Source organism: Oscillospiraceae bacterium (genome assembly GCA_015068645.1).
In the GTDB taxonomy this organism is placed as follows: Bacteria; Bacillota; Clostridia; order UMGS1840; family UMGS1840; genus SIG452.
Window position 1 is genome coordinate 1 of sequence record SVKD01000003.1, and the last position, 57,671, is coordinate 57,671.

General features: G+C 42.3%; 49 protein-coding genes and 1 other RNA gene (1 of these 50 running past the window's edge). 22 read left to right on the top strand and 28 right to left on the bottom strand.

The annotated features are described in order from the left end of the window. Window positions 1-236 precede the first annotated feature (236 nt). Complete coding sequence (locus tag E7413_01650; GenBank protein ID MBE7018574.1) at window positions 237-479, bottom strand: helix-turn-helix transcriptional regulator; 243 nt, start codon at window positions 477-479, stop codon at window positions 237-239. 246 nt (window positions 480-725) lie between these two features. On the opposite strand from E7413_01650, the gene E7413_01655 reads away from it, so the two are divergent. Then, window positions 726-2,006, top strand: a complete 1,281-nt coding sequence (locus E7413_01655) for a copper amine oxidase N-terminal domain-containing protein (GenBank protein MBE7018575.1) — start codon at window positions 726-728, stop codon at window positions 2,004-2,006. Window positions 2,007-2,126: 120 nt separating this feature from the next. After that, window positions 2,127-4,571 (top strand): hypothetical protein, encoded by a 2,445-nt coding sequence (locus tag E7413_01660; protein ID MBE7018576.1) that lies wholly within the window; start codon window positions 2,127-2,129, stop codon window positions 4,569-4,571. 107 nt (window positions 4,572-4,678) lie between these two features. Here the strand turns inward: E7413_01660 and recA are convergent, their stop codons facing one another. After that, window positions 4,679-5,680 (bottom strand): recombinase RecA, encoded by a 1,002-nt coding sequence (gene recA, locus E7413_01665; protein MBE7018577.1) that lies wholly within the window; start codon window positions 5,678-5,680, stop codon window positions 4,679-4,681. Window positions 5,681-5,800: 120 nt separating this feature from the next. Then, complete coding sequence (locus E7413_01670) at window positions 5,801-7,060, bottom strand: competence/damage-inducible protein A (protein MBE7018578.1); 1,260 nt, start codon at window positions 7,058-7,060, stop codon at window positions 5,801-5,803. Window positions 7,061-7,279: 219 nt separating this feature from the next. Here E7413_01670 and E7413_01675 point away from each other — a divergent pair, with 219 nt between their 5' ends. The 5 genes from E7413_01675 (at window position 7,280) to leuB (ending at window position 13,553) form a co-directional block, all read left to right on the top strand. Further along, window positions 7,280-8,842 (top strand): sodium/proline symporter, encoded by a 1,563-nt coding sequence (locus E7413_01675; GenBank protein ID MBE7018579.1) that lies wholly within the window; start codon window positions 7,280-7,282, stop codon window positions 8,840-8,842. 381 nt (window positions 8,843-9,223) lie between these two features. After that, the gene (locus tag E7413_01680; protein ID MBE7018580.1) at window positions 9,224-10,726 is read left to right on the top strand and encodes a 2-isopropylmalate synthase; all 1,503 of its coding nucleotides are present in this window, start codon (window positions 9,224-9,226) and stop codon (window positions 10,724-10,726) included. A 19-nt stretch (window positions 10,727-10,745) separates the two neighbouring features. Then, complete coding sequence (leuC, locus tag E7413_01685; protein MBE7018581.1) at window positions 10,746-11,996, top strand: 3-isopropylmalate dehydratase large subunit; 1,251 nt, start codon at window positions 10,746-10,748, stop codon at window positions 11,994-11,996. Window positions 11,997-12,008: 12 nt separating this feature from the next. Then, the gene (gene leuD, locus E7413_01690) at window positions 12,009-12,485 is read left to right on the top strand and encodes a 3-isopropylmalate dehydratase small subunit (GenBank protein MBE7018582.1); all 477 of its coding nucleotides are present in this window, start codon (window positions 12,009-12,011) and stop codon (window positions 12,483-12,485) included. Between the two features lie 12 nt (window positions 12,486-12,497). Then, window positions 12,498-13,553, top strand: coding sequence for a 3-isopropylmalate dehydrogenase (gene leuB / locus E7413_01695; GenBank protein MBE7018583.1), 1,056 nt, complete (start codon window positions 12,498-12,500; stop codon window positions 13,551-13,553). A gap of 230 nt (window positions 13,554-13,783) precedes the next feature. Here the strand turns inward: leuB and E7413_01700 are convergent, their stop codons facing one another. From E7413_01700 to E7413_01720, 5 genes are all read right to left on the bottom strand, one after another. After that, on the bottom strand, window positions 13,784-15,574 hold the full coding sequence (locus E7413_01700) for a hypothetical protein (GenBank protein ID MBE7018584.1): 1,791 nt from the start codon (window positions 15,572-15,574) through the stop codon (window positions 13,784-13,786). Between the two features lie 12 nt (window positions 15,575-15,586). Then, window positions 15,587-16,117: a hypothetical protein gene (locus E7413_01705; protein MBE7018585.1), complete on the bottom strand. Its 531-nt coding sequence runs from the start codon at window positions 16,115-16,117 to the stop codon at window positions 15,587-15,589. 15 nt (window positions 16,118-16,132) lie between these two features. Next, window positions 16,133-16,528 carry a hypothetical protein gene (locus E7413_01710; GenBank protein MBE7018586.1) on the bottom strand — a complete coding sequence of 132 codons (396 nt, stop codon included), beginning with the start codon at window positions 16,526-16,528 and terminating at the stop codon, window positions 16,133-16,135. 221 nt (window positions 16,529-16,749) lie between these two features. Next, complete coding sequence (locus E7413_01715; GenBank protein ID MBE7018587.1) at window positions 16,750-17,895, bottom strand: phage major capsid protein; 1,146 nt, start codon at window positions 17,893-17,895, stop codon at window positions 16,750-16,752. Between the two features lie 87 nt (window positions 17,896-17,982). Continuing rightward, window positions 17,983-18,513 (bottom strand): hypothetical protein, encoded by a 531-nt coding sequence (locus tag E7413_01720; protein MBE7018588.1) that lies wholly within the window; start codon window positions 18,511-18,513, stop codon window positions 17,983-17,985. A gap of 409 nt (window positions 18,514-18,922) precedes the next feature. Here E7413_01720 and serC point away from each other — a divergent pair, with 409 nt between their 5' ends. The 4 genes from serC (at window position 18,923) to E7413_01740 (ending at window position 23,798) form a co-directional block, all read left to right on the top strand. Next, window positions 18,923-20,005, top strand: coding sequence for a 3-phosphoserine/phosphohydroxythreonine transaminase (gene serC / locus E7413_01725; GenBank protein ID MBE7018589.1), 1,083 nt, complete (start codon window positions 18,923-18,925; stop codon window positions 20,003-20,005). A 16-nt stretch (window positions 20,006-20,021) separates the two neighbouring features. Continuing rightward, window positions 20,022-21,176 carry a 3-phosphoglycerate dehydrogenase gene (locus E7413_01730; GenBank protein MBE7018590.1) on the top strand — a complete coding sequence of 385 codons (1,155 nt, stop codon included), beginning with the start codon at window positions 20,022-20,024 and terminating at the stop codon, window positions 21,174-21,176. 304 nt (window positions 21,177-21,480) lie between these two features. Then, on the top strand, window positions 21,481-22,374 hold the full coding sequence (locus E7413_01735; GenBank protein MBE7018591.1) for a copper amine oxidase N-terminal domain-containing protein: 894 nt from the start codon (window positions 21,481-21,483) through the stop codon (window positions 22,372-22,374). Between the two features lie 338 nt (window positions 22,375-22,712). Then, window positions 22,713-23,798 (top strand): copper amine oxidase N-terminal domain-containing protein, encoded by a 1,086-nt coding sequence (locus E7413_01740; protein ID MBE7018592.1) that lies wholly within the window; start codon window positions 22,713-22,715, stop codon window positions 23,796-23,798. Window positions 23,799-23,867: 69 nt separating this feature from the next. Here the strand turns inward: E7413_01740 and E7413_01745 are convergent, their stop codons facing one another. Next, on the bottom strand, window positions 23,868-25,286 hold the full coding sequence (locus E7413_01745) for a PDZ domain-containing protein (protein MBE7018593.1): 1,419 nt from the start codon (window positions 25,284-25,286) through the stop codon (window positions 23,868-23,870). 188 nt (window positions 25,287-25,474) lie between these two features. Here E7413_01745 and E7413_01750 point away from each other — a divergent pair, with 188 nt between their 5' ends. From E7413_01750 to E7413_01760, 3 genes are all read left to right on the top strand, one after another. Further along, on the top strand, window positions 25,475-25,930 hold the full coding sequence (locus tag E7413_01750; GenBank protein ID MBE7018594.1) for a hypothetical protein: 456 nt from the start codon (window positions 25,475-25,477) through the stop codon (window positions 25,928-25,930). 287 nt (window positions 25,931-26,217) lie between these two features. Then, a complete protein-coding gene (locus E7413_01755) occupies window positions 26,218-28,137 on the top strand; it encodes an oligopeptide transporter, OPT family (protein ID MBE7018595.1) in 1,920 nt (639 codons plus the stop codon). A 1-nt stretch (window position 28,138) separates the two neighbouring features. After that, entirely contained in the window at window positions 28,139-28,483 is a 345-nt protein-coding gene (locus E7413_01760) for a PqqD family protein (protein MBE7018596.1), read from the top strand. A gap of 425 nt (window positions 28,484-28,908) precedes the next feature. Here E7413_01760 and E7413_01765 read toward each other — a convergent pair whose 3' ends face one another. The 11 genes from E7413_01765 to E7413_01815 all read right to left on the bottom strand — a co-directional run bounded on the left by E7413_01765 (window position 28,909) and on the right by E7413_01815 (window position 39,370). Continuing rightward, entirely contained in the window at window positions 28,909-30,630 is a 1,722-nt protein-coding gene (locus E7413_01765; protein ID MBE7018597.1) for a phospho-sugar mutase, read from the bottom strand. A 20-nt stretch (window positions 30,631-30,650) separates the two neighbouring features. Beyond that, window positions 30,651-31,367 carry an rRNA pseudouridine synthase gene (locus E7413_01770; protein ID MBE7018598.1) on the bottom strand — a complete coding sequence of 239 codons (717 nt, stop codon included), beginning with the start codon at window positions 31,365-31,367 and terminating at the stop codon, window positions 30,651-30,653. A gap of 74 nt (window positions 31,368-31,441) precedes the next feature. Continuing rightward, window positions 31,442-32,236, bottom strand: a complete 795-nt coding sequence (locus tag E7413_01775; protein ID MBE7018599.1) for a D-alanyl-D-alanine carboxypeptidase — start codon at window positions 32,234-32,236, stop codon at window positions 31,442-31,444. Window positions 32,237-32,290: 54 nt separating this feature from the next. After that, window positions 32,291-32,725 carry a sporulation protein YtfJ gene (gene ytfJ / locus E7413_01780; protein ID MBE7018600.1) on the bottom strand — a complete coding sequence of 145 codons (435 nt, stop codon included), beginning with the start codon at window positions 32,723-32,725 and terminating at the stop codon, window positions 32,291-32,293. A gap of 15 nt (window positions 32,726-32,740) precedes the next feature. Next, window positions 32,741-33,334, bottom strand: a complete 594-nt coding sequence (locus tag E7413_01785) for a DUF2953 domain-containing protein (protein MBE7018601.1) — start codon at window positions 33,332-33,334, stop codon at window positions 32,741-32,743. Then, on the bottom strand, window positions 33,334-33,942 hold the full coding sequence (gene scpB, locus E7413_01790) for an SMC-Scp complex subunit ScpB (protein ID MBE7018602.1): 609 nt from the start codon (window positions 33,940-33,942) through the stop codon (window positions 33,334-33,336). Before scpB ends, E7413_01785 begins: the two co-directional genes overlap by 1 nt. A 9-nt stretch (window positions 33,943-33,951) precedes the next feature. After that, entirely contained in the window at window positions 33,952-34,671 is a 720-nt protein-coding gene (locus E7413_01795) for a segregation/condensation protein A (protein MBE7018603.1), read from the bottom strand. 11 nt (window positions 34,672-34,682) lie between these two features. After that, window positions 34,683-35,441, bottom strand: a complete 759-nt coding sequence (locus E7413_01800) for a site-2 protease family protein (protein MBE7018604.1) — start codon at window positions 35,439-35,441, stop codon at window positions 34,683-34,685. 176 nt (window positions 35,442-35,617) lie between these two features. Then, window positions 35,618-36,337, bottom strand: coding sequence for a sporulation protein YunB (gene yunB, locus E7413_01805; GenBank protein ID MBE7018605.1), 720 nt, complete (start codon window positions 36,335-36,337; stop codon window positions 35,618-35,620). A 121-nt stretch (window positions 36,338-36,458) separates the two neighbouring features. Continuing rightward, a complete protein-coding gene (gene rpoD, locus E7413_01810; protein ID MBE7018606.1) occupies window positions 36,459-37,547 on the bottom strand; it encodes an RNA polymerase sigma factor RpoD in 1,089 nt (362 codons plus the stop codon). A 14-nt stretch (window positions 37,548-37,561) separates the two neighbouring features. Beyond that, window positions 37,562-39,370 carry a DNA primase gene (locus E7413_01815; GenBank protein MBE7018607.1) on the bottom strand — a complete coding sequence of 603 codons (1,809 nt, stop codon included), beginning with the start codon at window positions 39,368-39,370 and terminating at the stop codon, window positions 37,562-37,564. 271 nt (window positions 39,371-39,641) lie between these two features. On the opposite strand from E7413_01815, the gene E7413_01820 reads away from it, so the two are divergent. Both E7413_01820 and E7413_01825 read left to right on the top strand, forming a co-directional pair. After that, window positions 39,642-42,047, top strand: coding sequence for a PBP1A family penicillin-binding protein (locus E7413_01820; protein ID MBE7018608.1), 2,406 nt, complete (start codon window positions 39,642-39,644; stop codon window positions 42,045-42,047). 266 nt (window positions 42,048-42,313) lie between these two features. Next, window positions 42,314-43,597 (top strand): hypothetical protein, encoded by a 1,284-nt coding sequence (locus tag E7413_01825; GenBank protein ID MBE7018609.1) that lies wholly within the window; start codon window positions 42,314-42,316, stop codon window positions 43,595-43,597. 228 nt (window positions 43,598-43,825) lie between these two features. Here the strand turns inward: E7413_01825 and hisD are convergent, their stop codons facing one another. Together hisD and E7413_01835 are read right to left on the bottom strand one after the other, a co-directional pair. Continuing rightward, on the bottom strand, window positions 43,826-45,121 hold the full coding sequence (gene hisD / locus E7413_01830) for a histidinol dehydrogenase (protein MBE7018610.1): 1,296 nt from the start codon (window positions 45,119-45,121) through the stop codon (window positions 43,826-43,828). A gap of 24 nt (window positions 45,122-45,145) precedes the next feature. Further along, on the bottom strand, window positions 45,146-45,730 hold the full coding sequence (locus E7413_01835) for an orotate phosphoribosyltransferase (protein ID MBE7018611.1): 585 nt from the start codon (window positions 45,728-45,730) through the stop codon (window positions 45,146-45,148). A gap of 244 nt (window positions 45,731-45,974) precedes the next feature. On the opposite strand from E7413_01835, the gene nrdR reads away from it, so the two are divergent. The 6 genes from nrdR to E7413_01865 all read left to right on the top strand — a co-directional run bounded on the left by nrdR (window position 45,975) and on the right by E7413_01865 (window position 51,003). Next, window positions 45,975-46,424, top strand: coding sequence for a transcriptional repressor NrdR (nrdR, locus tag E7413_01840; protein ID MBE7018612.1), 450 nt, complete (start codon window positions 45,975-45,977; stop codon window positions 46,422-46,424). A gap of 35 nt (window positions 46,425-46,459) precedes the next feature. Beyond that, window positions 46,460-47,518 carry a tRNA 2-thiouridine(34) synthase MnmA gene (gene mnmA / locus E7413_01845; GenBank protein ID MBE7018613.1) on the top strand — a complete coding sequence of 353 codons (1,059 nt, stop codon included), beginning with the start codon at window positions 46,460-46,462 and terminating at the stop codon, window positions 47,516-47,518. Window positions 47,519-47,553: 35 nt separating this feature from the next. Beyond that, window positions 47,554-47,970 (top strand): hypothetical protein, encoded by a 417-nt coding sequence (locus tag E7413_01850; protein ID MBE7018614.1) that lies wholly within the window; start codon window positions 47,554-47,556, stop codon window positions 47,968-47,970. A 158-nt stretch (window positions 47,971-48,128) separates the two neighbouring features. Further along, window positions 48,129-48,321: non-coding RNA, 6S RNA (gene ssrS, locus E7413_01855), on the top strand. Window positions 48,322-48,476: 155 nt separating this feature from the next. Further along, window positions 48,477-49,715: a serine hydroxymethyltransferase gene (locus tag E7413_01860; protein MBE7018615.1), complete on the top strand. Its 1,239-nt coding sequence runs from the start codon at window positions 48,477-48,479 to the stop codon at window positions 49,713-49,715. Then, window positions 49,708-51,003, top strand: a complete 1,296-nt coding sequence (locus tag E7413_01865) for a replication-associated recombination protein A (protein MBE7018616.1) — start codon at window positions 49,708-49,710, stop codon at window positions 51,001-51,003. Before E7413_01860 ends, E7413_01865 begins: the two co-directional genes overlap by 8 nt. A 103-nt stretch (window positions 51,004-51,106) precedes the next feature. Here E7413_01865 and polA read toward each other — a convergent pair whose 3' ends face one another. The 6 genes from polA to E7413_01895 form a co-directional block, all read right to left on the bottom strand. Further along, the gene (polA, locus tag E7413_01870; protein MBE7018617.1) at window positions 51,107-53,590 is read right to left on the bottom strand and encodes a DNA polymerase I; all 2,484 of its coding nucleotides are present in this window, start codon (window positions 53,588-53,590) and stop codon (window positions 51,107-51,109) included. After that, window positions 53,568-54,431 (bottom strand): hypothetical protein, encoded by an 864-nt coding sequence (locus E7413_01875; protein ID MBE7018618.1) that lies wholly within the window; start codon window positions 54,429-54,431, stop codon window positions 53,568-53,570. Before E7413_01875 ends, polA begins: the two co-directional genes overlap by 23 nt. Window positions 54,432-54,476: 45 nt before the next feature. After that, window positions 54,477-55,835 carry a hypothetical protein gene (locus tag E7413_01880; protein MBE7018619.1) on the bottom strand — a complete coding sequence of 453 codons (1,359 nt, stop codon included), beginning with the start codon at window positions 55,833-55,835 and terminating at the stop codon, window positions 54,477-54,479. Window positions 55,836-55,902: 67 nt separating this feature from the next. Then, on the bottom strand, window positions 55,903-56,352 hold the full coding sequence (locus tag E7413_01885; protein MBE7018620.1) for a hypothetical protein: 450 nt from the start codon (window positions 56,350-56,352) through the stop codon (window positions 55,903-55,905). A 246-nt stretch (window positions 56,353-56,598) separates the two neighbouring features. Then, the gene (locus E7413_01890) at window positions 56,599-57,432 is read right to left on the bottom strand and encodes an undecaprenyl-diphosphate phosphatase (protein MBE7018621.1); all 834 of its coding nucleotides are present in this window, start codon (window positions 57,430-57,432) and stop codon (window positions 56,599-56,601) included. A gap of 135 nt (window positions 57,433-57,567) precedes the next feature. Continuing rightward, on the bottom strand, window positions 57,568-57,671 hold the final stretch of the coding sequence (locus E7413_01895) for an isoleucine--tRNA ligase (protein ID MBE7018622.1). The gene runs 3,010 nt beyond the window's last position; 104 of the gene's 3,114 nt are visible here — the last part of the coding sequence; its start codon lies beyond the right edge, outside the window; it ends in the stop codon at window positions 57,568-57,570.

Sequence of the window (57,671 nt, forward strand, 5' to 3'; positions counted from 1 at the left end):
TAAATCCTCCAAATATGTTCTTTTGACTGGCAGGTCATTACCATTGTAACATATTTGGAGGATTTTTTCTCACCGGTTAACCTTTATCGAACCACGCGACTATCGCGTGGTTTTCGTTATACAAAAAAAGGTTACTGCAAATGCAGTAACCTTTTTTTATTGTGAATACAACAAGGTTCCGGGGCACCCGACCGCAATCTTTGATTGCGTCATCGGGTCGGGTTCTTATTTTCGGTTTATTGAATTTCCTGCTCCGGTTTCTGAAAATCCTCGGTATCAAAAAACTCAGCTAACGTAACGTCTAATCCGTCACATAAAATTTTTAGGGTAACAATCCCGAGATTCCGACTTTTTCCGTACAATATATTTATAATCGTAGAAGGAGCAACGCCGGATTCCGATGCTAATTTGTTGATAGTCATACGCTTTTCTTCACACAAATGCAAAATTCTGTTTTTGACGGTTGTATAAGTATCCACGCTTTTCCCCCTGTATTATCACATACTTATATTATAACCGATTCTTCTTGGCAAAACAGGCTATATATGATTCAATGTAGGCTATAAATAGACTTTCGGGATATCTGCCTTAAAAAATTAGTGGAAAAATGTGACTACCAAAATTTATTTTAATTATTTCCCAAAAATGGAACTTATTTGTATCAGGCAAGTCTAAGAAAGTAATTGAATATCCAATAAAAATCTAAAAAAGAGAGGATTATCACAATGAAAAAAAGAATGTCGAGCTTACTCATCGCACTCATGTTACTCTGCACCGCGCTGTCTACCCTATCGCTTCCGGTCAGTGCAACAGACCAAGTTGTCTATCCCACATTGAATTCTACCGATGAATACTACATCTATAACTACGAAGGAGAAGATGTATTAATCAATTTTGCATCCGCATATCAGGATGAAAATGAATCGGTTCAGTGGTACAAAAAATACGGTGATCACTCTCTTTATATAAAAAGTGTGGAAAGCATCTATGAGCCTGACGATGGACTGATCTACACAGACGGTATATATACCCTCAAAGAAGGGGATATTGAACAATCTTCCAATTGGGAAAAATTATCAAACATTGATACTACAGCAGGTCAATTACAATACAATATCGGTAGTCTTCCCAACGGTCACCATATTGTCCTGGTAACCTCTTACCTGGGAGACTATCCTCTCCAAATTGTTGCAAAATGCAACATTTTGATTGTAGACAAAGGATCTGATATTAACGGTGGATATATCAACACTACCGAGGAATATAACCTTTACTACACTTCCCAAGAAGATGCAGTCATCAACTTTGCAAATTCCTATGATGATGAAGGCAACGAAACCAAATGGTGGAGAGATAACAGCCGACATGGTCTTTTAATCAAACAGGTTCCCTCTTTTGATAACCATGGTGATGCTCTGTATAAAAACGGAAACACTTATCATATCACGGAACCTTCCTGCGATGAAGAATATGCTCCGGGCTGGACCTCTGTATTAGAAGAAGGTATGCAAGTAGGTCAATTGCAATACAATTTCGGAAAATTACCGGCAGGCAACTATATTGTTTTAGTGCAAAATCATATGTATTGGCAATTCCCCTGGATTGTTGCAAAATTCAATATCACCGTATCTGACCCTGTAAAAGTGATGGTGAATGGTGAATCTGTAAATTTTGATGTACAGCCCAGAATTATCAACGGTAGAACCATGGTTCCCATCCGTGCAATTTTTGAATCATTAGGCGCAACGGTTGAATGGGATGCCGAACAGCAAAGAGTGTATGCAAGCAAACGGTATGTACCTACCAATGGCATTGTAAGCACTGAATTTGTAATTGGCAGAAGCTATATGTTAACTTCTTTTGGCAATTCCCAGCAAAAAGAGCTGGATACTCCTCCTATGATTATCAACGGCAGAACATTGGTTCCTGCAAGAGCCGCTGCCGAAGCATTTGACTACAACGTAGAATGGGATGAAGCAACCAGAACCGTATATATTTACGAATAAAATAACAAAGAGAGGATTACCACAATGCAAAAAAGAATTTTTAGCTTTACATTAATACTATCAATAGTATTATCCCTCTGTAGCTTTAATGCTTACGCAAAAGCACCGGGTGTTCAAACAATGATTCCGATCAATGTTACGGACACATCGGCAGTATTAAGAGGATACGTGACATCTAACAGCGGTATAAAAATTAAGGAATATGGATTTAAATTCGTAGACAACTATAATGTTTCCAAAAAGAAAATGACCACTGCAGAACACGGTCATCCGATTAATGATGAAATCATTCAATATACACAAACAGGGTTAAAAGCCGGAACAAGATATGATTATCATTTCTATGCAATCAATGAAAACGGCGAAGAAACCACCGGACCTGCAATACAATTTACAACAGCACCGGCAAAAAACACCTCGAGCGGCACAGCACCTACCGTCAGTGGCAACAGAGCACCTACTCTCAGCGACACCAAAAAGCCAAATATAGACGATTTTGACTGTTCTGAAGGCCCAACTTCACACCCAACATTTGACGAAGGTACCAAAGTTGAATTTTATGCAATAGCTTCCGACAACGATGAAATCGATGAAATGGTATTATACATTGATGGAAAAGAAGTAGAAAGAGAATGGGACGATGATATTTCGTACGAAACAAGTTCTTTAACAGCGGGCGAACATATCATCAAAGTTACAGTTACCGATGTTTCCGGCAACAAAAGAGAAGAAACTATGACGGTTACCGTGATCGGAACATGGGATGAGGAGGATTCTGATGATATCACTCTCCCCACCCAAGGCGGTGGATTTACCAACACTCCCCAGCAGGGTAACGGAACCACCAATCCGGATGGTTCTTGGGGTAATACCAAAGATGAAGAAGTTGTTGAATCCCATACACACATTCCAACAGATTACTACCAAACAACAAAATATGAAATTATCAGCGGTGATGATACCTATCATCGGTTAGTCCCCTACTATAACACTGAATGCGCTACCTGTTACGAAACTTTGAAAACAAATGTAAGAGGTGAAAGCACCAAAGAAAAACATGTTTTCTACTATAACGAATGCGGAGTTTGCGGTTACGAGAAAGAAGAAATCGTCGTTGCTACCCCTGCTCCCACACCCAAAAATGAAACAAGCATCAGCGATTTTCACGAAAAAGCATACAATAATGCATCTTCCTATGGCGGTATTAAAGTGTATGTAAACGGCAGCAAATTATATTTTGATGTGGAACCCGAAATCAAAAACGGACGAACCATGGTTCCCCTGCGTGCAATTTTTGAAGCTTTAGGTGCAGAAGTTGAATGGGATGGTGCAACCAGCACCGTATACGCTTACCGTGGCAATGAAAGCGTAGAACTGACCATTGGCAGCTACTATTTATATACCTCTTCCGGTGTAACAACTTTAGACCAACCCGGATATATTACCAACGGCAGAACCTTAGTTCCCGTTCGTGCCATTTCTGAAGCATTTAACTGTGATGTACAGTGGTATCAGGAAAAACAGTTGGTTTCCATTGTGGCAAAAGACAGAGAATACCAAACCGATGTTTCTAATGACAGTCTAGGTGCAGAACAATACCTTCCTAATGAAAGCCACGGTACTTCTTCTGACAACCAAAAATATAACAAAATCAGCAAATATCCAACCCCCTTAATTACCTATACATTGTATGATGGTTCAGATGGGTATACTGTTCCTATGTACACATCCTGCAGCGAAAACAGCAACAAAGTTGCAAACAATATCGCTGCACTTGAATGCAAAATTCTTGAATTTTATGACAATGGCTGGTGTAAGGTGACTTGTGCTTCAGGAACAGGCTATGTACAAATATATAGATTTATTCAAAATTACGATACAAATAAAGCCGTTTCTCCTTACACAAAAGACATAGCAATCAACGGTACCATCAAGGTAAATATTAGAGAGGGAGTACCTAGTGAAAATTGGTCTGTATCAATATCCGGTGGCGACAGTCCTTTAACAGTGGTAGCCGATGACGGAAACGCTCATCAGATTATATACTACGTTCCAAAATATAACACATATAAAATGGGTTGGGTTGAACACAGGATTTTTGAATATTCAATAGACAATTCCGGAAACACACAGACTGCAACAGGAACTGTTGCAGAAATGCTCGCTTTTGCGAAGTCTTTAATAGACAATCCAAACAATAGCTATGTAAGTGGTGGGGCAGGAGAAAGCAACGGTAAAAACGGGCAAAAATTTGATTGTTCAGGCTTCACACAATACGTGTTCAAACAATTTGGAATTGATTTACCAAAATATTCTGGGGATCAAGCTTCTGCTGCAACAAAGGTTCCCAACACTCAAGTAGTTAATGGAACAATAACTAACATTCAACCTGGAGATATACTGTTTTCAAACAATGGTGAATCTAACCATGTTGTAATATATGCAGGAAATAATACATATTATCATGCGGCTAATCCAACTGGAGGATTGAAAGTAGGAAAATTCTATCCTGAATATCTAAATAATGAATTTATCAGTGCGCACAGATATGAATTTAAACGATAAGACATTTAATGTATAATCCGATAGTCACAAGCTTGCAAATACAAAAAAAGATGAACGAAATTCGTTCATCTTTTTTTGTATGATAGAAACAATCCTAAATTCAAACTTTAATCGTCCCAGCCGTCGCGGATTTTTTCTTCAATTTCCTTGGCAAGTTCGGGATTATCTTTTAAGTACATGCGGGCGTTTTCTCTGCCCTGACCTAAGCGCATTTCGCCGTAGTTATACCAGGCACCGCTTTTTTCCACGATGCCGGCTTCTACACCTAAGTCGAGTAACATGCCGTTTTTGGAAATACCTTCGCCGTATAAAATGTCAAATTCTGCATCTTTAAAGGGCGGTGCTACTTTGTTTTTTACCACTTTTACTTTTACCTTGTTTCCGATAATTTCGGTACCGTTTTTTAACGCTTCGGAACGGCGCACATCCAGTCTCATAGAAGAATAGAATTTGAGCGCTCGTCCACCGGTGGTGGTTTCGGGATTGCCGAACATTACGCCCACTTTTTCACGCAGCTGATTGATAAAAATGGTGGTGGTTTTGGTTTTATTGATGACGCTGGTTAATTTACGGAGCGCCTGAGACATCAGTCTTGCCTGAAGTCCCACATGGGAATCCCCCATGTCTCCTTCAATTTCCTGACGGGGTACCAACGCCGCAACAGAGTCGATAACAATGACATCCAAAGCGTTGCTTCGAACCAGTGCTTCGGTAATTTCCAATGCCTGTTCCCCGGTATCAGGCTGAGAAATCAGCAGAGAATCAATATCCACACCCAGTCTTTTTGCATAGATGGGATCTAGGGCATGTTCCGCATCAATAAACGCAGCTTCTCCGCCGTTTTTCTGAGCTTCGGCAATAATGGTCAGAGCAACTGTGGTTTTCCCGGAACTTTCGGGACCATAAATTTCAATCACACGTCCTCTGGGAACACCGCCCACACCTGTGGCACGGTCCAAGGTCATAATCCCCGTGGGAATGACATCCACATCCATGGAAAGATTTTCTCCAAGACGCATAACAGTGCCCTTCCCGAATTGTTTATCTAACTGCGCCATAGCAGCCGCTAAAGCTTTCTGGCGGTCTTCTTTGCGTTTATCCAACTCCATATCCATATTCTCCATTTCATCCTTCTCTACAGGTTTTTCAATATTTCTACCCACATTATAGCAAAAAAAATCGAAAAGTCAATAGATTTTGACAAAAAATCGAACAAATGTTCTATTTTTTTATTCTTCTTGTGCAGAAACAATTAAATTTTTGGATGCTTTTAATGCCAGATGCAGGGCATTTTTTACGGATAACTGACGAATTTTATCGCGGTTCCCCATCAATTGGAACCGATGAGCCTCAGTTGCTTTGCTGGTGGAAACACCGATATATACCAATCCAACCGGTTTTTCTTCGGTTCCGCCACCGGGTCCTGCAATTCCTGTAACCGAAACAGCGATATCGGCTTGTAAACGATTGCGAATTCCTTCTGCCATTTCGCAGGCCGTTTCAGGGGAAACGGCACCGTGTTTTGCCAAAGTTTCTTCCAAAACACCGCAAAGTGCCATTTTCAGTTCATTGGAATAAGTCACCACACCGCCCAGATACGGTTTGGAAGAACCGGGCACCGCTGTAACGGTTTGTCCAATCATACCGCCGGTGCAGGATTCTGCAGTCACCAAGGTGTGTCCGTTTTCAATCAAAGTATGCACCAAAACTTCCTCTAAGGGATGATTTCCCTCTGCATAAATATATTGGCCTGCTTTTTGATCGATAATTTGTATCAAATTTTCAGTAAGCTCCTCCGCTTCTTCTTTTGTCTTTCCTTTGGCGGTAATTTTTAAATGCACTTCACCTGTTTTGGCATAAGGTGCCAAAATAAGATTGTCCTCTGCTTTCATTTCTTCACGAAGAAGCTCTGCCAGATTGGATTCTCCGATGCCAATAAAGCGCAAAGTGGTTTCCACGATTTCTTCTTCTTTTAATCCATCTAAGAAAGTAAGCATTTCTGCGGTTTGCATAATCGCCTGCACTTCAGCAGGTGGACCGGGAAGCATCACAACGGTACCTTCCTTGGTTTCGGTGATACAGGCAGGTGCTGTACCGTTGGGATTCTGAATAATCTGAGCACCTTTAGGGAAATCGCACTGACTTAAATTACTGGGAATCATTTCCCGTCCCATTCGCTCAAAATAAGATTTTAATACGGTTACTGAATATTCATCCCGAACAAGTTCTCTGTCTAACGCTTCTGCCACCGATTTTTTGGTAATATCATCATAGGTGGGTCCAAGTCCACCGGTGGTGAAGACTAAATCTGCACATTTTAGCGCACGTTTTACAGCTTTTTTAATATCTTTTTTCGTGTCTTCCACCGCAATATGCATTACGGTGCGGATTCCGTAAGGCTTTAGGAGATTGGCTAAGGTAGCCGCATTGGTATTCACAATATCACCGGAAACCACTTCGTTTCCCACAGCAATGATACAACATTTCATACGTCAAGTGTCATCCTTTCCTAAAATGTATATTCTTACTTTAGATTATAGCTTATTTTCATAAAAAATACAAGATATTCTTATAAATTTTCATAATGGGCAGAATAAAATCGGTTTCTTACTTGACTTATTCCCTCTTTTATATTATAATGGAAAGGAAATTTCCGTTTTGTGGAAACTGTTTTTTTGTTTTCACAAAACCAAAAAGGAGAGATAAGAATTATGACAGGAGAAGTATTAGCATTTATCTTGTACTTTGTTGCTATGCTTGGAATCGGTTTTTGGTTCTTTATGAAAAGCAAAAGCAACAGTGAAAAAGATTATTTTTTAGGCGGTCGTGAAATGGGCCCCTGGGTTACTGCCATGAGTGCTCAGGCATCCGATATGAGTGCGTGGCTCTTAATGGGTCTGCCCGGCAGTATTTTAGCATTTGGTTTAGGTCAGGCTTGGATCGGCATCGGTCTTGCCATCGGTACTGCTTTAAACTGGATTATTGTTGCAAAGAGACTGAGAAAATTCTCAGAAGCATCCGGAGATGCTATCACCGTGCCTCAGTACTTAACCAACCGTTTTGCAGCAAAAGGCGCTTCCTTAAAAATCGTTTGCGCAATTGTATTTTTAATCAGCTTCACCATTTACGTTGCATCTGCATTCTCTGCAGGTACTTCCGTATTTACCACCCTGTTCCCTGAATTAGATCCTACCGTGGCAATGATTATTTTTGCCGCAATTATTTTAGTATACACCTTCTTAGGTGGCTTTAAAGCTGTTTGTTGGACCGACTTCTTCCAGGGAATTTTAATGCTGGTTGCGCTGTTGGCTGTGCCGATTATCATTGTAGCCACTCAGAATTTAGACCCGGCTAAATTGACCACTGTATATACTTATGTGGAAAAAGGTGAAACCGTAACCTGCACCTTTGTTCCCAATCTGTTCACTGCCAGCTGGAAAGAAATTGTATCCGGTTTGGCTTGGGGCTTAGGATACTTCGGTATGCCTCATATTATCGTAAGATTTATGTCCATTAAAAAGCCCAGCATGGTGAAAAAATCCGCGATTGTTGCAATTATCTGGGTTGTAATTACTTTATTAGCAGCCATCTTAATTGCATACTTCGGCAGAATGATGCTGGCTGACACACTCTTACCCGCAGGTAATCAGAAGCTGGTATTTATTCAGCTGGCAAGAATTCTCTTCCCCGGCTTTATCGCAGGTATTTTATTGGCAGCAATTATCGCAGCTTCTATGTCCACTGCAGACTCTCAGTTGCTGGTTGCTTCCTCTTCCTTCACCTCTGATATTTACAAACCTTTAATCAGAAAAAATGCTTCTGATAAAGAACTCTTATGGGTTGGCAGAATCGTAGTTGTAATTGTTGCCGTAGTAGCATTCTTCATCGCAAATGACGGCGGTACCGGTGCTCAGGCAATTATGAACATGGTTGAAAACGCTTGGGGCTTATTCGGAGCTGCATTCGGACCGGTAATTCTTTTATCCCTGTTCTGGAAACGTTTCACCTACAAAGGGGCAGTTGCGGGTATCATTGCAGGTTCCGTTGTGGATATCGGTTGGCTTCTGTTAGGCGAAGTAACAATTGTGTTCGACAAGATGGTTGGCGGCGGAACCTGGGTATTCAACTTTAATGATATTTATGAAATCCTGCCCGGCTTTATCGCTTGTGCAATTGTGGCAGTTGTTGTTTCCCTCATCGATCAGAAACCTTCTCAGGAAGTGTTGGCAATCTATGATAAGGCGACTGCAAAAGACTTCGGCGAACAATAAGAGTTCTATTACGGTTTGATACTCCATATAGAAAGGCATAGGGTTTTTCCTGTGCCTTTTTGTTATCGTGAAAGCCTATCAAAAAAGAAGGATTCCTAAAAAAATTCCAAAAATTCCTTGACAAACTTTTTTCTTTGTGCTATCATAAGGAAAATTCTGTTAGAAAACGGAGACTATCATAATGATGCAGTTTATGGCAAACTTATTAGGTTTATTATGCATTACCTTATTGTTATGTGGCGGTAATGCTGTTTGTCGTGCAACCAAGTGATACCTCTTTTTCCCATAGTTTCAAAAAGAGCCTGCTGTTGTACGATGTACAGCGTCAGGCTTTTTCTTTTTGAAGCAATTAAAATTTTCTAAAATAAAGGAGTGTGAAGTATGGCAAAAACGATCAAAATTTTTGATACCACCCTGCGGGATGGAGAACAGTCTCCCGGCTGCAGTATGAACTTAACCGAGAAAATTGAGGTGGCAAAACAGTTAGAACTTTTGAATGTGGATATCATCGAAGCAGGATTTGCCATTGCATCCCCTATGGACTTTGAATCGGTAAAAACAATTGCCGAAACAGTGAAAAACGCTACCGTTGCCAGTTTGGCACGAGCAACCTGCAAAGATATTGATGCGGCATACGAAGCGGTGAAGGGTGCTGTGAATCCCCGAATTCATACCTTTTTGGCAACCTCTCCCATTCATATGCAGTATAAACTGAAAATGAGTGAAGACGAAGTCATCGCCAGAGTCAAGGAAATGGTGTCTTATGCCAAAAAATATTGTTCCGACGTGGAATTTTCTGCGGAAGATGCTTCCCGCAGCGATAAAGACTTTTTGGCACGGGTAATGGAGACAGCCATTGCTGCAGGGGCAACCACCGTTAACATTCCCGACACGGTTGGTTATTCCACTCCTTTGGAATTTGCATCTTATATTACTTATTTAAAAGAGCACGTTTCCAATATTGACAAAGCAGATATCTCTGTTCACTGTCACAATGATTTAGGAATGGCTGTTGCCAATTCCTTAGCCGCTGTAAGAGCAGGGGCTACCCAAGTGGAATGTACTGTAAACGGTATCGGTGAACGGGCGGGTAACACCTCTTTGGAAGAAGTTGCCATGGCAATCAAAACCCGTGGAGATTACTACGATGCCGTAACCAACATCAACACCCGCCAGATATACAGAAGCTCTAAATTGATTTCTGCCATTACCGGCGTCAGCATCCCGCCCAATAAAGCAATTACCGGTGCAAATGCCTTTGCACACGAATCAGGTATTCACCAACACGGAATGCTCAAAAACCGTTCCACCTACGAAATTATGACTCCCGAATCCATCGGCAAACCTGCGGAACAAATGGTTTTGGGAAAACATTCCGGCAGACACGCCTTTGAAGAACGGTTAGAAATTTTAGGATATCGGTTAACTAAGGAAGAGTTAGACCGCTCTTTTGAACATTTCAAAGTATTGGCAGATAAGAAAAAATCTATCACGGACCGTGATATTGAAGCACTGCTTGCCAATAAAAAAGTGCAAATTCACGAAACCTACACCTTGGAGCGTTTTGTGATTAACTCCGGAAATACCATAACCTCCACCGCTATGATTAAGGTAAAATCCGGGGACGACTTTATCGAAAAAGTTGCCACCGGAGATGGTCCCATTGATGCGGCATTTAAAACCATCAATCAGATTACGGAACGTAACTTTGTACTTCGTGACTACGTGATTCACGCCGTAACCGAAGGAGAAGATGCATTGGGAGAAGCAGTAGTCAAGCTGAATTTAGACGGCAAAAAAGCTACAGGCCGTGCTATCAGCACAGACATTGTGGAAGCAAGTATCAAAGCATACTTAAACGGTGTGAACAAGCTGATTGTATAAGAAAGCGAGGGCTTAACTGATGGGTATGACAATGACTGAAAAAATCCTGGCACACCATGCGGGACTTTCCTCGGTGTCGGCAGGGCAACTAATTATGGCAAAGCTGGATATGGTGCTTGCTAACGACATCACCGCACCCGTTGCCATCCGTGAATTTGAAAAAGCAGGGTTAAGTTCTGTGTTTGACAAAGATAAAATTGCATTGGTGATGGATCATTTTTGTCCCAACAAAGATATCAAAGCGGCAGAGCAGGCTGTCATCAGCCGCAATTTTGCAAAAAAACACAACATCACCCATTTTTACGATGTGGGGCAGATGGGCATTGAACATGCTCTACTCCCCGAAAAAGGATTGGTAAAAGCAGGTGATGTGGTGATTGGTGCCGATTCCCATACTTGCACTTACGGTGCCTTAAATGCCTTCTCTACAGGAGTTGGCTCCACCGATATGGCGGCAGGAATGGCAAAAGGGGAAGCCTGGTTCAAGGTGCCTCAAGCCATCAAAGTAACCTTACTGGGAAAACTCCCCCCCTATGTAACAGGAAAAGATGTCATCTTGCATCTGATTGGTACCATCGGTGTGGACGGTGCATTATATCAATCTTTAGAATTTATGGGAGACGGGGTAAAAAATCTGTCTATGGACGACCGTCTTTGCATTTGTAATATGGCAATTGAAGCGGGGGCTAAAAACGGTATTTTCATATTTGATGAAATTACCGAAGCATATTTAAAAGATAAAGCTTCCTCCTATACCACCTACGAACCCGATGCGGATGCCGAGTATGTGCAAGAAATTGAGATAGATTTATCCACGCTCAAACCGACTGTGGCATTTCCTCATCTTCCCGAAAACACTCACACACCAAAGGATTTCGGCGAAGTAAAAATTGATCAGGTGGTGATCGGTTCCTGCACCAACGGGCGATTATCCGATCTGGCGCAGGCTTATGAAATATTAAAGGGCAACACAGTGCATCCCGACGTGCGTTGCATCATCATCCCTGCAACCCAGAAAATTTATTTAGAAGCAATGGAAAAAGGCTATATTCAAGCATTTATCGAAGCAGGTGCCGTGGTTTCCACACCAACCTGCGGACCGTGTTTAGGCGGTCATATGGGCATTTTGGCGGCAGGAGAACGTGCTGTTGCCACCACCAACCGTAACTTTGTGGGCAGAATGGGACATCCTACCTCCGAAGTGTATCTGGCAAGTCCCTATGTAGCAGCACAAAGTGCAGTGGACGGTATGTTAAGCTGTCCGAAATAAGGAGTGTTTTTTATGATTACAGGTAACGTACATATTTACGGCGACAATGTGGATACCGATGTTATCATCCCTGCAAGATACTTAAATACCTCGGATCCCCAAGATTTAAAAATGCACTGTATGGAAGATATTGATCAAGATTTCATCACCAAAGTGCAGGCAGGCGACGTGATGATTGCAGGCAAAAATTTTGGGTGCGGTTCCTCCAGAGAACACGCTCCCATTGCCATCAAAGCAAGCGGAATCTCTTTGGTGGTTGCCAAAAGCTTTGCCAGAATTTTCTATCGCAATGCCATCAATATCGGTCTTCCCATTGTGGAGTGTGCCGAAGCGGTGGATGAAATTGAAGTCGGTGACAACATCAGCTGCGATTTAGCAAATGGTGTTTTAACCGTGGAAAATAAAAACAAAACCTTCCAAATTGAACCCTTCCCCAAGGAAATTCAGGCAATTATTGAAAAAGGCGGACTGCTTGCCAGCTTGTTATAAGGAGAATCTCAAATGAATTATAAAATAGCGGTCATCAAAGGAGACGGTATCGGCCCCGAAGTGGTGACACAGGCACAAAAAGTGCTTACTAAAATCGGGGAGGTCTATGGACACAGCTTTCATTTTACCGATTTACTGATGGGTGGTATCGCTTATGACACCACAGGAAATCCCCTGCCCAAGGAAACCGTGGATATTTGCAAACAGTCAGATGCAGTATTGCTAGGTGCGGTGGGCGGTCCTAAATGGGATAATCTGCCTGCCCAAAGCAGACCTGAAACGGGATTACTTAGCATTCGTAAGGCTTTAAATCTCTATGCCAACATCCGACCTGCAGTGTTATTTCCTGCCTTAAAGGAAGCTTCTCCCTTAAAAGATGATTTAGTCAAAGACGGTATCAACATTTATGTGGTTCGTGAATTAACAGGCGGTATCTATTTCGGAGAACGCGGCAAAACGGATAACACCGCTTATGACACTGAATGTTACAGCACAGAAGAAATCAGAAGAATTGCACACGTGGCATTTATGGCGGCACAAAAACGAAAGAAACACGTCACCAGCATTGATAAAGCCAACGTGCTGGAAAGCTCCCGTCTATGGCGGGAAGTGGTCCACGAAGTGGCAAAAGAGTATCCCGATGTAACCATCAGCGATATGCTGGTGGACAATGCGGCAATGCAACTGGTGAAAAATCCCCGTCAGTTTGATGTGGTGCTGGCAAACAATATGTTTGGTGATATTTTATCCGATGAAGCGGCACAAATTACAGGTTCCATTGGAATTCTTCCCTCTTCTTCCCGTGGAGACGGAACGTTTGGATTATATGAACCAATCCATGGCTCTGCTCCCGATATTGCAGGAAAAGACCTGGCAAACCCCATTGCTACCATTTTGTCGGTTGCAATGATGTTGCGGGATTCCTTCTCGTTGGAGCAGGAAGCGAAAGCGGTGGAAGATGCGGTAGACACTGTGTTAAATCAAGGACTTCGTACCGCTGATTTAGGTGGACAATCCCCCATCACCTGCAGTGAAATGGGTGATGCCATTGTGAACGCAATCCAATAAATCATAACCTTAAAAAAGACGGAATTCCAATGAATTCCGTCTTTTTTTTTACTCATACAGTGCTTCCTTAATCCGTTCTTCAAATCTTTTGATCACAAAACTCCCGCGTGCTTTGGGAGGTTTTTTTGTATCTTCGTTTTTGTGATGTTCCCGTAATATCCAACATAGTTTTTTTAGCTCACAATACTGCAAAAACAACACGGTAATCAAACATAAAAATAATAATATCATCACTTATCACGTTCCTTTTTCAATTTTAAACAGATATGATAAATCTGAAGCGGCAACACCTCTTCGGAATTGGTGGTACCGAAAATATCTAAGTAAAACAAATGACCTGTTACCTGCCAGGGTAACACAGTTTCTGAAAAAGCACTGTCACGGTAACGGTATTGCCAGGACGTTTTTCCGTAGGATAAGTGATTGCTGTGAGAAAGCGTTCCTTCCTTTTCTTCTCTCTCCGAAGACAGCTTGATATGGCAATCCGCAGGATGAGATAACGATTTGGTGACCAGAGCCAGCTCTTCCGAACGGGCAAGTTCTGTGGCATCCACAGCTCCGAAAATGGGAATTTTTGCAGAATAGGAAATGGGAATCTGAGAATCGGTAACAGGGTCATAATCGGTAAATACACGATCTGAAAAAACGGTAACATACTTTCCTGCCCCCATTAAAATTTCGCCGTCATAGCTTTGTGTCATACATTGGCAAGTAAGTCCACGGTAACAAAGAAATGCACCCGTAGTAAAATGATACAGATACATCGTATCATCAATCACAAAGTAATAAATACCGTTTCGGTAAAAAGCGAAGGCTTTTTCCTTGGGCACAGGGAGAGCAATCTTCTCTTTCGATAAGAATTTATATAAAGAACTGGAAGGTGAATACAGCATCTGCACCGTCAGCATGGATGCAGAAAAGCTGACCAGTCCGCTGTCTGATAAAAAACTGACACTTCCGGGAGTGGTGCAGATTGTTTCTCCGTAACGGGTACCGTCAGGAACGCTTAAGAGGGACCATTGTCCGTCTTCTGTGGGGTCGGAACCCACATAATGGCTCCAACCGTGTTCATAAGCAACCACCACCGATTTTTCCACCACCGAAAGACCGGTAATTTTTCCCAAATTCAAATGGGGATATAACACATTCTGGGGAAGATAGGTGTGCCAGTCGTTGGGCTCACTGATAAACAGTGCATTGGGATAATCAGGATGTCCTGCCGCAAAATATCGCATAGATGCAGGATGCCATACCATATAGGGACATTTAAATCCCGGATTTTCAGACGGTTTTTCCGAAAGTTGATGGCCAAACACATCGTGCAAAGACACGCTATGATACCGTTCAAAATAAGGACTGTCGTGATAGAGTGTTTTCAGATCCAGTTGAATTTCCTGGGTAAACTTATACCGCAAGTACAACAAGTCTCCCTCTGCTCCCAACAAAACAAATTGGTCGCTTGTTAACAACTCCTGAATGTTTTGGGAAGTTGCATTGGTATGCGCCTTGACATAATAGAGCGTTTTGGAATCTTCATCCCAAATGTTCTTCCCGAATAAGTCGGCAGGAAAATCTCCAGCAGTGGAATAATCTTCCTCCAACCGTTCCAATACCAGGAACCCTTCCCAGGGATGCACCACGGGAATCTCCCCATCCACACGGCGATAAATCGGTTTTAATAAAAAAGGAAAGTGATCCATAAAAAAGGCAAAGCCATCCATCGTGGAAAGTGCCTGAAATGTTTGGTTGCTCATCACCAGATTACACGAAGCACCTCCCACCACCATTTCTACTGTTTTTCCGCATTGCACAAATAAAATTTCGTGTCCTTTTTCGCTTAATGCTTTATGAATTGCAGTTACTTCTCCTGCGAAGGGGCCGTATTTTTTTACCGTTCCTGCCCGAAGGGTTAACCCTCCCCGGTCCACATCAAAGTTACAAAGCTCCAACGCTTCATCTTTTTTCAATAAATAGGGAGATTTCTGATTCACAATCCCCCCGCTAAAATCATAAAAGTTCACTTTCTTTCCTCCCTATCTCCAGGTTGGTGTGGGTAAGGGGGCAGATGGTTTTTTAAGACGTCCTTTAAGACTTTTATGAATGGCGGCACAGTTATCATAAAATTCTTCAATCAAACGGTCTGCCAGGCGGTTTGTAGGGTCATCCATACGAAGCACAGAAAACGCCACGTATTTACATAATTCCGAATCGTACTCGGGAGCAGACGGAATCTGCTCTCCCTCTGCCACCATCCCCTGAGGTGCACTGTAATAATAAACCTGATATTCTCCCTCACGGTTTAAGTAGAGCCCTTCTTCATCCAGTCGGTAATCACCGTACAGCTGTTTATTGCGGTAAATTTTATAAATTCCCCGATGAGCCGGCATAGGATAGGGGTCTTTATCTGCCTGCCATAACACACGCAGACACTTAATGGGACAGGCGGTGGGATATCTTGCAATCAGGAGCCTGATCCCCTCATTTAAAAATCTGTTTGCCAATGGGGTATCCACCGGTTTTCCGATTAAAACGGATGCCACATCGGTTACTTCCTGTAAGGTCATCGTATTCCTCCTTCCTTACAAAAAACGGGTGGTAAACGCCCCGTTGTCCAAACATTCTTTATCCGAGTGTCTACCCAGATAAGTGACGGTTTCTTTCAGCTTTTGGGTTGCTTCTTCGGGGATAGCATTTTTTTGATTTGAAATTTTTCGGTTATGCTCCTCCATCTCGGCAAGTAATTTTTCCGCATTACAGATACGGGTTTTTTGTACCAGATGAAGGGTTCTTTCATCCAGTTCGCTGTAAGGAACCGTCAGACAATAGGTGTTATGCAGTTGTCCCCTATGATGAATTTCAAACTTTTTTGCATCGTGATTGCGGAGAACAAAATAGCCCGAATCAATCTCCCGAAGACGCTCAGGAATCAAAAAAACATTGGTCACAACAGGCGTTTTATAAATTTTTTTGTTCATAAATTCCTCTTTTTAAAAAGGGGTTGTTTAAAAAGCAATTGCACTTTTTAAACAACCCCATTTTTTTGGGGAGAGAGGGAAAAGGCTTCAGAATCCACAAACTGAACCAAATCTCTGCTTTGGGTTACCCGAAGCCGTACAAAAAAGATACGGCGAGTGGTGAAGTTTATGGATAGCGAAAGCTTGTTTTTGCGATCTGAAGTCTTTTAACCTCCCCTGAATTATGCAGTAATTCCGCTGAGTCTTGCCTGACCGCCCGGATGGTCACACATCAGCTCGCCGTATTTGGCTAACACTGCAGTCCATGCAGGTTTTCCGGCAATCTGTTTTAAGATTTTGCCATCATCATCCAGCCAATCCCAGTCGGATAAGGTATGCATTGCGAAAGACTTGGAGTTTAACAAGTCCATAGTGCCGTCAGGACAATGACGGTCTGCCACAATGGGAATACCGCCAAAGGAAATCGCCTGGAACCCGCCTTCTAAAGTCATGGGGTCGATGTTTCTTCTGGTTAATTCCAGATAAGAAAGATAGCTTCTTCTCACATCGTAGGAACAGGAAATATAGTCTACCTTGCTGCCGGTATGTTCCTCTAAATAGTCAATAGCAGTCTGAATTTTCAAATCGGAAATTTCGCCGGTATTTTCATTCATATAGGGGAGCATCCAGTAGTTTTCGCTACGGTTCACGCCGTATAAGGGCTGAGTAGTGTCAGAATTGAAAATAGCGCCCAGACCGGTCAGTTCTTTGCCGTAGGAATTCTGCACGGTGATTTTATCTCCTGACGATGCGGTTACCGCACTGTCTAACACAATGATTTTTTCTGCTCGGTTAATCGCGGTAATACGTTTTGCCGAGGTGGTAGAAGAACCGATGATATCAATAATCATACCCTCGATTAAATATTTCACACAGTCCACCTGAATCTGATTGCCCTCTGCTTCCACCACGGTAGCAATCACACCGGTACCGTCGGTAAATAACGCTCTGGAATAATTGAATTTTGCCGCTTCCAAAATACCCTGCATTTCCTGGGTCAGTAAGTCCACAAAGGAATTGGTGTTTAAGCGGGATGCTTTCATCGCTTTATCGGAAATTTCAATCACACCATACATGTCTTTGGTGGTAGTCTCAAAATGAGTGTACTGGTTGGAACCTGCTTTGGGAAGGTTACCGGCATCGGAGGAGAATCCGAATCCGCCGTTTAACGCATAGGGAGCAAGTCTTACCACTTTATGACCGATGATGTTTTTAGAGGTTGTAACAATTTTGTTGTAAAAGGGGTTGGTCGTAGTGTTTAATTGGTTTCTTAAAACGTCCAGATAATAGCTTTTTAAAGCAACATCCGCTGTGTTGGTAGTAATCATAATCAAAAAGTCCTTTCTTTGCCGTTTCTTTTTGTTTTAAAATCCTATGAAAATATTAACCTGACAAATAAGAAACGGCTATTACGCTTAGTTTTTTACCATCTGAAGAAACATTTCGCCTGCTTCTTCAAAGGTTTTCGGCTGTTTGCCCGGAGTGGTACAAAACTCACCGCCTTGTCCGCATATTAACGCCGGGGGCATCTGAGACAAGCTGTTTGCATATTCACGGTAGGCATGAGGCAATGTGGTCAGCGCCCTTTTTGCCATCATAAAAGCAGACTGATGGTCTAAAGACAACAATTCCGGATTTTCTTCCAGATAAGAGATAAAGTCGTATGCCCGATCAGCTAAGCCGTGCTCTTGTAAGAAGCCTTCCAGGTCGCTCTGAAAAACTGCTTCCTCGCTTGGGACAGAGGCTTCCCTTAAGAGTTCACGTGCCTCTTTTAATTCTTCTCTGGTCTGGGAGATAAATCGCTCGCTTTCGCGATATGCTTTTTCCAGCTCGGAATAGTCTTTGAATTTGCCGAGAATTAAGGGGATATTTTCCCCGTTCTCTGTAGGATTGGTCACAACTTGGGGAATTTCTTCCCCAATCAAATCGTTGGGATTATCAATCATTTTCCGATTCCTTCCTTTCGCTTGTTTTCCTGCTTTTTTTGGGAAAAGCAGGGATTCGGAATACCGTTATGATTACCACTTCCGGGACTTTTTCGGCTTCCGTCTTACTCAGTATGCACCAAACGTTTTAAATCTGCAAGTTCATCTTTTTCTTCCGATTTGATTCAAGTTTTTTCATTCCCCAATTTGATGAAAGCGAAGAATTTCCGCAAACAAGGACTTCCGGACAACTTTTTCAGGATAAAAAAACACAGAAATTCCAAGAAATTTAATTGACAACCTGAAAAAAAAGGTGTATAATGTTATCGGTATACTTATATGCGATTGTTGATAATGAAACAATCCATTTCCGGTGCCCCGATCCACCGGAATTTTAAAAGACAGAAATATGAGATGGGAGACAGACATTATGAAAAGAGTTTATAATTTCAGTGCAGGCCCCTCCGCCCTGCCTGAAGAAGTGTTAAAAAAAGCAGCAGATGAAATGCTGGACATGGGCGGTGCAGGTATGTCCGTAATGGAAATGAGCCACCGTTCCAAAGACTATCAGGCAATTATTGACCGTGCGGAAGAATTATTCCGTGAGCTGATGGGTATTCCTGAAGACTATGCAGTTTTATTCCTGCAGGGCGGCGCATCCTCACAGTTTGCCATGATTCCCTTGAACTTAATGAACAAAAACGGCAAAGGGGACTATGTGATCACCGGTCAGTGGGCAAAGAAAGCATATCAGGAAGGCGCACACTACGGCGACGCTTATCAAGTGGCATCCTCTGCAGATAAAACCTTTTCCTATATTCCCAAATTAGATAAATCCATGTTCCGTCCCGATGCGGATTTCGTACATATCACCTTAAACAACACCATCTACGGCACCAAGTTTAATGAGCTGCCCGATGTTGGTGATGTTCCCTTGATTGCAGATATTTCTTCCTGCATCTTATCCGAAAAACTGGACGTTACCAAATTCGGTATGCTCTATGCAGGTGCGCAGAAAAACATTGGTCCTGCAGGTCTTACGGTTGTGATTATCAGAAAAGACTTAATCGGTAACGCCAAAGATATCTGCCCCATTATGTTTAATTACCAGACTCACCTGGATTCCGGTTCTATGTATAACACTCCCCCCACCTATGCAATTTACATCTGTAAATTGGTGCTGGAATGGTTAAAAGACTTGGGCGGCGTGGAAAAAATTCAGGAGCTGAACTACAAAAAAGCAAAAATCTTGTATGATTATTTAGATTCTTCCGATTTCTTCACCGGCACTGTGGTAAAAGAAGACCGTTCCATTATGAACGTGCCTTTCCTCTCTCCCTCCGATGAACTGAACAAAAAATTCATTGCGGAAGCAAAAGAAGCAGGCTTTGTAAACTTAGCAGGTCACAGAAGTGTTGGCGGTATGCGTGCAAGTATCTATAATGCAATGCCTGTGGAAGGTGTGCAGGCACTGGTTGACTTTATGAAGAAATTCGAAGCAGAAAACAAATAGAAAGGTGGCAAACGTGATGAAAATCGCTACTTTAAATAAAATTTCCGATATCGGCTTAAACGAATTAAAACCCGCTTACGAAATCAGCGATGATTTAAGCGGTGCAGCCGGTATTTTAGTAAGAAGTGCAGCAATGCACGAAATGGAGTTTGGTAAAGAACTCCACGCAATTGCAAGAGCAGGTGCAGGGGTAAACAACATTCCCATCGACCGTTGTTCCGACGAAGGGATCGTGGTGTTCAACACTCCCGGTGCCAATGCAAATGCAGTAAAAGAACTGGTCATTGCAGGTCTTTTAATGTCCTCCCGTGACTTAATCGGCGGGAATGCCTGGGCAAAAACCTTGACCGAAGATGTGGCAAAAGCCGTAGAAAAAGGAAAAGGTATGTTTGCAGGCTGCGAAATTGCAGGTAAAACGCTGGGTGTTATCGGCTTAGGTGCCATCGGTGCTAAAGTGGCAAACACTGCACTGGATTTGGGAATGAAAGTAATCGGTTATGACCCCTTTATTTCCATTGATGGTGCTTGGAGAATCTCCAAAAACGTTGTGCACGCTACTGATTTAAAACAGATTTATGAAAACTGTGATTATATCACCATTCACGTTCCCTTAACTCCCGATACCAAAGGCTTTATCAACAATGAAACCATCAGCCAGATGAAACAGGGCGTGGTAATCTTAAACTATTCCAGAGCAGGTCTGGTAGCAGATGATGGCATCAAAGCAGGTCTCTCCAGCGGAAAAGTTCGTCGCTATGTAACTGACTTCCCCGACGGTGATATTGCAACCTATCCGGGCGTGATTGCATTCCCCCACTTAGGTGCATCCACCGAAGAATCCGAAGAAAACTGTGCTTATATGGCTGCCATTCAGCTGAAGGATTACTTAGAAAACGGTATTATCAAAAATTCCGTAAATTATCCCGAAATGATTTGTCCCAGAATTCCCGATCAGAAACGTGTGGTAGTGCTTCACAAAAACATTCCTGCAATGCTCTCTCAGATTTCCGGCGAATTCTCCAAATTATCGATGAATATTGATAATTTGCAGAACCGTTCCAAAAAGGAATACGCTTGCACGGTGTTAGACGTTGCCGGTGATATTCCTGCAGATACCGAAACTGCATTGAAGGCGATTGATGGAGTGATCCGCGTTCGCATTTTGGACTAATAACGGTTTGATAAAAGGCGCAGAATCAATCAATCTCACCACTCGCCGTACACTCGGTACGGCTTCGGGCGCTGTCAAAGCAGAGCTTTGATTCGATTTCTTAATTCTGCATCCTTTTCTCTGCACCTTAGTTTATAGGAAAATATAATTAGTTTATAGAAAAACAGTTGTCTGATTGGACAACTGTTTTTCTATGGAAAAGTGTTTACAAGAGATTATAATTATGCTATAATGAGTACGGAATAAACACTCTGTCAATGAGTGTTCCTCACTTCATATTCTAATAAGGAAAGGAAAGAATTTTATGAAGAAGAAACTTTTAGGCTTATTTTTGATGTTCGCTATTATGAGCAGCATTTTTCCCATTTCAAATTTGGTTTATGCTCAAAACGATGCAATGATAGCAGCATACAAAAGCGTTCTTTGGGACCATGGAACAACAGATTCGTATGCATTATATGATATCGACAAAGATAATTCTCCGGAATTGCTTGTGCAATCAGAATATGGTTTTCAATTATATGTATATACCTTTAAAAACGGAACTGTTATTTATTTACCGGGCTCTGTAGACGCCTACGGTGATGAATACTATTATGAATATCCCTATGGAAACGGGTTCCTTGCACATGGCGGCGGCATGGGAACATACCACCTTGAATACGTTGTGAGATATGAAGTTCAAAACGATCAAATAGTAGGCACAGACACAATTACAGATTCCGCTTCCCACACATTTGCACAAATGCAGGATACCTTAGCGCAATATCAGAAAATTGTTTTTAAAGATGCCACAGATTTATCCTTATTTGACCAATTAAGCGGCGTTAAAGTTGTATTAAATGGCGAAAATCTGGCATTTGATCAGCCTCCTGTTATCATCAACGACAGAACTATGGTTCCCATGAGAAAAATCTTTGAAACTTTAGGTGCCGACGTGGAATGGGATGCGTCTACTCAAACCGTAACAGCCACCAAAGGTAATATCGTGGTAACTGTTACCATCGGCAGCGATTATTTATCTGTAACGGATAACAATTATAGTTCTATGATTTCATTGGATTCTCCTGCTGTGCTGGTAAACAATCGTACCCTGGTACCCGTAAGGGCAGTATCGGAAGCATTCGATGCAACCGTATCTTGGGATGCAAACGAACGAACAGTATATATTACAACAACCGATGCAAATAATTGGTAAGTGGCAAGAATAACAATCAAAATCTCCCATCTAAATTTTAAAAAACAGTTATCCGAAAGGGTAACTGTTTTTTATTGAAAAAAATTGTTTACAAATGAAAATTTCTGTGTTATAATACACTTGCGACATAAATTCAATATATTTTTCCTGTTAAAGTGTGTATTTTTATACCTTTTTTGTGTAAAAATGCAGGCTCTGTTTCAGCATGCTTTAATAGGATGAATGAATTTGTGTCGCAGCAAAAGGAGCTGTGCATTTTTCATGCGTAGCGTTCCAAACGCTGCGCATTTTTTTATGTACGGCAAAACCAAGAAGATGTTTTAAAGGAGGAAAACAACATGAAACAAAACATCAAAAGTCTGGTTTCAGGCATTGTAATCGGTACCCTGTTGACGGGTGGCGCTGCCTATGCCAAAGGAAAAATTGAGCTTTTGGAAGCTCATTATTCCGACATCAAAATTTTTGTCAATGACCAAAGAATCAATCCCAAAGACATCGAGGGAAACACGGTGGAACCTTTTATTGTGGACGGAACCACCTATTTGCCCATTCGCGCGGTGGGAGAAGCATTGGACAAATACGTTAGTTGGGACGGTGCGACCAACAGTGTTTATCTGATGGATAAACCGCAACCAACACAAACTCCAACTGCAACACCGTCTCCTGAGCAAACGCCGGCTCCTACAGCCACACCTGCACCCACCAAAAAGCCTGCTCCTGATGATTACACTTACACCCTCGATCGAATTCTGCAGATTTCAGGATATCGTGAGAACGCCATTAAAGGTGAAATCACCGCCGCCTGGGATTCTGATGAACCCAATGCCACCTTTACTGCAAAAATGCGTTGTAATAACGGTGGGCTAGCAGACTACATTGATTGCGAAATTGTTTTGACAGAAGTAATCTCCACAGCCGATAGTGGTTTTACAGGATATTTTGACGTATCTATGAACGGTGATGCAAGACATCTCGGTATCAAAGGAACCATCCTCTTAGATGATGGAAAACTTTCTTTGCATACCGAAGGATATGACTACCGTCTGGTGGCAATGCTTCCCGAAACCGAAGAAGTATCCAAAGCAGATCTTGTCACCTTCTATAGCTTAAAAGCAATTAAATTAGACGGGGAAAAATCAAGCGGTTTAATCGGACTAGATTTTTCCGAAGACCCGACCAATCCCACCTTTAACGGAACCGTTACCGTTGGAGAAGAAAAATACACCGTCACCTTAGACGAAGTAAACTCAGTTGCCAACAATCAGATAGAAGGTTTCTTCACCGTAACTTGTGACGAAAAAACCGTTGTAAATCGTGCAAACGGTACCATAGGTTCCTTATCCGTCCCCTTAGGAGATGTGATGACTCTTTCCATCGATGGAGCTTTCGATATCACTCTTCGCGTGGTAGAAATTGGTTATTAAGATCAAAATTCCATAAAAAAAGAACCCGAATGTTCAACCATTCGGGTTCTTTTACTATCTGCAAGATAATTAATTTGCTTCCATAACAGGCTTATCTTCCTGAAGTGTTAAAGAAATTTGCTTGGTTTCAGTGCCACGAATCACAGTTAATACCACAGTTTCTCCTGCCTGATGTTTTTCTTTTTCCGTATTTAATTCATCCACAGTTGTGATTTTCACGCCGTCAATCGCTGTGATTACGTCCCCGGTTTTAATACCTGCACGTTCTGCAGCAGAATAAGGAGAGGTTTCCACAACATAAATTCCCACAGGAATATCATAATAAATAGAATCCTGCTCTGTAACATCTCTGCCGGCAATACCAATTACAGGACGTCCTGCTACATAGCCGTGTTCAATCAAAGCATCAATAATGGGTTTCGCTTCGTCAATGGGAATGGCAAAACCGATTCCTTCCACGCCGGAAGCAGACATTTTTACCGAGTTAATTCCGATTACTTCACCATAATTATTTACCAAAGCACCGCCGGAGTTTCCGGGATTGATGGCAGCATCTGTCTGAATCAGATTAAATTCTCTGTCGTCCACGGTAATAGAACGGTTCAAAGCGCTGATATATCCGCCGGTCACACTGCCTGCCAGCTCATTTCCCAACGGATTTCCGATAGCAACAGCCAATTCACCAACCTGCAGTTCAGAAGAATTTCCTAAGGTTGCTGCAGGGAACCCTTCCCCTTCAATTTTAATCACTGCCAGATCGGTTCTGGCATCGCCCCCCACCAAGGTGGCATCGTATTGTGTGCCGTCGCTTAAGGTAACTTTAATGGTAGAGGCACCTTCAATCACGTGATTATTGGTCACAATATAACCGTCATTCGATAAAATGATACCGGAACCGGAACCGCTTCCCATAGCGGAGGTACCAAAAATGTTCTGACGTTCCACCGTGGTATCAATTCCAACCACAGCAGGGCCCACTTTTCTGGAAATTTCCACCACGCTGAGCAGTTGTTTATCTGCCTGATTGGGATTCCCTGCTTCTTCTGCTGTCATAGCCGGATTAGGCGGTGCCAGATAGGCATTGGGATTCCCCTTTTGATGCTGTTGTACCTCTTTCTCCACCAATCGGGGGAGCGCCAGGAAGGAAAGCCAGGTAGCAGCCCCTGCCCCAATGGCAAATGCTAAAACAATAGAAAGAACACGCAAAGCCACCTTTCCTCCGTTTCCTTTCGGTTTTTGGGGAGGAATTTCGCTTTGTACAGGCTGATAAAAATATTGATAAGCATTCGATTGTCCCGGGTTGGGAATCGCTTCTGCATACGGTTCATAAACGGGTTCGCTTGCTGCCGCTGATACCTCCGGATTCACCACGGGTTCCTGGTAATAATCTGTCCGGAAGGTGGATTCAAACGGTTTGTTTTCTTCAGTATTTTCAGTATTTTCGGTATTTTCGATATTTTCGGGATTCTCGTATTTTTCGAATTCCATAAAAACCTACCTTTCTTTCTCATATGCTAGGGATAGTTTACCACCCCATTGTGAAAAAAATGTGAAATTTTTCGGAATTGCTTGTGAAAAAAACATTCCAAAGAATTTTTTAAAATTCAAAAATTCTCACAATCTTCATAAAAGTGGGATATAATGGAAATAATATGATAAAGGAGATGTAAAATCAAATGGGCTTTTTCAGTCGGTTACTTTATAAAATTTCAATATTTATGCAGGGACGTTACGGTATGGACGGTCTTTGCACACCGATTTTAATTGCGTCCTGCGCGTTCACACTGTTAGGCACGCTGTTTCACTCCGCCATTCTTCGGTTAATTGGCTCTCTGCTGTTAATCTGGCTGGTGTTTCGTGCGCTTTCTAAAAATCACAAGGCACGCCAAAAGGAGCTGTATGCTTATTATAACCTGAAAGACGCTGTTGTTAGCTGGTATCAGAAACTATCTGTCAAAAAAGAACAGTACACCGTTCGTCGGGAACAAAAAGCAGTCCGCAAAGAACAAAAAGATTTCAAATGCTATTTCAAATGTCCCGAGTGCAGAGCTGAATTATCCGTTCCCAAAGGAAAAGGAAAAATCCAAATTACCTGCCGTAAATGCGGCCACCAATTTATCAAGAAAACATAAAAACAGAAAGAAAATCGTGAAGTAATATCATAATGGCAGACACTTTTTTGTGTCTGCCATCATTTTTATGATACGCTACAGAAGCCAAACAAATGCCTATCATACGAAAGAAGAAAAACTATTATTGATTTTCGTATAAGATAGAAAAATCAAGGAAAAAATATAGAGAATCCCATTCTAAACACTTGACAAATCCAATATTATCCAGTATACTGTATTTTGTGAAAATTCGCCTTTATTTTTCAAAAAATGACCGCCGTACAGCGACGGCAGATTGGAGACGATTTATGGAACAAAACAAACAATTCAAACCTTACATTCCGGCTGATCGGGTAACCCCTGAACTGACTGTCACCTCAATTATCATCGGGGTGCTTTTGGCAATTATCTTCGGTGCAGCGAATGCTTACTTAGGTCTTCGTGTGGGGATGACCGTGTCTGCATCCATTCCCGCAGCCGTAATTTCTATGGGAATTATCCGCATTTTGTTGCGCAAAAACTCCATTTTGGAAAGCAACATTGTGCAGACCATCGGTTCTGCAGGAGAATCCGTGGCAGCAGGTGCTATCTTCACCTTACCTGCTCTGTTTATCTGGTATTCCCAGGGCGTGATTGACACGCAACCCGGTATTTTAGAAATCACCTTAATCGCTATGATAGGCGGCTTACTGGGTGTCTTCTTTATGATTCCTTTAAGAAATGCCTTAATCGTAAAGGAACACGGTGTGCTCCCCTATCCGGAAGGAACCGCTTGTGCGGAAGTACTTTTGGCAGGGGAAGAAGGCGGCTCCAATGCCTCTTCCGTGTTTGCAGGAATGGGACTGGCCGCTCTGTTTAAATTCGTGATTGACGGATTAAAAGCAGTTCCCGGTGAAGTAGCATTAAAAATCAAAGGATTTGCCGGAGAAATCGGTACTCAGATTTACCCCGCAGTATTAAGCGTTGGTTACATTTGCGGTCCCAAAATTTCTTCTTATATGTTTGCAGGTGGTTTATTAAGCTGGGTAGTATTGATTCCCTTAATTGTCACCTTTGGCCAGAGTATTGTGATGTATCCTTCTGCAGGACAAACCATTGGTGAAATGTTTGCAGAAGGCGGCGCATCCGCAATCTGGAGTTCTTACATCCGCTATATCGGTGCCGGTGCCTTAGCAGCAGGCGGTATTATCAGCCTGATAAAATCCCTGCCCTTAATTGTTCGTACCTTCCGTGATTCTATGGCAAGCTTAAGCGAAAAAGGTACCATCAATAAAATTCGTACCGAGCAGGACCTGCCCATGTCTGCAGTGCTGATTGTAATTGCAGCTTTAACCTTAGCGGTATGGTTGGTTCCCGCAATCCCCGTATCCTTAATCGGTGCCATTATCGTGGTAGTATTCGGCTTCTTCTTTGCAGCAGTATCCTCCCGTATGGTAGGTCTGGTTGGAAGCTCCAACAACCCCGTATCCGGTATGGCAATTGCAACGTTGTTGTTTTCCACGTTAATCTTAAAAGCTACCGGTGAATCCGGTGCTTCCGGTATGACCGCTGCCATTGCAATCGGTTCTATTATCTGTATTGTTGCAGCAATCTCCGGTGACACCTCTCAGGACTTAAAAACCGGTTATCTCTTAGGTTCCACCCCCAAAAAACAGCAGATTGGTGAAATCTTAGGGGTTGTGGCATCCGCACTGGCAATCGGCGGAACCTTGTATCTGTTAAACACTGCTTGGGGCTTTGGTTCCAAAGAACTGCCCGCACCTCAGGCAACCTTGATGCAAATGATTACCGAAGGCGTTATGAGTGCAGAACTACCCTGGAACTTAGTTGCAATTGGCGCGATTGTTGCTATCATTATTGAAATCATCAAAATCCCCGTATTACCCTTTGCCATCGGTATGTATCTGCCTGTTCACCTAAACGCTTGTATTATGGTGGGCGGTATCATCCGCTGGGTAGTGGAAAAATCCAAAAAAGACGAAAAAGCTAAAGAAATCGCTGTAAACAACGGTATCCTGTACTGCTCCGGTATGATTGCCGGGGAAGGCTTAGCAGGAATTTTGTTGGCAGTTGTTGCAATCTTCGGTTGGGATAAATTCATCGATGTTGGTGTAATGCTGAACCTGCCTGCAACCGTGTCTCAGGTATTAAGCGTTTTGGTATTTGCAGTAATCATTGCATTGGTATTTGTGTTCTCATTAAAGAGACAGAAATCCGCTCAGAAATAATATGAAAAAACAAACAATCAACGAAAACTATTTGGATAAAATCCCCGTAATGAGCGAAAACCTCACCTACAAGGTGAACGATGACGGCATCGTTACCTTGGCGATAGAAAACACGGGAGTGATGAACCGTATCGCCCAAAAAATCTTTCGTAAGCCAAAAGTCTCCTATATCCACTTGGATGAATTGGGAAGCTTTATCTGGAAATTGATTGACGGAAAAACTGCCATTTTCGATATGGGTGATGCCGTAAAAGAGCAGTTTGGCGAAAAGGCAGAGCCCCTTTATCCAAGATTGGCAAAATATATTTCTATTTTGGAAAGTTACGGCTTTGTCACTCTTAAATAGACTTGAAAAACCGCGCAGAATTTATAAATCTCACCACTCGCTGTACCGTTATGAAATAAACGGCGTGCCGAGGTCGTCAAGCCCTACCCCATCATAAAAGATTTGCATAACAAAAACACCGTAGAAATTCAATTTCTACGGTGTTTTTTACTATCATCATTTTATGATTCTCTCTACTCTCAAAAGGCGAGGTACAAGGCTCTCCCGCTCGGGGAGAGCTGTCAGCAAAGCTGACTGAGAGGGCATAAAAGCGATGGAACTGATTCATTTCGAGGCGTTTTCACCATATCTTTTTTTGTAAGGTGCAGAAAAACAGATGCAGAATTTGGAAATCGAATCAAGGCAACGCCTTGACAAGCCCGAAGGCGTACGTGCTGTACGCCGAGCGGTGAGATTCACAGATTATGCGCTGTTTTTCAAACCGTTTATTTCAGCACTTCTCTGATTGCGGTATCAAATGCTGCACGTTTTTCCAAAGCTTCTGCTTCGGTCTTGCCCTTGGTCATAATATATGCCTTGATTTTGGGTTCCGTGCCGGAGGGACGGAAGGAAATCAGGGTGCCGTCTTCTAATTCATAGCTTAACACGTTGGAAGGAGGGAATGCCAAGGCAGTTTCTTCTCCTGTCAGCAGATTTTTGGTGGTTGCCACGCTGTAATCATTTGCCAACACAGTTTTCACTCCTGCAAACTCGGTGGGCACATTGGCACGAAGACCTGCCATTAAGCTCTTGATTTTTTCTATGCCTGCCATACCTTCATGAGTAATGGAAACCAAACCTTCCCGATAGTAGCCGTATTTTTCATAAAGGTCGATCTGCACATCTTTTAGGGTTTTGCCCTGTTTTTTATAATATGCCGCCGCTTCGCACAACAACATACAAGCATTTACGGCATCCTTATCTCTTGCGTGTGTACCGGATAAAAATCCGAAGCTTTCTTCAAAACCGAATAAATAAGTATGTTTACCGGTTTCTTCAAAAATTTTAATCTGTTCACCGATAAATTTAAAGCCGGTATACACGTTAATCACTTCAATGGGATAATCTTTTTGGAATTCATAAATCATATTGGTGGTTACGATGGTTTTGATTACCGCTCCGTTTTGAGGCAGCTTATTTTGTTTCTTCAAACCGTCCAGAATATAATTTACAATCAGAACACCAATCTGATTCCCATTTAAAATTTCGTAATCTTCATCCGCAGTTTTTAATAAAACTCCCACACGGTCAGAATCAGGGTCAGTACCGATGATAATATCTGCATCTTCTTTTTTTGCATATTCCAATGCAATTTTAAACCCGTCGGATTCTTCGGGGTTGGGAGATTTCACGGTGGGGAATGCACCGTCGGGCAATTCCTGCTCTTTCACCACGGTGAGGTTTTTAAGTCCCATACGGCCTAACACTTCTCTTACAGGGATGTTACCGGAGCCGTGGAACGGAGTATATACCACTTTTAAATCAGTGTCTTTTAAAGCATCGGGGTTCACGGATAAATTCATAACCGCTTTGTAGTATGCCTCATCCACAGATTCAGGCATCCATTCAATCAGGCCTTGTGCCATAGCATCGTCAAAAGGCATTTTTTTCACGCCACTGAAGATATCTACCTGCTTCATTTCCTGATATACCACATCTGCTTCTTCGGGAGGAAGCTGTCCGCCATCAGACCAGTATGCTTTATAACCGTTGTATTTTGCGGGATTATGAGATGCGGTAATCACAATCCCTGCGGTGGTATTCATTTCACGAATGGCAAAAGACAGCATAGGAGTGGGACGAAGTGACGGGAATAAGTACACTTTAATGCCGTTTGCCACTAAAACCATTGCAGATTCTTTTGCAAAAGTATCGGAAAAATGACGGGAATCATATCCAATGGCAACACCCTTGTCCATCGCTTCTTTGCCGTTTTTCACAATCAGATTGGCTAACCCTTGGGTTGCCTGACACACGGTGTACACATTCATACCGTTGGTACCTGCACGAATAATTCCGCGAAGTCCGCCTGTTCCAAATTCCAAAGAAGTGGAGAAACGTTCTTTGATTTCTTCATCATTCCCTTGAATTCCCAAAAGTTCTGCTTTTAAGGAAGCATCCAATTCGGGGAAGTTTAACCATTTGTTATACTGTTCGAATGCTGTCATAATTGCTATATCTCCTTTTTCTATTTTCCTGCGGCACTTAAGAGCGCCTGCACTTCATTGGGATTTAATTTACGAATACGACCGGTCTTTAGTGAGCCAAGCTCAATGGGACCAATCTTCACTCTTTTTAAGTCAATCACATGATGACCAACCGCCTCAAACATTTTTCTCACCTGACGGTTACGCCCTTCCGATATGGTGACTTCCACCACACATTTATCTTTAAAAATTTCGGATAAAAACACCTCTGCAGGAGCGGTTTTTTTCTTATCAACCATCACTCCTCGCTGCAGTTTTTTGATATTGTCTTCCGAAACGGTGCCATTCACTACGGCAATATATTTTTTTTGAATCTGATTTTTCGGATGAGTTACGGTGTTTACAAATTCACCATCATTAGAAAGAATTAAAAGCCCTTCAGTGTTGTAGTCCAGTCTTCCTGCAGGATAAATTCTTTCTTTCACTTCGTCGCCGATTAAATCCAACACGCAGGGACGGTCAAACTGGTCTTTTACGGTGGTTACATAACCTTTAGGCTTATTGAGCAAGTAATAAACCTTTTTTTCCATAGCGGAAATTTCTTGTCCCGAAACTTCCACCCGGTCTCCTTCCTGCATCTGGTAGCCAAGCTCTGAAAGCACCTGACCGTTTACCTTAACCTCGCCTTTTACAATCAGCTCTTCCGCTTTTCTTCGGGAGCAAATTCCTGCATCGGCAATATATTTCTGAATTCTCACTTGCTATGTTCTCCTTTTTTTGGTATCGCCTACGCTTTTGGTATCGCCTGCGCTTTTTGGTATCACCTTTGGCGTCACTCTCCCTCTTTTTGAGGTGGCTTCAAATAGCTTTGATACAGACCGATATGGTCATTCCAGTCATCAGGCGCATTTAACGTGACGCAGATGTATGTCTTTTCTCCATCTGTGGCACAGGAAACCAAGGTTCGACCCGCCTTTTTGGTGAAACCGGTTTTTCCGCCCACGGTATTTTCATACTGCCACAACAGCTTATTATGATTTTTTAAGTAACGGACGTTTCCGTCCGGTGACACCAACTTTTTTTCTTTGGTGCCTGCAATTTTTAAAAATACAGGATTTTCCATGGCATACGCGGTGATTTTTGCCATATCGTAGGCAGTAACCATATGGTCATCTCCATCCAGACCGGACGGATTTTCAAAATGAGTGTCAACGGCACCCACACGAAGTGCCACTTCGTTCATTTTCTCCACAAATTTCTCATAGCCAAAATGACAGGCAATGGCATTTGCCGCATCATTTCCCGAATGGAGCATCAAGCCGTACAAAAGATGTTCCAAACTGATTTGCTCTCCTGCCTTTAAATACATGCTGGAACCCTCAGTGCCTGCGGCAGTAGCATCCACCGTTACCATATCTTCCGGCTTTCCCAGCTCCAGAGCCGTGATTGCCGTAACAATTTTGGTAATGGAAGCCGGTCGCATACGGGCATGCTCATTGTATCCGTATACCATTTCTCCCGTTTTCATATCCAACAGGCACACTGCCTTGGCAGAATACGAAAACCCATTGATATGAGAACAACATATCACCAATAAGCTGATCACAAAAATGCCGCGTAATCTCATAGATTCCCCTCCACATAGTTCTGCTTTGTAACAACTATGCGGAAAATGGAAAAATTATTCCACGATGATTTCGTCATCCTCAATGCGGATCACGCTGTCGTCATCCTCATTTTCGTCTTGTTTGGAGCCGAATTTTTTGAGCACCTTATCAATCATATCAGGAGCTAAATCAATCAGTTTATCCAAAGGACTTGCCTGACTTACGGTAATCATTCTTACGTTTCCGTTGGACACGACTAAAAACGCGATGGGAGAAATGGAAATTCCGCCACCTGCTCCTCCGCCAAAAGACTGGTTTTCCACAGGGATATCGGTTTTTCCGCCAAAGTTGGAACCGCCGGTTCCGAACCCATAGGAAACACGGGACACAGGAATAATCACCACGCCCTCATCAGCGTGGATAGGTTCTCCGATGATGGTATTCACGTCCACCATGGTTTTAATGTTTTTTAAAACAGAGTCCATAAGACTTTCAATTGGATGTGCCATAACACATACCTCCTTTTATGATTGTTTCCAGTGTTTATAGAAGATAAGCGCCCCTCTTACCAGATACCAGGGCTTTGTTTCTATTTGCATCGCAAACTGCAACTGAAAAACCACATTATCGTAGTCCATATCCAATTTGTGATAAACAGGTTTTTCAAATTCAAAAAATTGCTGTAAAAAGCCGGTTACCACACCGGTAAAAGCTTCTACCATTCCGTAGCTTACGCCGGTTACAGCGGCATCACCTAAACCGAATTTCCCCATCACACCCAACTGTTTGATGGTGATTTTTTTGGAAAGATAAGCCAACGCTTTCCCAAGCCCTGCCCGGATACGGGTAAAGGTATTTCGCATTTCCAAAAACTTTTTCAGTGCAGAATCTTTTTCATCTTTGGCTGTTCTTTTGGCTTTTGCCTGCCGGTCTTCGTCTTCGGAGTCCTCTTTTTGTCCTAAGGGAATCCGAAGGGAAATTCCAAGCACCTTAATTTTTAAAATCAATTCCTCATCGCTGACGGAAAACAACACCAGAAACGGACAAAACAGCACCAGTGCCGTCAAAATCAAAATCACTCCGAGGATCATCAATAATACCATTCCAAATGTTCCCATTATACCATCGCCTCCTCAGGTTTTTCTTCTTGATTTCCCTCCTCAGACACAATATCTGAAAAGGTCAGGTTATCGGTATGGTTGATATTTTGCAATAATTTTAATTCCAATTTTGGAAGCTCGTCCAGACTTTCCATCCCGAACACCCGCAAAAATTCACTGGTGGTACCGTATAACATCGGTCGACCCGGAGCATCCATTCTGCCGCGTTGCTCAATGAGCTCTCTTTCCAACAGTCGAACAATGGAATTATAACTGTCTACCCCGCGCACCGCGTCAACCATAGCTTTGGTCACGGGCTGATTATAGGCAATAATGGAAAGCGTTTCCAAAGAAGACTGGCTCAGTCCCCTTTGTGCTCTGGTTTCCAGCATTTTCGCAATGTATGGATGATGTTCACTGCGAGACACCATCTGAATGGAGTTTTCCAGACGAATCACTTTCATACCACGGGATTTTTTATTAAAATCCTTCATAAAATCAGTCGCCAGGTCTACTATTTCATCGTGAGTCATCTCCAGCGCATCTTCCAGTCTGGAAAATTCTGCAGGACTTCCCAAAGCAAACAAAATGCTTTCTAAAATCCCGAACAATTCTTCTTTTTTCATAGTGTATTCCTATTCTTTGTAACTTAAAATAAAATCATCCTTAAAAAATTCCAAAAGAATCCGATTTTCTTTGAGCAAATCAAGTAAGCCCATAAAAGTTGCCGCAACCTGTGCTCTGGTGGAACAAATTTTTGTAAACGCTTCCACCAACTCAATTTTTTTTGCCTGCTTCACGGTTAAAAGAAGCTTGTCCGACATTAAGGTAACCGACACCACTTCCCGCTCAATAATCCCTGAAAAAACACCTTTATCGGGAGGCAATTTGGTTTCAATCCGCATCACCATTTCTTCCAGAGCACCAATGAGTTTATCTTTGGGTAAATCCAGCTTGGTATAGCGGATTAGCCCCTTGATTTTCTCCGTTTGTTTGGTAAAGGTGTATGCCCCCAGCGGTTCTCTTTCTTTTAAGTAGCTGGAAAGCTCCTTATACTGCTGATAATCCAAAAGTTTCTGCATCAGCTCTTTTCTGGGGTCTTCCTCTTCCTCGGTATCCTCCTGAGGAGGTTTTGGCAAAAGCATTTTGGATTTGATATAAAGAAGCTCTGATGCCATCACGATAAATTCGGAGGCAATCTCCATATCCAGCTTCTCCATCTCCCGCAGATAAGCAATATACTGCTCGGTCAAAGTAAAAATGGGAATATCATAAATATCAATTTTATTGGTACGAATCAGATGCAAAAGAAGGTCCATCGGCCCTTCAAACTGCTCTAGTTTTAACTCTATCATAAGACGGTATCCTACAATCCTAAAATCAGATTTGAAAGCGGCTCAATGATTGGTTGGCAAACCTTTTGAAAAGCATCAATCACATTATTTACGCCATTACTTAACAGAATATCAAATGCACCGCTATATACCATTACTAAAAACACAATCATAACATAACGTTCATACTGCATCACTTTAAAATAGTATTTACTGGGCAAAAATGCAAACAGCACACGAGAACCGTCCAACGGCGGAACGGGAATTAAGTTGAACACCGCAAGCGTAATGCTGTAATATGCCAATCCGCCGAAAAATTCCATAACATATCGACTGCCGTTAACCGCAATCAGACTGTCATTGAACACGCCCCACTCCATACCAATGATGGAAATATAAAAGAGAAGCATAGAAAGAAAGGCAATCACCAGATTGGTTACCGGCCCCATCAGGGCAGTAATTGCCATTCCTTTTTTAGGATCACGGAAATTGCCGGGATTGATGGGAACAGGTTTTAACAACAGAATAAACCCAACCCACATCAAAATATTGGAAAGCTGAGCAACCGTGGGAATCAGTTTCCCCACAAAAACTCCCAACAAAATCCAACCTGCATACACAGGGTTAATATGCTTGAAGGGATTTAAGCTTAATCTCCCCAGATTTTTTGCCGTGCGGTCTCCCATCAGGTAAGCCGTGTAACCATGGGCGATTTCGTGAGGCAAAAGAGCAATTGTCAGTGTAAGCACCGTAATCAGAGCATTGATTACGGCATCTAACGTAATATTCATAACTTAGTCAGAATCCTTTCGGGTTGATAGTTTTTACCTATTTTATATTGTAGCACACACTTGCTTGTTTTGCAACGGATTTTTCAAAAAAATATTCAAAAAAAGTAAGGTTTTAGAAAGTTTTTTCGGGGTTTCAAACTGCAATGTTTCATTTTCTCAAAAAATAACCAAAAAAACTAATCATCAATTAAGTTTAGCAAGTCATCTTTTACATTTTCCCCATCGCTTTCCAGATTGGTATAGCTGTTGGGAACTGAACCCACCACCACGGTTTCACTTAAGGGAACCATGGTAACCACTTTAGTTGGGTAAGAACGTTGCCCCGGCAGCATAAATGCAATATCCAATGTCACCTTGATTGTCATACAATGACGGGTCTGATTCACTCCCGCATCGGAAAAATGACTGAAAATCTCAACAAACACTTCCCCATACGGATAGGCGTCCAACTGCAGATGAGGCCCTCGATTGGAAAAAAACTCAATCCCCGTTAAATTGCCGAAGGGAATGGAAATCACCGCATTTTTTGTTTCGTGAAGCCGAGCGGAAACCAACAGTGCAAGCTGAGAACGAAAACGATTCATCACAGCAGTATCAGGCAACACCAAGGTGGGATTCCCTTCTTCATTTTTTTCCACACGAAGGAAGTTACTCCCCAGGTATTCTTCTTGCTCCAGTAGTTCTGATACCGAACGGTGTACCGTTTCCTGACCAATCCGATTTGCCTTTGATTCGCACAAATCTTTTAACACAGGAGAGAATACATCGGTATACCAAGACCACACCCCGAATAAACAAATCGGAATCAGCAACACAAAAAAAATACCCATACCGTGATGTTTTTGAAATCGGTATCCCATATGGCCAAACTTTCGTCTGAGTGCAACCTTCCCCATAGTGTCCCCTCCTTCCTTCCAATTTATGTAATATTCCGAAAGATGATACTAAGGATCCTAAAAAAACAAAAAAGCCTGTTTTCTAACAGGCTTTTTCGGACAATATCTGTCTTATGAGTTTTTAATCAAGATAATCTTTGAGTTTTTTACTTCTGGAAGGATGGCGTAATTTTCTTAACGCTTTCGCTTCAATCTGACGGATTCTTTCACGGGTTACGTTAAATTCTTTCCCAACTTCTTCTAAGGTTCTCATTCTGCCGTCATCTAAACCGAAACGGAGCTTCAATACACGGGATTCTCTGGGGGTTAAGGTGTCAAGCACGGAAGTTAACTGTTCTCTCAGTAACATATAAGTTGCAGAATCTGCAGGTGCAGGTGCGGATTCATCCTGAATAAAGTCACCCAGATGGCTGTCTTCTTCTTCTCCGATGGGAGTTTCCAAAGATACGGGGTCCTGCGCAATTTTCTGAATTTCACGCACACGTTCCACGGTGGTACCCAGTGCTTTTGCCAGTTCATCATGGGTAGGTTCTCTGCCTAATTCCTGCAGTAACTGACGGGTCACTCTTAAGAGTTTGTTAATCGTTTCCACCATATGAACAGGGATACGGATGGTTCTTGCCTGGTCTGCAATTGCTCTGGTGATAGACTGACGGATCCACCAGGTTGCATAAGTAGAGAATTTGTAACCTTTGCGGTAATCAAATTTTTCCACTGCTTTGATAAGCCCTAAGTTCCCTTCCTGAATCAAATCCAAAAACAGCATTCCTCGGCCTACATAACGCTTTGCAATACTTACTACCAGACGCAGGTTTGCTTCTGCCAGCTGACGTTCTGCTTCTTCATCGCCCTCCGACATCCGCTCTGCCAGTTTCAGCTCGTCTTCCGTGTGCAGCAGAGGCACTTTCCCGATTTCCTTCAAATACATTCTCACAGGGTCATCAATGGAAATGCCTTCAGCGTTTAAGACAATGTTCATCTCGGTTTCATCAGGAAACTCCATATCCACCGCATCTTCAAAATCTTCGTCGCCCACAATTTCCACGCCCATTTTTTCCAGACGTTCGTAAATTTTTTCAATATCATTTACCGAAACGTCAATCTGGTCCAAACGGACATTTAATTCATTTAAAGTGATTTTTCCCTGTTTTTTCGCAAATTCAATCAACTCTTTGATGACTTGCTTTTTATTCTCTGTAATTTCAGACATTTTGTACCTCTTTCCTAAGAATCCTTCTTTTCATTCTTATCGTTTCTTTGCTTTAGTTTCTTGGTATATTCCAGTAGTCTTAACATATCGTCCCGATCGTCATCGGAGAAGGTCAACGTTTCTGCTTCGTTTTCAATTTTTTGGAGTAAAGAATCCAAGTAAATGTGAAAATCCAAAAACGGTTCTTTTTCCATAAAGATTTCACTGGCTTCTTTTGCATCTTCCCGTGAGAGTTGCTCCAAAATCATAGTGACATCCGGTTTATGGGAAGCATCCGCAAGTTCGCAAAAACACTGATAAATTTTTCGGTGTATTTCTTCTTTAAAATACTCTGCCTTGATTTTTTCCCGAATTTTCGGAAAATATGACGGATTTTCCACAATCAGCTTGATTAACGATTGAGAAACGCTCTTTTTCCGCAAAAAAGCAATTTCAGCTTCACTCACGGTGGATTCCAGCTTTCTATGCTTCCTGGCTTGCTTGACCTGAGCAATGATAGAGTCATAACTGATTTTTGTAATTTCCGCCACTTTTTTAGCATAGACTTCCAGCTCCAGCCGGCTGGAAATTTCTTTTAAAATACCGATTGCTTTTTTGGTAAACTCAAGCCGTTCTTCTTCGTCACCAAAACCACCCTTGGGGTAAATGCGGGAAAGCTCATATTCCACTTCTCCCATAGAATTCCGTATCGCTTCGGCAAAAGCTTCGGGACCCTCTTTGCGAATCAGATCGTCCGGGTCTTTTTCGCCGGGGATTTTTAAGATACGAACCCGAAGACCGTCTTTTTTGAATGTTTCTAAAGAACGCTGCAGCGCTTTCTGCCCCGCACCGTCACTGTCAAAGGAAACAATTACGCGGTCAGTAAATCGCTTGAGCAATCTGGAATGGTCAGACCCGAAGGCCGTTCCCAATGCCGCCACCGCATTCCGAAAGCCTGCCTGATACATGGTAATCACATCCATATATCCTTCCGCTAAAATGATATAATCTTCCGATGCGTTTTTGGCATAATTTAAGTTAAACAGATTCTGCCGCTTGGAAAAAATGGGATTTTCCACAGTGTTCAGATATTTTGGCTTACTCTCATCCAGCACTCTTCCGCCAAATGCAATCACGTTGCCTCTTAAATCCATAACCGGAAAGATTACCCGATTCCGAAAGAAGTCAAAGATTCTTCCGTTTTTCTCTAAGCACAGACCGCTTTTTACAATATCGTCATCCGAAAAGCCATGTTGTTTTAAAGTGCGATACATAAAATTCCATTCGTTCGGTGCAAAGCCTAAGCCAAATGTTTTAATCGTATCGTCCGAAAGCCCACGGGAACGAAAATAAGTTAGCCCAACCCGTCCCGCTTCGCTGTTTAAGCAACGAAAAAACGCTCTTCCGGCAATTTTATTCATTTCGCGAATATTCCGTTTTAAACGGCTGTAATCACTGAGTTCATCTTTTTCATCGGGAAGAGGAATTCCTGCACGCTGTGCCAGAAATTTTACCGCTTCCACAAAATCCAGATTTTCAATATGTTCAATGAAATGAATCACCGTTCCTCCTGCGCCGCATCCGAAACAATGATACAGCTGCATGGCAGGATTCACAAAAAAGGAGGGCGTTTTTTCCGAATGAAAAGGGCAAAGCCCCAGATATCGGCTGCCGCTGCGTCTTAGGTTCACGTAGGAAGAAATAACATCCACGATGTCATTTTTCTCCTTGACTTCATTCAAAAACTCTTCTTCAAAGTACAAACGGCACCACTCTCCTTTCTTCCCCGATCGGCGAAGCTTTTTCAGCCTTTCAGGTTCCTTCAATAATAACATTCGACACAAAGTTAAAATTTCCTTTTTTTTAGAAGAATTTCTGAATTTTTTTGATTTTTTTAAAATTTTTTAAAGAAATCGGGAATTTATGGAACTTTTTTTACAAAAAAATGTCGAACTGTAACAAAGATGAAACAGAAAAATAATGGGTTTTCACTTGAATTCTCTGAAAGTCTGTGGTATACTGTGGAATGGAAACAGACGTAGTCTGTTCATTCATGTCCGAAATGCAATATTGATTACAACCGGAAGATAACGAAAAAATAAATGAGGTGATCGCTTGGCAAAAGCAAAAACAAACAAGAAGGCCAAAAAGAAAAAAGGCTTTTGGAGAACCTTCTGGAAAATCATCTGGAGTACCATTCTGATTACGGTTCCTCTGGTAATACTGCTTGTTCTCGGTATCCTGTGGTATATCTTTGCCACCACCGAGCCGATTGACGTGGAAAACCTGCGAATCGATTTGAACAGCTCCATCTACTATCTGGATGAAGATGGCGACAAACATCTGTTCGAAGAAATTGATGCAACCCAGAACCGTGATTGGGTGGATTACACCGAAGTCCCTCAGTATATGAAGGATGCTTTTGTTTCCATCGAAGATGAACGTTTCTTCTCCCACACCGGGTTTGACTTGAAGCGTACCACCAAAGCGATCATCGATTATGCAAGAAAAGGTTCCGGAGCTCAGGGTGGTAGTACCATTACTCAGCAGCTCGTCAAAAACGTCACCAATAATAAAGACCTTACCCCCCGCAGAAAAATTGAAGAAATCTGGTTGGCGTATCAGCTGGAGCAGGACTTGAGCAAAGAACAAATCCTGGAGCTTTATATGAACACCATCTATCTGGCACAGGGTGTAAACGGTGTGCAAACCGCTGCCGAGTTGTATTTTGATAAAGACGTGTCAGACCTTTCTTTGGCAGAATGTGCTTCCATTGCAGGGATTACTCAGTTCCCCTCCAGATATGACCCCTTTGTAAATCCTGATAAAAATAAAGAAAAACAGGAACTCGTGTTAAAGAAAATGCTGGAAACCGGCAAAATCACCCAGGCAGAATATGATGAAGCCGAAGCAGAAGAACTGGTATTTGCAGATCCCGAAGAACAACATGAGAAAAACAATATTAAACAGACCTATATGGGTGAAGTAGTTATCAAAGATGCTATCCGCCTCTTAATGGAAGAACAAGGCATCACCGAAGCAGTCGCTAAAAAACGTGTATACTCCGGCGGTTATCAGATTATCTCCACCGTAGATCCCAACGTGCAGGATGCCATTGACGATACCTACAGCTCCTATAAGGCATTCGGAGAATCTCAGAAAGAAGTAATGCCGCAAAGCGCCATCGTTGTAATGGATCCGCAGACCGGTTATGTAAAAGGTCTCACCGGCGGTATCGGCGAACGCGAAGGCTCTTACACCCTAAACCGTGCCGTGGATACTTATCGTCAGCCCGGTTCTTGTATGAAACCTCTTGCCGTGTATGCACCGGCACTGGAAGCAGGATTAATTACTCCCAACACCCAAATGGTGGATAAAAAATTATCCGGATATTCTCCGAAAAACTATTACAGCGGTTATTACGGCACTATGTCCGTGCAAAGAGCGGTGGAATTATCCGTTAACACCATTCCCGTGCAGATTATTGAAGACTTAGGTTACGAAGAATCCTACAATTTCCTACGTAACAAATTCCATATCGACAGTATTGTGGAAGCAGACAAAAACCCGGCTCTGGCGCTTGGTGGTATCACCGACGGTGTCAACGTTATGGATATGACCGCAGCCTATGCAGCATTTGCTAATAACGGTATTTACACCGAGCCTACCACTGTTTTGGAAATTTTAGACCATCACGGCAGAACTGTGGTAAAAGCAAATCCCGAATCTACCGCCATTATGAAAGAAACCACTGCCCAATATATGCATCAGATGCTGATTTCCGTTGTGAACAATGGTACCGGTACTGCAGCGCGTATTTCCGGCGTAAAAGTAGGCGGTAAAACCGGTTCTACCGACGGCGATAAAGACAGATGGTTTGTTGGCTACACTCCCAACTATGTGGCGGCAGTATGGTACGGTTATGATACACCTAAACCCACTTCCTACTCCTACAACCCCGCATTAAAAGGCTGGAAAGCGGTTATGGACGAAATTATGGAAGACGCTCCCAAGCGTGACTATGCAACCAAAACACCCACTTATATTCCCCCGTCCACTTCCTCTATTCGGGTATGTTCCGTTTCGAATAAATTACCCTGTCAGTACTGTATTGACCAAGGCACCACGGTAACCAGAAGCTTCCGTGACGGAGCAGCACCTACTACCACCTGTTCCAAAGCATTGCACGAAAAATTCAAAGAGGTGGAACCGAAGAACACTCCGAAACCCACCGAAGAAGATTTACCGGAAACTACAGCAACACCCGCACCCTCCGTGGAATATGTTCCCGAACCTACAAAGTTGCCTTCTTTGGATAATAGCCATGACAATGACAACAGCGGTTTGAACTCTGGTTCAGTTTCTAATGAACCTCCCTCGATCCCCACTGTCACCAGCGAACCTGTAGTAACGCAGGCTCCTGCACCCAGTACTTCTTCTCCTGGTGCTTCTTCTCCCAGCACGTCCACTCCCAGCGCCCCTGCTCCGGAGGTGGGTGCCGAGGTAGCTCCCGCAGCATAAGAATCAACATCAAAAAAGAGCAAGTACCATCACGATACTTGCTCTTTTTTAATACAAAACGATTGCCCACTATGGCAATTGATTTTCAGATACTTGATACGATAACAAAATAAGAACCCGACCCGATGACGCAATCAAAGATTGCGGTCGGGTGCCCCGGAACCTTGTTGTATTCACAATAAGAACCGATAAACAAAAATTTTCCAAATAAGATGCCACTAACTTTTCAAATCATTTTTCGGCATCAACAATCTTTGTGAGGTAGCATGATGAATAACAAACCAAGAACAAACAAACTGAAAAAAATTCTGATAGTCCTGCTATGTATTTTAGGAGCACTGCTTGCTGTGTTTCTCGGAATTGTAATAGGCACAAGCCGTCAGAAAACAGAAACCGCAACCTCTAAAACCAATACACCAAGCAGTCCTCAGACAAAGATAGCTTCTTCCATTTACTATCTGAACGAAAATGAAGAACCCATCCTGTTTAACGACATCAACGATATTTCCTACATCACCGAAATCATTGAAAAAGATGCCGCTGCCCTTTTGGCAGAACAAGAAGGACTAAGCGTAAAAGATGCCAAGGAAAAACTCTTCACCGAAGGATACCGAATTATCTCCACCGTGGATCCCGAAGTACAAAATGCAATTGACACCGTATATTCCGATCCTAAAAACTTTGTCTCCGACCTGCCGGAGGATAAAGAACATCCTCAAAGCGCTATTGTGATAATGGATCCCGAGACCGGTTATGTGAAAGGTATTAGCGGCGGTATTGGAAAACGCGCAGGGAAGTACACCTTAAACCGTGCCGTGGAGACCTCCCGTCAACCCGGTTCCTGTATATCCCCTCTTGCCGTGTATGCACCGGCAATCGAAGCAGGTTTAATCACTCCGAGTACTGTTGTGGAAGATAAACAATTATCCGGATATTCCCCTAGAAACTCTTACAGCGGTTATTACGGCAAAATGTCCGTGCAAAGAGCGGTGGAATTATCCGTTAACACCATTCCCGTGCAGATTATTGAAGACTTAGGTTACGAAGAATCCTACAATTTCCTGCGCAACAAATTCCATATCGACAGTATTGTGGAAGATGATAAAAACCCGGCTCTGGCACTTGGCGGCATCATCGAAGGTATCAACGTTATGGATATGACCGCAGCCTATGCCACCTTTGCTAATGAAGGTATTTATACCAAACCTACCGCTGTACTGGAAATTCAGGATCAAGACGGTAACACCATCGTAAAAGCAGAACCTGAAACAACAGTTGCCATGAGTCCGGAAACTGCACAAGCAATGCATCAAATGTTAGTTTCAGTGGTTGAAAACGGTACCGGTACTGCAGCGCGTATTTCCGGCGTAACAGTAGGCGGTAAAACCGGTTCTACCGACGGTGATAAAGACAGATGGTTTGTTGGCTACACTCCCAACTATGTGGCGGCAGTATGGTCCGGTTATGATACACCTAAACCCACTTCCTACCCCTACAACCCCGCATTAAAAGGCTGGAAAGCAGTTATGGATGTGCTTGAACACGAATAGCAAATTTTTTCAATAAAATATTACACAACAAAAAACAGTATGCATTTTGCATACTGTTTTTTTATGGAAATAAGTTTGGCGCCATTTTCTATCCAATATTCGAAACGAAGAAAAATGGATGCAGAATTCGGAAATCGAATCAAGGAAAAGCCTTGACAAGCCCGAAGCCGTACCGAGTGTACGGCGAGTGGTGAGATTCACGGATTATGCACCATTTTTCAAGTTTAGCTAGAGAGGTCTCTTTCTTACTGCCATTGCATGTGCCGCAAAGCCCTCCAACTCCGCAAAGTTTCCGGCTTTGTCTTTTACGGAGATGAAGCCGTCTTTGGTTACGTAACCGAAAGAAGAACGTTTCATAAAGTCTAACACACCAACGGAAGAATAGGTTTTTGCAAAACCGCCGGTGGGTAAGATAGCGTTGGGACCCATTAAGAAGTTACACAAGGTAACGGGAGTCCATTCGCCTAACAGGATTTCTCCTGCATTTTTGATTTGGGGAAGCACGTCAAAAGGTTTTTCACAAAGCACTTCCATATGTTCGGGAGCATATTCGTTCACAAAAGCAACGGACTGCTCAAAGTTATCGGTAATAATTGCACCGCCGTAGGTGGATAAGTTGGTGTTGATAAAGTTCTGACGCAGCTCCGGCAGTTCTTTGATATATTCGGTTGCCAACGCACACACTTCGTGCACAAATGCTTCGTTGTGACATACTAACAGTGCCGCAGAGTCAGGACCGTGTTCGGCTTCGATTAACCAGTCCAACGCTGCTTTTTTGGGGTCGGTGGAATCATCACACAAAATGATGGATTCGCTGGGACCTGCCGGCAGACCGGTATCAATGTAGTTTGCCAGCACACGTTTTGCCGCGGTGGCAAAAGCGTTACCGGGACCGATTACTTTTCTGGTTTTCGGAATGGTTTCGGTACCGAATGCAACTGCTGCAATCGCCTGAATACCGCCAACTTTAAAAATTTCGGTGATTCCTAACAGTTTTGCCGCAGTTAAGATGGCATCGTCCACTTTTCCTTCTTTATTGGGAGGAGTTACCACCACGATTTTTTCCACCCCTGCAACCACAGCAGGAACACCCAGCATCAAAAGCACGGAAGGGAAACTTCCTTTTCCACCGGGCACATACAGGCAAACGCTTTCAATGGGAGTGGTTTTTTCTCCGGCGATAATGCCTTTATCCACCTCGGTCATCCACATTTCTTCGGGTTTCTGTTTTTCGTGGAAATTTTTGATATTGTTGTATGCATAGGTAATAGCTTCTTTGGAGGTAGCATCAATACGATTGTATGCTTCCTCAATTTCTTCGACTGAAACTTTCATCGTTTCAGAAGTTAAAGCAATTTTATCAAATTTTTCGGTATATTTTAATACCGCTTTGTCTCCGTTTTCTTTCACGTCCCAAGAAACTTCTTTCGCCACATCCATATAGGCTGTAATATCAATTTCAGCACGTTTTAAGATGAACTCTTTTTTTTCGGGAGTGAGTTCACTGTATTTATAGATATTCATAGAAAAGCTCCTAAAAATCAAAAATTAAACTTTTAAATTACGGCTGCCGGGTTTTACCAGAGGCAGTTTACCTTCTTTACAGATGGGGCAGTTTTCGGGTTCAAAGGATTCCACAGCCATAGATAAAACGGAATAGTAAGGAACGCCGAAATCAATCTGTCCGCCGGTTCTGTCCACGATGGAACCAACACCGCAAACGATACCGCCTGCTTCCTGAATGAGTTTGATTACTTCTTTTACGGAACCGCCGGTGGTAACAACATCTTCCACTACTAAAACTTTCTGACCTTTTTCCACACCAAAGCTTCTGCGGAAGGTCATTTCGCCGTTTTCTCTTTCTGCAAAAATGTTGGGAACATTCAAATGACGGGACACTTCGTAAGACATTAAGATTGCACCGATTGCAGGTCCGCAAACGATGTCAGGTTTATTTTCGCCCAAACGGTCTGCCAGTTCTTTGCAGAGCAGTTCGGAAAGTTTTGCATCTTTAAAGATTTTTGCACACTGCAAGTATCTGTTGGAATGACGTCCGGAAGTCAGTAAGAAATGGCCTTCCAGTAACACGCCTGCTTCTTTTAACAGTTCCAATGCTTTTTCGTTGGTAATCATAGTATCAATTCCTTTCTTTATGCCACACAAATTGTGTTATTTATAAAAATTCACCGCGAATTCTACGATAATTCATTCTATTATATCACACTTTTTTATAAAATGCTAGAGTTTTTTTGAATTTTTATAATTTTTTCAGGAATTTTATGAGAATTTTTACATTTTTTTGAAATTATCATAATTTGCTTGATTTTTTCCTATGAAGTATAGTATAATGGAAAAGCAAAAAAGGAGGTGTGCCCCTGTGAAATGCCCGTACTGCGGATTCGGGGAGAGCAAAGTAATAGATTCCAGACGGTTAGAGGAAACCAATTCCATCAAACGCCGTCGGGAATGTTTATCCTGCGAAAAACGTTTTTCCACCTACGAAAGAGTGGAACTGGCACCCTTGGTGGTCATCAAAAAAAATAAAGATCGTGAGCAGTTTGACCGGCAAAAACTTCTTCGGGGAATTATGCATGCCTGCGAAAAACGTCCTGTATCCATTGATACGATGGAAAAACTGGTATCCGAAGTAGAAACCACGCTAAATAACGAGCTGATGCAAGAAGTGGAAAGCGAACGAATCGGGGAACTGGTGATGGACAAATTAAAAGAGGTGGACGAAGTTGCCTATGTTCGTTTTGCCTCGGTTTACCGTCAGTTTCGTGATATCAACACGTTTATGGAAGAATTGCAGAAACTTCTGAAATAATTTTTGGAAGGATTAGTTGTATGGAACCAAATCACATGAAAAAAATCGGAGTCGGAATGAGCGGCGGTGTGGATTCTTCCGTTTGTGCCGTACTCCTGCAAGAAGCAGGCTACGAGGTATCCGGAATTACCATGCTTTTGCACGGTGGCTGTGCAGATGAAAAAATTTGCGGTTCCTCCTCAGATATTGAAGATGCCAGAGCAGTTGCCCACCGTTTGGGAATCCCCTTGCACATGTGCGACCAAAGAAGAAATTTTGAAACGCAGGTCATAGAGCGGTTTTCCCAAAGCTATGAGCTGGCCGAAACACCAAACCCCTGCATTCTCTGCAACCGCTATATGAAATTTGATGCCATGCTGGAGGAAGCACTTGCCTTAGGGTTAGACGGCATCGCCACCGGTCACTATGCCCGTGTGGAATACGATGAGAAATCGGGACGCTATCTCTTAAAGAAAGCTTTGGATGAAAGTAAAGACCAAAGCTATGTGCTTTATTCTCTGACCCAGCATCAACTTTCTCACACCCTATTCCCTCTGGGGAATTTAGAAAAAACCAAGGTCAGAGAAATAGCAGAGGAAAAAGAATTAAAAAACGCTCACAAAAAAGAAAGTCAGGACATCTGCTTCGTGCCTGACGGAGACTATGCGGCATTTATCCAACGTTATCGGGGCGTGTCATTCCCCGAAGGAAATTTTGTGGATAAAGACGGAAAAATTCTGGGAAAACATAAAGGCATTATTCATTACACTATCGGTCAACGAAAGGGACTGGGCTTATCCTTCCCCTGCCCTATGTATGTGATTGCCAAGGATTTAGCCACCAACACCGTTATGTTAGGTCCCATTGACCAACTTTATCAAACCACTTTCCTGGCAACCGATATCAACCTGATATCCATTGATAAAATGGAAGGAGAACTGCAGGTTCTCGCTAAAATCCGATACAATCAGAAAGAACAACCTGCAATCGCCAGACAAATCGATGAAAATACCATAGAAATTAAATTCTTGGAACCTCAGAAAGCCATCACCAAAGGGCAAGCCGTTGTGCTGTATGACGGTGATACCGTGATAGGCGGAGGAACCATTCTATAACAAACTCACAAACAAAAGAAAGAGAGGAATCCCCTATGAAACAGTTTAAAAAAATCATTGCCGTAATTGCGGCTCTGTCAATCCTGCTCACCGTATCCGTTCTGGCATCAGGAGATGACCCGGTAATTTCCTTAAGCTATTTAAGCGAAATCTTTATGCCGAAGGTAGAAAAGAAAATTGCAGAAAACTCCGTATTCAACGTAGTAACCGTGGACAGTGGTAAAACCTTTGTGGCAGGTGCCGGTTGTGAATTCATTATCCGTTCCGGTGAGGCTGTTGTAAACTCTTCCGCTCAGGGTGGTCTGGCAGACACTACTGCAGGTATGGACTTAACTCAGGGTATCAGAATCCCCTTAAACCATCTGTTAATCGCTCCTCGTGATGACGGCAGGGGTTTTGTTGCTGTTTCCAATACCATTATTATGGTAAAAGGTAGCTACGAAGTTCGATAATGTTTAAAATCTTATAAATTTTACTTGTAAAAATCCAAAGTTTGTGGTAAACTAGTATTGCGCATTGAAAAAAACGTTATGCAAAAATAAGAACCCGACCCGATGACGCAATCAAAGATTGCGGTCGGGTGCCCCGGAACCTTGTTGTATTCACAATAAAAATCCTGCCGTTCGCGTCAGCCGGGTATTTATTAGAACCAACACATTTTATAAGGGAGCCCATCTCCTCTCGTCAATTGTAGGCCCACCGCCGTTTTCGGCCGTATGGGGAACGTGCGACTGAGGGTAAGCACCCACCTGCACATGCAGGTTTCTAATATTATCTTCGGGCAACGGCTCGGCGGGATTCCAATAGTTTAAAAAAATCGCATGAATTTATGTTCTTGCGATTTTTTTATAAAATGGCGAACAACTTTTTTTGAAAAAAGACTTGTCAAACAACGGATTCTATTGTATACTATAATTAGTAAAAATTATGCTATCATCAGGAAGAGAGGACACAAATTATGGAATTTACCAACATCATCAGAAAAACAGACTCCAAAGTGGCAGATGCCATTGAAAGAGAAGTAAAAAGACAGCGCTCCAAAATTGAACTGATTGCCTCCGAAAACTTTGTTTCCGAAGCAGTACTGCAGGCAGTTGGCTCTCCCTTAACCAATAAATATGCAGAAGGATATCCCGGCAGACGTTACTACGGCGGTTGTGAATGTGTAGACATTGTGGAAGATATCGCAAGAGACCGTGCAAAAGCAATCTTTGGTTGTGACCATGCAAACGTGCAGCCTCATTCCGGTGCCAATGCAAACACCGCAGTATATTTTGCAATGTTAGAACCCGGTGATACCATCTTAGGTATGAGCTTGGCACACGGCGGTCACTTAAGCCACGGCAGCCCTGTAAACATCTCCGGTAAATATTTTAATATCGTTTCCTACGGTGTTGATGATGATACTCACACGATTGATTACGATAAAGTAAGAGAATTAGCATTGGAACATAAACCCAAAATGATTGTGGCTGGTGCATCCGCATACCCCAGAATCATTGATTTTCCCAAATTCAGAGAAATCGCCGACGAAGTGGGTGCATACTTAATGGTAGATATCGCTCACATTGCAGGCTTAGTTGCAGCAGGGTTACATCCCAGCCCGGTTCCCTATGCAGATTTTGTTACCACCACTACCCACAAAACCTTAAGAGGTCCCCGCGGCGGTATGATTATGTGTAAGGAAGAATACGCCAAAGCAATTGACAAAGCAATCTTCCCCGGCCTGCAGGGTGGTCCTTTAATGCATGTTATCGCAGGCAAAGCGGTAGCCTTCGGCGAAGCTTTAACTCACGAATTTAAAGAATATCAGAAACGCATCATTGAGAATGCAAAAGCGATGGCAGATGCATTCTTAGAAGAGGGCATTGACTTGGTTTCCGGCGGTACCGATAACCACTTAATGCTCTTAGATTTAAGAAAATTAAATGTTACCGGGAAAGATGCAGAACACAACTTAGACGAAGTGGGTATCACCGTTAACAAAAACGCTATTCCTAACGATCCCCAGTCTCCCTTCATCACCAGCGGTATCCGTATTGGTACTGCAGCAGTGACCACTAGAGGTATGGGCGTGGAAGATATGAAAACCATCGCACACTTAATTGCTTTAACCTTAAAAGACTTTGAAGGCAATAAAATGATGGTGCAAAAAGGCGTTGCAGATTTAGTTGCAAAATACAAACTGTATGAATAAGCCGTTAGCAGACAGATTACGACCCCAAACACTCACCGACGTTGTCGGACAAAGGCATCTCCTCTCCGAGGGGATGCCTGTTTTTGCTGTGTTGGAACGCTCCAAGCAAGCGGGAATGAGCCTGCCCAATATGATTTTTTACGGACCTTCCGGCACAGGAAAAACCACGGTTGCCAATCTGATTGCAAAAAACATCAATAAAAAACTGTATAAATTAAACGCCACCAACGCCTCAGTTGCCGATATTAAATCCATTATTGCAGATTTAGACGGTTTTGAAGCCCAAAACGGCGTGGTCTTATACTTAGACGAAATTCAGAATTTCAATAAGAAGCAACAGCAATCCTTATTGGAATATGTGGAAAAAGGAGACATCACCTTAATCGCCTCCACCACCGAGAATCCCTATTTTTATATTTATAATGCCCTCTTATCCCGATGCACCGTGTTCGAATTTAAAGAGCTGTCTGATGAGGATATCAAAGGAGCAGTAATTCGTGCAGTTTCCATTCTGCAGGAAGATATGGCAATCACTTTTTCAGAGGATGCCATCTCTCATATTGCCACCACTTCGGGCGGTGATTGCAGAAAAGCTTTAAACACCGTGGAAATGTGTTCCATGATTGCAAAAATGGACAAAGACGGTACCATAGCGGTTACCTTAGAAGATGTGGAACGTACCACCTCCAAAAAAGCATTTCGTTACGATAAAGATGGCGACAGTCACTACGATGTGCTCTCTGCCTTGCAGAAATCCATCCGTGGAAGCGATCCTGATGCAGCTCTTCACTACTTGGCAAGACTCATCGCAGGCGGTGACCTGATTTCCATTTGCAGAAGAATTCAGGTAATGGCGTCCGAAGACATCGGTCTTGCCTATCCTCAGGCGGTTTCCATTGTGAAATCCTGCGTGGATGCGGCATTCCAGTTAGGATTCCCGGAAGCACGTCTTCCTTTGGCACAAGCGGTTATTTTACTGGCAACGGCTCCCAAATCCAACTCCGTAATTATGAGTATTGATGCGGCATTATCCGATGTGGAACATTCCCACACGGGGGACATTCCCGCCCATTTAAAAGACGGTCATTATGCCGGTGCGAAAAAGCTGGGACACGCCCAGGGGTATCAATATCCCCATAATTACCCCAATCACTATGTAGCCCAACAGTATTTGCCCGATGAAATTATGGACAAAAGCTACTATTTCCCTTGCGATAATAAATTTGAAAACGAAATCCAAAATTACGCAAAAAAAATAGATGCTCTCTGGTCCAAAAAGAAAAGATAGAAAATAAGAACCCGACCCGATGACGCAATCAAAGATTGCGGTCGGGTGCCCCGGAACCTTGTTGTATTCACAAAAAAAACGGTATCAAAAGATACCGTTTTTTTTATTTACAATCGTCTAAGTTTTTGCCCGAGGAAATGGAAACGGTCAAGGGAACCGCTAAGCTGACTGCATTTTCCATACAATCGCGCAATAACTGTTTTACAGTTTCTTCTTCTTCCTTCACGCAATCAATCACCAATTCGTCGTGAATCTGCAAAGAGAGTTTGCTCTTGTAGGGTTTTAACGCCTCTGCCACACGCAGCATCGCCAATTTAATAATATCGGCAGCAGTGCCTTGAATGGGGCTGTTTAACGCCGCACGTTTCCCGGCTTCTCTCATCATATGGTTACTGCCATTGAGTTCAGGGAAATATCGAATCCGGTGATATAAGGTTTTAGTGTAACCGTTGCGGGTAGCATCTTCAATCACCTTTGCCATATAAGTTTCCACTTTGGGATACTGACCCAAATATCGCTTAATATATTCCTGGGCTTCATAACGGCTGATACCTAAATCTTTTGCCAAAGAGAAAGCACCTTTTCCGTAAATCAAACCGAAATTAACCGCTTTTGCGGCACGGCGGTGTTCGGCGGTTACTTCTTCGGTGGCAAAGATACGTTTTGCAGTGGAAGTATGAACATCTTCCCCCTCCATAAATGCTGCAATTAAGTTTTCGTCCCCAGAAATATGCGCAAGCACCCGCAGTTCAATCTGAGAATAGTCAGCAGAAATAAACAAATCGTTTTTCGGCAGAATCACCTGACGGATTTTTCTTCCCTCTTCGGTACGAATGGGAATGTTTTGTAAATTGGGTTCGGTGGAAGAAAGTCTTCCTGTCTGAGTTAATGTCTGCTGATAGGTGGTGCGAAGAATTCCATTTTCATCCATGGCAGAACGGAATCCCTCCACATAGGTGGAATTTAATTTGGTCACCTGACGGTATTCTTTCACCAAATCAATAATGGGATGCATTCCGCTTAATTTCTCCAGCACTTCCGCATTGGTAGAATACCCTGATTTGGTTTTCTTCACCACAGGAAGCTCCAGTTTTTCAAATAAAATGGTTCCTAATTGCTTGGGAGAGAGAATATTAAAAACTTCTCCTGCCTGTTCATAGATTTTTTTGGCCAACTCTTCGGTTGTTTGGGACAAAAAGGCGGAAAGCCCGTTTAAATGCTCTTCATCAATTTTTACGCCCTCGGTTTCCATACCATACAACACACCGATTAAATGATGCTCCATATCGTCAATATAGAACAGGTCTTTTGCAAGCACTTCTTCGGACAGTTTCCCGTAAAGGGTGGGCAAATGTTTTGCAAACGAAACCAAAGAATCGGAATGAACATCCGTAAAATTGCGGTAGATTTTAGAGAAATCGCCGTCATTAAAACGAGGGTCACACACATAGGCAGTCAACAGTACGTCTGCATAAGGTTCAGAAATGACCAGCCCGCTATGAAGCTGTGCTTTCACTCCTGCGGTAATTTTTTTAATATTTTCGCTCTTAAGAATTTCCAAAAATCTTGTATCATCCGTGGGAATCTGATACACGTTTTCTCCGTCACCCACAAGAAAGTTACCATCATCAATCAGATAGTATATGGTATCTGACGTTTTCTTTCGGAAAAACTCATCAGCACCCAGTAGCAAAATATCTTCCTCGGGTTCTGATTTGGCATCCCCGATCAAACGGTTTACAAAGCTTAAAAAGTTTAAGTTTTCCAAAACTTTTTGTAATTCGGGGAAGTTATACGATTTCACCTGATAGTGCTCCATATCAGTATCCACGGGTACTTCCCGAAAAATTCTGCCCAAATCACGGGATAAAAAGGCATTTTCTTTGTCGGCTAAGAGTTTCTTTTTGAGACTTTCTTTCACCGAATCAATATTTTCATAGATATTTTCTAAGGTTTTATATTCCGAAATGAGCTTCAAACCACCCACTTCCCCAATGCCTGCAACACCGGGAATATTATCGGATTTATCCCCCATAATCGCCTTTAATTCAATTAAATCTTTGGGTTCTAATCCTTCGTATTTTTCGGCAACTGCCGCAATATCCATCCTTGTGGTCTCGGTTTTTCCCATACGGGTGATGATAAGTTTTACATTCACATACTCATCCACCAGCTGCAAATCGTCTTTATCCCCTGTTAAAATAAGGCACTCCGTCTGGTTCTCTGAACACACACGGGAGAGGGTTCCGATGATATCGTCAGCTTCGTAATTTTCTTTTTCCAAAACAGGAATATTCATTGCCGATAACAGCTCTTTTAAAGGCGCAAACTGCTCTTTTAATTCGGGCGGTGTTTCTTTTCGGGTCCCCTTATAATCGCCGTACATCGCTGTTCTGAAGGTCACACGGGATACGTCAAAGCAACAAGCGATCAGATCAGGTTTTTCTTCCTCTAATTCTTTTAATAAAATATTCAAAAAACCGAAAATTCCATTGGTATTTAAGCCATCCTTATTGGTCAAAGGACGGATCGCATAATACGCACGATTTAAGATACTGTTGGCATCAATCAGCAGAAACTTCTTCATAATCTCCCTCCTTTAAATTTCCGGAAAGCACTCTTTGTGTATACTCAACACCGTCTCTGGCATCCAAAATATATTCTCCCAAAGAGGTACGGAGACGATACGCGGGAATCGCCTGGGAAACCATTGCATCCTGATAGTTGATTAAATAATATCCCACCTCAATATTGGTAATTTCAATTCCCTTTAAATTATTTTGTGCCAAGGAAAGCAACACGGTTTCCAGCTGAGAAAGCTGATAAGAAAAACCGTTTTCTTGATCAGGAGTTCCCAAAAATCCTTTGATTTGCTTGAATCCGTCTTTGGTCACTGTTACTGAGAAATGAGAATCAAATAATTTGTAGTTTCCAATTCGATATGCATATTCCACCAGAATGTCGTCTTCAATCTGAAACGCATCAACGGCATACACATATTCCAAAACGCCCAATTTCTCTAAGTATGGAGCAATTTTGGTGGCCGCATTCTTTACGGAAACGCCACGGAACGAACCTAAATCGGGAGTTTCATCCCGAAAGAAAAAGACGCCGTTTTCCGATTCCAACCGACATTCCCCCGCTTCATCGGTATATCCGTTTTCATTTGCAACGGGAGACTTTATCAGCTTCTTTGCCAAATTTTCATCCATCACCAATGGTGCCAATTCCGGAACCTTCAATTCATTTTCCACCCGGGGAAGGCTGTCAACCTGAAGGTGAATTTCATTTTTGGAGAGCACTGCTGTTAAATCTCCGATTAACTGGCTGTTATCCCGATGACTCTCCGCCAATAAAAAGTTCAACAAAAATAGATTGATTAAGAAAAACACTAAAATCAATATGGTTTTTGCACGATACCATAACATACAGTTCCCTCCCTTCTTTCTAATTAACAGAAAATCTGTTACCGATTACAATGCAAAACAGGAAACAGTACCATCAGAAAACTGACAGAACCATCCAACCGATATCTGCCCATTTTCCATCATATTACACGGAAACATACTTTGAATACGCTGATTCGTTTTACCGGCAATATCAGGCTGATTATACAAAAAATCATATGCCTCAATTACACCGGTAGTAGCCAGAATCTGGTCACTTAATTTCACATTTAAAACAATCTGCTCGTATTCCACAATTACACCGTCTTCACAAACTACCCGCACTGCAGGCTGGTCCTTTTGATATAAGAAGCCGTTGGGAGTGTGATACATAAATTCATAAGTATGACGATTGCCCTGCTCCGAATGAGAAAACACCGCCAGATAACCATCGCTTTCCGGCACGATATTGCGATACAGCACATTTACAAATTCAGTAAGTGCTTCCTGTTGCATAGATGCACTCACCTGAATACCTGCCTCTATGTCACCGGTTTCAAAACGAAAGGCACCGTCTTCACGGATTTTCAAGGTAGAACGGTTTTCGATAAAATGAATGGCGCCATCTTTATCCCGATAGGAACGTGCCGAATTTTTTACAATATGAAAGGATTTAAACACACTGTCATAAGAAGAAGAATACATTACAGGTTCCACTTCTAACTTCTGCACCTGCGTGGCCTCCAAAAGAATCGGAACAAACCGTTCAAACAAAATACGACCGGAGTTATCCGTGTCTGTGTCAAAATTCAGTTCATAAGCATAGGATGCATTTTGACCGGTAACACTAATCTGATCTTCCACCTTTTTGGTATTGGCAGAAAATTTCACGGGAAGCTGATAGGCATGTCCGGAAGAATCATCCATAAAGGTCAGATAAGTGGCTTGTGCCACATCAATCCCGATGACAAAGGTGGAAGATATGGGATTGGGTACATCATCAAAAAATGTGTCGTCTTTTCCCAGAAGCTCCTGCAAGTTGACCCGATTGGAATATTTTAGCATCATACTGTTGGTTTTATATGCATTTAAGTATTCTTCTTCGGTAATGGTGGCAAGATTTCCGTTTTTCTCCAGGGAAAGCAGAATATCTGATGCAATCTGATAGTTCTGGGGAAATTGGGGAGAAGCAGGATAACTGATCATTCTCTGAGATCCGTAAGTAAAGGAAATAAACTCAGGAGTAACCTGACTCCAATATTTCACATCATAGTCTTCCGAAGGTTCTTGCGGGGTGTCTTTGGTGAAAAAATTTTGCAAAGAATGCACAAAAGAATTATAGTCTAACGACCATAATTCTTTTTCATGCCAAATATGAGCAGACAAAACTAGGGATGAAATCACCAAGCAAGTTAAGACTACTGTTTTCATAAATTCCTTTTTCATAAAGAATCACTCCTTATTTTGGGGGAGTTGACTCCCATAAGATTTGAAAAGGAACATTCTGCATCAATTATTTCCAACCGGAAGTTAAAGATTGCAGACGGCCAATCATGTTAAGCATAGAAGAACTTAACACATTCACTTCGAATGTGGCATTCTGATATTTTCCGCCATGCTCTGCACGCAACAAGAAACGATTCCGTCCGGCAGATAAATTCACAGGAATTGCAAAGATACCGGATGCACCTACCGAAGTGGAAAGTGCACTACCGTTCTGATAATAGGGTCTGTATTCAGAACCGTTAAACAGGTAAACATAAACTCTGGCACCTGCTTTGGCATATCCTGAAATGGTAACAGACTTATTATAGGTAGTAGAATAGCTCTTATTCGGATTAGTAATTGTGATATAACCTGCGCTACCGTAGTCCCCTGAATATATCGAGGCGGGCGCAGCAAACGAGCTTAAGCTAAACAGAAAAACAAGCACTAATATAAAACTCAAAATTCGCGTTCTCATATTTCGCGCTCCTCCTTTCTTGTCGGTAACACTTACAAACAAACAGCCGATAGTACTCTATCATCGTAACCATATTATAGCACAAACTTTGTTACAATACAATTACAAAACATTTACAGTTTTTATTTTCAAAAAAAAATTCCGTGGAATTTTTGTGGAAATCGTTGAAAACCCGCTTTTTTCAACGGTTTTTGAACCTGTGCTCAAAATAAAAAATGCCCGAAAATTTCGAGCATTTTTTATGTATTACCAAATAATAAAATACAGGGCAACCAATAAACCAAGCACGATTCTATAGTAACCGAAGGCCTTGAAATCGTGTTTCTTGATATATCCCATTAAGAATTTAATAGCAAATACCGATACCAAAAAGGCAACCAAAACACCTGTGCCTAAAATTACAAGTTCGGGTGCTGTAAGCGAAGTTTTCAGGAAAAATTTAACGCTTTTCAAAAGACTTGCACCGCACATGACAGGAATTGCTAAAAAGAAGGAATATTCCGCTGCCACATAACGGGAAGTACCAATAAGAACTGCACCCAAAATGGTGGAGCCCGAACGGGAAGTACCCGGAATTAAGGACAAAAGTTGGAAACAGCCAATCAAAAAGGCAGTTTTATAAGTTAAATCTCCTAATTCCTGCACCTTGGGGACTCTGTTTTTATTACGGTTTTCCATCCAAATGAAAAGAATACCGTAAAAAATCAACGCAACAGCAATTACAATGGTAGCCACATCGCCCACAAATACAGTTTCAGACAGCCAATCATCCAGCAGCAGTCCGATGACCGCCGCAGGGAGAACCCCAACGATAACTTTTCCCCAAAGATTTAAAGTGTCTTTTCGTTCTTCTTTGGTTTTCTTGGGGCTAAAAGGATTGAGTTTATGAAAATACAATAGCAACACAGCTAAAATGGAACCAAACTGAATCACTACCAAAAACATATCCCAAAATTCTTTGGAAACATTCAATTTGATAAAAGTATCGGTTAAAATCATGTGGCCTGTGGAAGAAACGGGCAACCACTCGGTAATTCCCTGCACAATGCCGATAAAAATAACTTTTAAGAGTTCTAAAATGTCGGGCATTTTACAAAAAGCCTCCTCTCCGATGATGCCAAAGACAGAGTTTTTTGGTATCAAAAACTCTGTCTTCGCTCTTTACTAATATATTATTGCATAATAGAAAAAATGCTTAGCAATTTTTGTCATCCGTTAGCATTTTTTTACGGCAAAATCCACTTCTTCGCCGTTCACATTCCAATGTTTTCCTTCGCCCACTAAAGCACCGTAAGAAATTTCTTCTGCCAACACATCTT

What these genes read in the sequence shown, in the direction of transcription:
- E7413_01655 (MBE7018575.1), top strand. Translation starts at nt 726, where the DNA reads ATGAAAAAAAGAATGTCGAGCTTACTCATCGCACTCATGTTACTCTGC.
- E7413_01660 (MBE7018576.1), top strand. Translation starts at nt 2,127, where the DNA reads ATGATTCCGATCAATGTTACGGACACATCGGCAGTATTAAGAGGATAC.
- recA (MBE7018577.1), bottom strand. Translation starts at nt 5,680, where the DNA reads ATGGAGTTGGATAAACGCAAAGAAGACCGCCAGAAAGCTTTAGCGGCT.
- E7413_01670 (MBE7018578.1), bottom strand. Translation starts at nt 7,060, where the DNA reads ATGAAATGTTGTATCATTGCTGTGGGAAACGAAGTGGTTTCCGGTGAT.
- E7413_01680 (MBE7018580.1), top strand. Translation starts at nt 9,224, where the DNA reads ATGGCAAAAACGATCAAAATTTTTGATACCACCCTGCGGGATGGAGAA.
- leuC (MBE7018581.1), top strand. Translation starts at nt 10,746, where the DNA reads ATGGGTATGACAATGACTGAAAAAATCCTGGCACACCATGCGGGACTT.
- leuD (MBE7018582.1), top strand. Translation starts at nt 12,009, where the DNA reads ATGATTACAGGTAACGTACATATTTACGGCGACAATGTGGATACCGAT.
- leuB (MBE7018583.1), top strand. Translation starts at nt 12,498, where the DNA reads ATGAATTATAAAATAGCGGTCATCAAAGGAGACGGTATCGGCCCCGAA.
- E7413_01705 (MBE7018585.1), bottom strand. Translation starts at nt 16,117, where the DNA reads ATGACCTTACAGGAAGTAACCGATGTGGCATCCGTTTTAATCGGAAAA.
- E7413_01710 (MBE7018586.1), bottom strand. Translation starts at nt 16,528, where the DNA reads ATGAACAAAAAAATTTATAAAACGCCTGTTGTGACCAATGTTTTTTTG.
- E7413_01715 (MBE7018587.1), bottom strand. Translation starts at nt 17,895, where the DNA reads ATGATTACTACCAACACAGCGGATGTTGCTTTAAAAAGCTATTATCTG.
- E7413_01720 (MBE7018588.1), bottom strand. Translation starts at nt 18,513, where the DNA reads ATGATTGATAATCCCAACGATTTGATTGGGGAAGAAATTCCCCAAGTT.
- serC (MBE7018589.1), top strand. Translation starts at nt 18,923, where the DNA reads ATGAAAAGAGTTTATAATTTCAGTGCAGGCCCCTCCGCCCTGCCTGAA.
- E7413_01730 (MBE7018590.1), top strand. Translation starts at nt 20,022, where the DNA reads ATGAAAATCGCTACTTTAAATAAAATTTCCGATATCGGCTTAAACGAA.
- E7413_01735 (MBE7018591.1), top strand. Translation starts at nt 21,481, where the DNA reads ATGAAGAAGAAACTTTTAGGCTTATTTTTGATGTTCGCTATTATGAGC.
- E7413_01740 (MBE7018592.1), top strand. Translation starts at nt 22,713, where the DNA reads ATGAAACAAAACATCAAAAGTCTGGTTTCAGGCATTGTAATCGGTACC.
- E7413_01745 (MBE7018593.1), bottom strand. Translation starts at nt 25,286, where the DNA reads ATGGAATTCGAAAAATACGAGAATCCCGAAAATATCGAAAATACCGAA.
- E7413_01750 (MBE7018594.1), top strand. Translation starts at nt 25,475, where the DNA reads ATGGGCTTTTTCAGTCGGTTACTTTATAAAATTTCAATATTTATGCAG.
- E7413_01755 (MBE7018595.1), top strand. Translation starts at nt 26,218, where the DNA reads ATGGAACAAAACAAACAATTCAAACCTTACATTCCGGCTGATCGGGTA.
- E7413_01760 (MBE7018596.1), top strand. Translation starts at nt 28,139, where the DNA reads ATGAAAAAACAAACAATCAACGAAAACTATTTGGATAAAATCCCCGTA.
- E7413_01765 (MBE7018597.1), bottom strand. Translation starts at nt 30,630, where the DNA reads ATGACAGCATTCGAACAGTATAACAAATGGTTAAACTTCCCCGAATTG.
- E7413_01775 (MBE7018599.1), bottom strand. Translation starts at nt 32,236, where the DNA reads ATGAGATTACGCGGCATTTTTGTGATCAGCTTATTGGTGATATGTTGT.
- ytfJ (MBE7018600.1), bottom strand. Translation starts at nt 32,725, where the DNA reads ATGGCACATCCAATTGAAAGTCTTATGGACTCTGTTTTAAAAAACATT.
- E7413_01785 (MBE7018601.1), bottom strand. Translation starts at nt 33,334, where the DNA reads ATGGGAACATTTGGAATGGTATTATTGATGATCCTCGGAGTGATTTTG.
- scpB (MBE7018602.1), bottom strand. Translation starts at nt 33,942, where the DNA reads ATGAAAAAAGAAGAATTGTTCGGGATTTTAGAAAGCATTTTGTTTGCT.
- E7413_01795 (MBE7018603.1), bottom strand. Translation starts at nt 34,671, where the DNA reads ATGATAGAGTTAAAACTAGAGCAGTTTGAAGGGCCGATGGACCTTCTT.
- E7413_01800 (MBE7018604.1), bottom strand. Translation starts at nt 35,441, where the DNA reads ATGAATATTACGTTAGATGCCGTAATCAATGCTCTGATTACGGTGCTT.
- yunB (MBE7018605.1), bottom strand. Translation starts at nt 36,337, where the DNA reads ATGGGGAAGGTTGCACTCAGACGAAAGTTTGGCCATATGGGATACCGA.
- rpoD (MBE7018606.1), bottom strand. Translation starts at nt 37,547, where the DNA reads ATGTCTGAAATTACAGAGAATAAAAAGCAAGTCATCAAAGAGTTGATT.
- E7413_01825 (MBE7018609.1), top strand. Translation starts at nt 42,314, where the DNA reads ATGATGAATAACAAACCAAGAACAAACAAACTGAAAAAAATTCTGATA.
- hisD (MBE7018610.1), bottom strand. Translation starts at nt 45,121, where the DNA reads ATGAATATCTATAAATACAGTGAACTCACTCCCGAAAAAAAAGAGTTC.
- E7413_01835 (MBE7018611.1), bottom strand. Translation starts at nt 45,730, where the DNA reads ATGATTACCAACGAAAAAGCATTGGAACTGTTAAAAGAAGCAGGCGTG.
- mnmA (MBE7018613.1), top strand. Translation starts at nt 46,460, where the DNA reads ATGAAAAAAATCGGAGTCGGAATGAGCGGCGGTGTGGATTCTTCCGTT.
- E7413_01850 (MBE7018614.1), top strand. Translation starts at nt 47,554, where the DNA reads ATGAAACAGTTTAAAAAAATCATTGCCGTAATTGCGGCTCTGTCAATC.
- E7413_01860 (MBE7018615.1), top strand. Translation starts at nt 48,477, where the DNA reads ATGGAATTTACCAACATCATCAGAAAAACAGACTCCAAAGTGGCAGAT.
- E7413_01865 (MBE7018616.1), top strand. Translation starts at nt 49,708, where the DNA reads ATGAATAAGCCGTTAGCAGACAGATTACGACCCCAAACACTCACCGAC.
- polA (MBE7018617.1), bottom strand. Translation starts at nt 53,590, where the DNA reads ATGAAGAAGTTTCTGCTGATTGATGCCAACAGTATCTTAAATCGTGCG.
- E7413_01875 (MBE7018618.1), bottom strand. Translation starts at nt 54,431, where the DNA reads ATGTTATGGTATCGTGCAAAAACCATATTGATTTTAGTGTTTTTCTTA.
- E7413_01880 (MBE7018619.1), bottom strand. Translation starts at nt 55,835, where the DNA reads ATGAAAAAGGAATTTATGAAAACAGTAGTCTTAACTTGCTTGGTGATT.
- E7413_01885 (MBE7018620.1), bottom strand. Translation starts at nt 56,352, where the DNA reads ATGAGAACGCGAATTTTGAGTTTTATATTAGTGCTTGTTTTTCTGTTT.